The organism is Mesorhizobium sp. WSM4983 (assembly GCF_029625765.1).
Lineage (GTDB): Bacteria > Pseudomonadota > Alphaproteobacteria > Rhizobiales > Rhizobiaceae > Mesorhizobium.
Map to the genome: position 1 here is coordinate 113712 of NZ_JARTVM010000003.1, position 57428 is coordinate 171139.

Sequence of the window (57428 nt, forward strand, 5' to 3'; positions counted from 1 at the left end):
TCGATCGTCGTCTTCTGGGCCTTCTTCAGCATCAGGCTGAAGCCCATGTTGGACGAGACGTCCATATGCGGATAGAGCGCATAGGATTGAAACACCATGGCGATGTCGCGGTCCTTCGGCGCCACATCGTTGACCAGCCGCTCGCCGATTCGGATCTCGCCGCCGGTGACCTCCTCCAGGCCGGCGATCATGCGCAGCAGCGTTGACTTGCCACAGCCGGACGGGCCGACCAGCACGACGAACTCGCCGTCGGCGATCTCGAGATCGACGCCGTGCAGGATGCGCAGCGCTCCATAGTCCTTCTCGACATGTTGCAGGGTGACGGAAGCCATCGATTATCCTTTGACAGCGCCGGCGGTAAGGCCGGTGACGAGATAGCGTTGCAGGAAGGCGAAGAAGATGCAGACCGGGATCAGCGCCAGGATGGAGGCCGCCATCATCTGCCCCCAGTCGACGGCGAACTTGCCGATGAAGGTGAGCAGGCCGACGGCAAAGGTCTTCTGCTCGTCGCTGGAGATCAGCATCAGCGCGAACAGCAATTCGCTCCAAGCGGCGGTGAAGACGAAGCCGAGCGTCGCCCCCATGCCGGGCAAGGTGAGCGGCACGATCACCCGGCGCATGGCCTGGGCGCGCGTGCAGCCGTCGATCATCGCCGCCTCCTCCAGATCCTTCGGAATGCTGTCGAAGAAGGACTGCATGAGGAAGGTGGCGAAGGCGGTGTTGAAGGCGGTGTAGATGATGATCAGCCCGGTCAGGCTGTTGGTCAGGCCGAGATCGCCCATGATGCGGTAGATCGGCGGGATGACCATGACCAGCGGGAAAGTCTGGGTCAGCAGAAGCAGGATCGCTAAAGTCGCTTTGCCGCGGAAGGTAAAGCGCGACATCGCATAGCCGGCAAGCGTGGCGATGACGGTGACCAGTGCGGCCGTCGACACCGAGACGATGACGCTGTTCAGAAAGTAGCGCGGGAAGTCGGAAGCCTCCAGCACGGTGGCGAAGTTCTTGAGCGTCATTTCCGATGGCCAGAACGTTATGCCTTCGGAATAGAGCAGCCGCTCCGGCGTCACAGAGATCTTCAGCGTCCAGAAGATCGGGAACAGCGCGAAGACGACATAGGCGGCGATCGCGGCGTAGAGGCCGATGCCGCCGGCGATGCGCGAGGAGGTGGAGCGGCCGGCGATCATCAGACATGCCTCACAAGCGTGCGGCGGACGGCGATCAGGCCAACCGCATAGGCAATGAGCAGCACCAGCAGCAGAACCGCGACTGCGGACGCATAGCCTTTGTCCAGCGACTTGAAGGCGCTGACATAGATGTAGACCGGCACCGTGCTGGTCGAGCCTGCCGGTCCGCCCTCGGTCATGACGAAGATCAGGTCGGCGAAGGTCGCGATCCAGATGGTGCGCAGCATGACGGTGATGACGATGGTCGGCGCCAGGAACGGCAGCGTCACCTTGGTGAAGCGCTGCCAGGGCGAGGCGCCGTCGATGGCTGCCGCCTCATGCAGTTCCGACGGGATCGACTTCAACGCCGCAAGCAGAGTGATGGCGAAGAAGGGAATGCCGAACCAGATGTTGGCGACGATCGGCCCCCACATAGCTGTGGCCGGATCGGAAAGCACGTTGGTCGGCTCGGCCTTCAGGCCGAGCGCGAAAAGCCAGTGCGGCAGCGGGCCGATGATCGGGTTGAACAGCCAGGCCCAGGTAAGGCCGGAAAGAAAGGACGGCACCGCCCAGGGCAGGAACACCACGGCCTGCACGACCTTGCGGCCATAAAAGGGCTTGTCGAGCAGCAGCGCCAGACCAAGCCCGAGGAAGAACTGGAAGAACAGGCTGGCGGCCGTCCACCAAAGCGTGTTGACCAGCGCCTGGCCGAGCACCGCGTCGGAGAGCATCGCCTGGTACTGGCCGAGCCCGACATATTCCGATTTGAAGGCGGAGAATTTGCGGAAGGAATAGCTGATGCCGATGATCAGCGGCACCAGGAGCACGACGACCAGCAGGACGATAGCCGGCGAAAGATAGAGCCAGGGCTCGATCGCGGCCTTGCTCAGCCGCTTCTTGCGCGGCCGGCCGGTCGATCGGATTTCGGACACTGCGTAGGTCATTCGATTTGGCTCTACGGGTGATGGTGAGGCCAGCGTGGCGACAGCGTCCTTCTCCCCGTTCACGGGGAGAAGACGCCGGTTCACCCTCCGTAGCTGCAGCGCAGCTGCTGCGGAGGAGGGCAGGCAGATGAAGAGCGGAGGCGACTTTCAGGATTCGGCGCTGCCCTCATCCGTCACTTGTCCGTGAATGTCGTTCTCCCAAAACCGCTTCGCACTTTTGGGCGACATTCATCGGGTGACACCTTCTCCCCGCAAGCGGGGAGAAGGAAGAAAGGTCACTTCTTGTTCTTGGCCAGCCAGGCCTGCTGCTCCTTGGTCAGGAACGCCGCCCACTCGTCGGCCACCTGCTTGGCCGGCTTCTGGCCAAGCAGCACTTCCTGGAAGTTCTTGATCGCCACCTGGTCGACGAAGTTGCCGAGGTTTTCCAGATGGGTCGGCGGCGTCACCATTTCATATTTCGAGCTGTCGTTGAGCTCGGTGAACCAGCCCTTGAACTGCTCGGTCTTGAAGTGGGCGTCCTGATCGGCGCCGTTGTGGATCGGGACGACGCCGACTTCCTTGGCCCATTCCAGATTGTCCTTGGGCGACAGCAGCGTCGCCATCAGCTTCCAGGCTTCGTCCTTGTGCTGCGAATTGGCGAACATCGCCCAGCCGGCATAGCCCAGCGTCGGATAGGATTTGCCGCTCGGGCCGACCGGCAGCGGCGCGACCGCAAAGTCGTCGGCGCTCATCTTGTCGGCGATGCCGAGCAGCGCGTCCGGATCCTGGTTGAGCATGGCGCAGGTGCCGGAATAGAAGCCGGTCACCGTCTCGTTGAAGCCCCAGCTCACGGAATCCTTCGGCGCCAGGCCGTTCTTGTACATGTCGGCCAGCATCTGCAGCCCCTTGACCGAGCCCTCCTCGTTGATGGTCGAAGTGCCGTCCTCGGTGAAGTAGCCCCCCTTGCCGTTGGCGATGTTCATGAACATGTGCATGCCGTTGAAGGCGCCGGGCCCGCCGCGCAGGCAATAGCCGTATTTGCCGGGGATGGCGGAGATCTTTTTGGAGAACTCGACGAACTCGTCGAGGTTTTCCGGCGGACGGTCAAGACCCGCTTCCTTGAACAGCTTCTTGTTCCAGAACAGCGCGTTCACATAGTAGCCGTAAGGGATCATGAACTGGGTGTTGTTGACTGTCGAGCCGAACTGCTTGGCCCGGTCGCCGAGCGTCTTGGCGTCGTCCCATTTGGCCATGTAGGGGCCGAGATCCTCGAGCTGGCCGTTGTTGGCATAGAGGCCCATCCAGCGCTCCGGCATCTCGACCACGTCGGGCGTGTCGCCGGCCTGAACCATGGTGAGAAACTTCTCGAACGCCTGGCCCCAGGGCAGCGAGACGAGCTCGACCTTGATCCCGGGATTGGCCTGCTCGAATTCGGCGATCTGCTTCTTCAGGAATTCGGTGCGCGGCGGGCTGGTGATGACCTCGACCATCTTGATGGTGGTGTCGGCCAGCGCGGCCCCGGCGGAAATCGCGAGGCCGGCAGCGGCGGCAAGCAGGATTGTCAGTCTTTTCATGTTCGGAACTCCCATTTTGAACACCTTATTTTTTTGCCTTGTCGAAGGCCTGGGCGATGTCGGCCCAAAGATCCTCGACATTCTCCAATCCGACGTTGAAGCGGATGGTTCGGGGGCTGACGCCGAAGCGCGCCATCGAATTGAGACCCGGCGTCTGCTCGAGCGAGGCCTTGGCGGGCACGACCAGGCTTTCATGGCCGCCCCAGCTGACGCCGATGCGGAACAGCTTCAGCGCGTCGATGAAAGCCGGAATGTCGACATCCTCCGCGACCTCGAAAGAGAACAGCCCGGCATAGCCGGCAAGCGTCTTCTTGCCGGGATGATTGGAGTAGGCGGGATGGTTGACCCGCTCGACCTTGCCATGCGCCTTCAGCCGCTCGGCGAGCGTGAGACCGCTCTTCATATGATGCGGCAACCGCAGCGGCAGCGTGCGCAGGCCGCGCAGCAGAAGCCAGCCCTCGAAAGGCGACAGCTTGCCGCCAAGCGATGAATAGGTCTGCTCGTTAATGTGCTTGATATGCGCGGCCGAGCCCGCCACCACCCCGGCGACGGTGTCGCTGTGGCCGCCGAGATATTTCGAGGCCGAGTGCAGCACCAGATCGACACCATGCGAAATCGGCTTCTGGAAGACGGGCGTCGCCCAGGAATTGTCGATGGTGGTGACGATGCCCTCACCCTTTGCCAGCCGCGTCAGGTGCTCAATGTCCTGCAGCTCGAACATCATCGAGGTCGGGCTTTCGAGGTAGAGCAGCTTGGCGCCGGGAAGTGCTGCCGCCACCGCATCGGGGTCCGAGCCGTCGACATAGTCGACCTTGATTTGCAAGCGCGGGAACAGGCGCTCGAACAGGCGGTAGGCGTCGCCATAGCAGTTGCGTACGGCAACGATCCGCTCGCCGGCGCCGACGAAGGCAAGCACGGTGGCGCTGATAGCCGCCATGCCGCTGGAGAAGCCCCGCGCGGCTTCCGCGCCTTCCAAGGCCGCAACACGCGCCTCGAATTCCATCACCGTCGGGTTGTCGCCGCGCGAATAGATCGGCTGCCTTCTCCTGCCGGCAAAGGTGTCGGCCATTTCGGCGTAATTGTCGAAGGTGAAGAGCGATGTCTGGTAGATCGGCGGCACCACAGCGCCGCCGGGGAACGGATCGTCATGCGCGAGAAGAGTCGCCGCCTCGCCGAGATAGTCGCTGGCCAAAGAAGCCGGGTCGAACCCTGTGGGATGCTCGTTCATTTACGGTCCAAAAGCTTGAGGTTGGCGGCGCCGCGCTTCAAGTCGTTTTCGACAGTAGCGATGAGCTTCAGCGCTTCGGCCCGGGCTCCCTCCGGGTCGTGCGCGGCGATGCGGTCGAAGATGGTGCGGTGATAGGGAAAGCTGGCATGGCCGAAATCGCGCACGCCGAGCGGATGCTCCCAGAAGCGGTGGAACAGCTCGTGCATGGCGCTGATGATCTGCTCGAACAGCGGATTGCCGGAGGCGCGGTAGACCGACTGGTGGAACTCCCAGTCTTCCTCCGACGACATGCCGGCGCGGCTGTGGAAGGCTTCTTCCATGATGTCGAGCTTGCGCTCGATCTCGGCGACCTCAGCCTTGCCGGCGCGGACGGCGCAAAGAGCGGCGGCCTCGGCCTCCAGCGCGCGGCGGATCTCCAGGGTGCGCATCAGGCCGGCAAAGTCGTTGCCGCCGGCAAGGGTCAGCGGCATGTGCAGCATGTCGGGCGAAACCGCCGCCTTGAGGTAAGTGCCGCTGCCCTGGCGCCGCTCTACGAGGCCCAGCCCCTCCCAGCGGGTGAGCGCCTCGCGAACCGTGTTGCGGCTGACCTTAAGGCGCTCGGCCAGGATGCGCTCGGTCGGCAGTTTTTCACCGGGACCCAACGCCTCCTGCCGCACGAAGCCGGCCAACGCCTTCAGAACCGCATCATCGCGGGCCGTCGTCTGGATCGGCGGGAGAGGGTCGGTCACGCTGGTGAATTCCGAAAGTGGTTCAATGGTCCAACCAATTTCTGCATGAACGAAGAGGTGAGTCAACCACGCATGGTGCGATTCGACGATTTCGATCGGTAGCCGACACTGCGCGAGCGGCGTCAGCCGCTCACGCGCCGAGCTTCGCTCCAAGTTGCTCGACTTGAAACGGAGCGACCTGCGGCGGACCGTCGAGGACCCCTTGCGACTGCAAGGCAGCCTGCCCGAGTTCGGTCAGAGCGTAGATGCCGCGCTCGGCCCTGGCGAACCAGCCATAATAGTTGTGCAGCAGGATGCTGGCCGCGCGGGGGGCAACGAGTTTCAAATCGCGCGGCCGCTTCGGGCCGTCGGCCATGGCGGCGGCGCAGGCAATTGCTTCCTGGCGGTATGCGGTCATGATCGGCTTTTGCCGCGTGCTGCCGCCGATGGACGGATCGCCCTTGCGGCGGTGATGCTCCTCGACCAGCCGCGAGCGCCGCCTCGGGTCGCGCCGCGGCGGCACGGCGGCCGGGCTGAGCAGCAACTCGACCTTGCCTTTCCCGTCGACCGCGAGCAGGCCGAAGCCGAGCCGGCGGCAGAGCGCGCGAAAACGTCGATCGTGCTCGCGGCCCTTGCCGCGCGCCGACATCCGCGCGGCGAGCCAGACCTCGTCGCAGGCCGCCGCCCGATCGACGCCTTGCAGAACGAGCTCGAGATTGAACTGCAGCTTCAGCTCGCAGATGACGACCACGGGCGGCTCGCCTTCGCGCAACCCGACGATGTCGCAGCCGCCGACCTCGCCTTTGACGGTGAAGTCGAGGCTCTCGAGGAACCGCTTCACCGGTGCATAGAGGGACGTTTCCTGCATGGGAGAGGCATAGCCGATTCGAGCCCGGCCGACACGGCAGAAGGCAACGCGACCGCCCGCCGCTATTGCTTGGCGAACTGGCCCCTATAGGTCTGGCCGGCAAGCGTGTAGGTGCCGGCAAGCGTTCCGTCAGGCTGCATCGTAAACGTGATGTCTGCGCCGTTCGGCAGGCGTCCAAGCTTTAATGTGTTCCCGGCGATCCTGCCGGCGCCGTCGGCGATCCCCGGCTTGTTGTCGGCCATATCGCCCCACGCGTAGCTGACCGTCACCTGCCCGGCCGGTGAAACGGTCAGCACGGCCAGCTTGCCTTCAAAGGTGCCATCCAGCCGTCCCGCCCAAATGCCTGAAAACGCCGCATATCGGGCGGGGACACTCTTGCCCGGAGGCGTGATCGCCACGGTTTGGTCGAGCACCGCAGTGTCCGGGACAGCGGGAGCCGCGACAGCAGCCGGGGCAGGTTGAGGAGGAGGCGGGGCCTCGGATACCGATTCACAAGCGACAAGCGCCAATGCCGCGAAACCGAGCATCACAGAAAGACTGTTTGGTGGAGCCAATCGGAATCGAACCGACGACCTCTTGAATGCCATTCAAGCGCTCTCCCAACTGAGCTATGGCCCCACTCCCGGCAGTCAGCCGGCGCCGTTTCCGGCGAAGAGATCCGGCGCGGTTGGGCACCGCGCCGTCGTTTAGTGCTGGCGGCTTCTAGCGCCGCCTTCGGTCAAGATCAAGCCTTGAAAAGCCGCTTTTTCGTCACAGGTCAAAATGGCCGGCAAACAATCGCGCCGGGGCCGAAATCAGACCTCGTCCTCGTCGTCGCCGACGCCGATCATATCGGAAACGTCGTCGTCCTCTTCTTCCTCGTCGGCAAGGAAGGTGTCATCGTCATCGTCACCGAGATCGACATCATCCTCGTCGTCGCCGAGATCGGGCAGATCGTCGCCGCCGCCCTTGGTCTCCTCGTCCGCATCTTCGAGCGAGACGATTTCGGCGCCTTCTTCCTCCTCGGAGTCGACTTCCTTGTCGGCGACGTCCTCATCGTCCTCGATCGCGGAAATCTTGCCTTCCTCGAAATAGGAGCGCGGATAGCTCTTGCCGGTGTAGGGCGAGACGATCGGGTCCTTGTTCAGATCGTAGAATTTCCGCCCCGTTTCGGGGTCGACACGTTTTGTGCCAAGTTCAGGTTTTGCCACAGCAAGCCTCGTCAAAAAAAGAATGGTCCCCTTAACCGCAGTTTTCCGCGCTGTCAAAGCCAAAAGCCGGCATCGCAAAACCTTGCATTCGAAGGCCCGCGTGAGGGGATGACCATTGCGGCGCGCCGTGATACGAGACCGCCGCAACACGACGAATTGAGCCGGCCCGCCGGCACCCGCATTTGGAAAAGACAATGTCTCACGCTGCCGCCCCGAAGCCGGCTACGGCCCGCAAATCCCCTGCCCTTGCCGGCACGGCGCGGGTGCCGGGCGACAAGTCGATCTCGCACCGCTCCTTCATGTTCGGCGGCCTGGCTTCCGGCGAGACGCGCATCACCGGCCTGCTGGAAGGCGAAGACGTGATGCGCACGGGCGCCGCCATGAAGGCGATGGGCGCGCATATCGAAAAGACGGGCGCCGAATGGGTGATCCGCGGCACCGGCAACGGCGCGCTGCTCGAGCCGGAAGGCCCGCTCGATTTCGGCAATGCGGGCACCGGCTCGCGGCTTACCATGGGCCTGGTTGGCACCTATGACATGGAGACGACCTTTATCGGCGACGCCTCGCTCTCCGGCCGGCCGATGGGCCGGGTGCTGGAGCCGCTGCGCCAGATGGGCGTGCAGGTGCTGAAAGCGGCGCCCGGCGACCGCATGCCGATCACGCTACGCGGCCCCAAGCATGCCGCGCCGATAACCTATCGCGTGCCGATGGCCTCGGCACAGGTGAAGTCGGCGGTGCTGCTTGCCGGGCTCAACACGCCCGGCATCACCACCGTGATCGAGCCGGTGATGACGCGCGATCACACCGAAAAGATGCTGAAAGGCTTCGGCGCCAACCTGACCGTCGAGACCGACGAGCGCGGCGTGCGCCACATCTTCATCGAAGGCCAGGGCAAGCTGACGGGGCAGACCATCGCCGTGCCCGGCGACCCGTCCTCCGCCGGCTTCCCGCTGGTGGCAGCGCTCATCGTGCCGGGTTCCGATATCGTGATCGAGAACGTGCTGATGAACCCGACCCGCACCGGGCTGCTCCTCACATTGCAGGAGATGGGCGGCCGCATCGACATCCTCAACCCCCGCAATGCCGGCGGCGAGGACGTGGCGGACCTGCGCGTGCGCTCCTCCGACCTCAAAGGTGTCGTGGTGCCGCCGGAGCGGGCGCCGTCGATGATCGACGAATATCCGGTGCTGGCGGTTGCCGCTGTTTTCGCCGAAGGCGAGACGCTGATGCAGGGTCTGGAGGAATTGCGCGTCAAGGAATCCGACCGGTTGTCGGCGGTGGCCAACGGGCTGAAGCTCAACGGCGTCGACTGCAGCGAGGGCGAAGCCTCGCTCGCCGTGCGCGGCAAGTCCGGCGGCAAGGGCCTGGGCGCTCATCCCAACGGGCCGGACACGGCGGTGAAGACGCATCTCGACCACCGCATCGCCATGAGTTTCCTGGTGATGGGGCTGGCGACGGAAAAGCCGGTGACCATCGACGACGCCAACATGATCGCGACGAGCTTTCCGGAATTCATGGGGCTGATGAAGGGGCTCGGCGCCGAGATCGAGTGACGGGCGATGGGTTGGAGCCGAACCGAGATGCAGGCGGAACAGCACCCCGCTTTGTCCTGCCGGACATCTCCCCCGCAAGGGGGGAGATCAGATGTCGCGCAGGCTTTCGCCAATCTCCGACGCCGGACGGAATGCGCCGGTATCGGAACTGCCAATCTCCCCCCTTGCGGGGGAGATGTCCGGCAGGACAGAGGGGGGTGTGAAGGATCGCGGCGCTTGTCATATTCATCGCGCTCTTCGACTACGTCGGCCGACCCATGACCCACCCCTTCACCATCGCAATCGACGGCCCCGCGGGCGCCGGCAAGGGCACACTCGCTCGCCGGCTCGCCGATCATTACCGCCTGAACCTGCTCGATACCGGCCTCACCTATCGCGCCGTCGCCCATAAGCTGCTCGAGCTCGGTCTGCCGCTCGACAATGTCTCGGCGGCGGAAACCGCGGCACGCCAGGTCGACCTTTCGAACCTCGACCGTACGGTGCTTTCGGCGCATGCGGTAGGCGAGGCCGCCTCAAAGGTCGCCGTCATTCCGTCGGTCCGGCGCATCCTGGTCGACAAGCAACGCGAGTTCGCCAAGGCGCCGCCAGGCGCGGTGCTCGACGGACGCGACATCGGCACGGTCGTGTGTCCCGACGCCGATATCAAGCTCTATGTCACAGCGAGCGCGGAAGTGCGGGCAAGGCGCCGGCTGGCCGAGATCGAAAGCATGGGCGGCAGCGCCGATTTTGCCACGATCCTCGCCGACATCGAGCGCCGCGACGAGCGCGATATGGGCCGTGCCGACTCCCCGCTCAAGCCGGCGGCGGACGCGCACTTGCTCGACACCAGCGACATGGCAATCGAGGCCGCGTTTCTGGCGGCCATGGCAATCGTCGACCGAGCCATGGGTGCGAAAGACCTCGCCTGAGCTTGGCTATCACGACCGGATCGTGCCTTCGATCGCATGTCTGCCTGACCTGCTCACGACGGCTACGAAAACCGCCGCGGTGACATAGGCAATCAAGGCGTAAAGCGCTGGCGGGATCGCCATTTCGGCATTGTTGAGCAGATATTCGCTAAGCGCCAGGGCTATGACGAACGCGGCGTTGTGGATGGCCGTTGCCATGGTGATGGCGACCGCCTGCCGCCTCTCCAGGCGCAGCAGCGACGGAACGGCGTAGCCGAGCGCCATGCTCACCACGTTGAACGCAAAGGCGGCAAAGCCGACAACAGGTCCCCAGGTCACGATGACCTGCCGCTGATCGACGACGGCAAAAATAACGACCGCCGCAAGAAAAAGCGTCGCCAGTAGCTTGACGGGCCCTTCCAGGCGCTCGGCCAAGGCCGTGTAGCGGTGCCGGACGGCAACTCCGATCGAGACCGGGACAAGCACAACGGCAAAGAACTGCAGGAATTTCTCGATCGGCAGCGGGATGACGTGCCCGGCGCCATAGAAATGCAGCAGCGAAAAATTGGTGATCAATGGCACCGACACCAGCGCCACCATTGAGCTGATCGCCGTCAGCGTCAGGCTGAGCGCCGTATCGCCCTTGGCAAGGTGGGTGAAGAGAACCGCGGACGGGGCGCCGGGACTGGCCGCGAGCAGCATCATGCCGACCGCCATCGCAGGCGGCAAAGCCGAAACCGACACGATGCCGAAGCAAAGGACGGGAAGAACCAGTATCTGCACGATAAAAGCCACCAGGAGGGCCTTCGGTCGCAGCACCACCTGCAAGAAGTCCTGGAGCTTGAGCGACAGGCCAAGCCCCAGCATGATGATGACGAGGGCAACCGGCAGGAAGATGTTGAAAGTGGCGCTTGACTGCATGGTGATGCTCCCCGTGACAATCCATGTCGGCAAAAAGAACTGCAACCGCGAACGCGTAATCGCAAAAACATTCGGGCGGAGCATGCGCACCGCCGCGACGCGCACTTGCCTGACACCGGCGAAGTGTCTATAGAGACCGCGTTTCTGGCGGCCATGGCTAACCATCAAAGACTGCTGGCCAAGAGAAACAAGGTCCGATGCGGGTTTTCCTCGTGTTTTCCGTTGCCGGAGGCGATGAAAATACCCATATCGGGCACGAACCAGCCTGCCAGCATTCTCTATGCGCCGGACTTGCCGCTTAAGCGGCCGAGGGCTCTTCAGCCCGGAACGCCGGCAGGCTCACGCAACGCTAACCCACGGCGCCCGCTTCGCTTGTTGTGCGAAGCATTCCAGGAGAAACAATGTCAGCTGCAAATCCCACTCGCGATGATTTCGCGAGCATGCTCGAAGAATCATTCACCGCCGGCCATTCCGGCGAGGGTCAGGTTGTCCGGGGCACGATCACCGCGATCGAAAAGGACATGGCCATCATCGATGTCGGCCTCAAGGTCGAAGGCCGCGTGCCGCTGAAGGAATTCGGCGCCAAGGGCAAGGATTCCTCCCTCAAGGTCGGCGACACCGTCGAGGTCTATGTCGAGCGCATCGAGAACGCGCTTGGCGAGGCCATGCTGTCGCGCGAGAAGGCCCGCCGCGAGGAGAGCTGGGTGCGCCTCGAAGAGAAGTTCACCAAGGGTGAGCGCGTCGAAGGCGTCATCTTCAACCAGGTCAAGGGCGGCTTCACCGTCGATCTCGACGGCGCCGTGGCGTTCCTGCCGCGCAGCCAGGTCGACATCCGTCCGATCCGCGACGTCTCGCCGCTGATGCACAACCCGCAGCCCTTCGAGATCCTCAAGATGGATCGCCGCCGCGGCAACATCGTGGTGTCGCGCCGCACCGTGCTCGAGGAGAGCCGCGCCGAGCAGCGTTCGGAAATCGTGCAGAACCTCGAGGAGGGCCAGGTTGTCGAGGGCGTGGTCAAGAACATCACCGACTACGGTGCGTTCGTCGACCTCGGCGGCATCGACGGTCTGCTGCATGTCACCGACATGGCATGGCGCCGCGTCAACCATCCGACCGAGATCCTCAACATCGGCCAGACGGTCAAGGTGCAGATCATCCGCATCAACCAGGAAACCCATCGCATCTCGCTCGGCATGAAGCAGCTCGAGAGCGATCCGTGGTCGGATATCGGCACCAAGTTCCCGATCGGCAAGAAGATCAAGGGCACCGTCACCAACATCACCGACTACGGCGCGTTCGTCGAGCTGGAGCCGGGCATCGAGGGCCTCATCCACGTTTCGGAAATGTCGTGGACGAAGAAGAACGTGCATCCCGGCAAGATCCTGTCGACGACGCAGGAAGTCGACGTGGTGGTGCTCGAGGTCGATCCGGCCAAGCGCCGCATCTCGCTCGGTCTCAAGCAGACGCTGGAGAACCCGTGGGAAGCCTTCGCGCGCAACCATCCGGTCGGCAGCCAGGTCGAGGGCGAGGTCAAGAACAAGACCGAGTTCGGCCTGTTCATCGGCCTGGAAGGCGACGTGGACGGCATGGTGCACCTCTCCGACCTCGACTGGACACGTCCGGGCGAGCAGGTGATCGAAGAGTACAATCGCGGCGACATGGTCAAGGCGCAGGTGCTCGACGTCGACATCGAGAAGGAGCGCATCTCGCTCGGCATCAAGCAGCTGGCCCGCGACACGGTCGGCGAGGCGGCGAGCAGCGGCGAGCTGCGCAAGAACGCCGTCGTCACCTGCGAGGTCACCGCGGTGAAGGATGGTGGTCTGGAAGTGCGGCTGGTCGACAGCGGCCTCGATACCTTCATCAAGCGTTCGGACCTTTCCCGTGACCGCGACGAGCAGCGCCCCGAGCGCTTCACCGTCGGCCAGAAGGTCGACGCCCGCGTCATCGCCTTCGACAAGAAGACCCGCAAGCTGCAGGTTTCGATCAAGGCGCTGGAAATCGCCGAGGAGAAGGAAGCGGTCGCCCAGTACGGCTCGACCGACTCCGGCGCCTCGCTGGGAGACATCCTGGGCGCGGCGCTGAAGAAGCAGGGCAACTAAGCTCCTTCCTCTACCGAAAGCAAAAACCCCGCCGGAGCGATCCGGCGGGGTTTTTCATTGCACTTTGATCTGTGAGCTCAGGCTCGCCCGTAGAGCGGCACCAGCGTGCCGCTCATCGCCTGATTGGCGGGCGAGGCGAGATAGGCGATCGCCTCGGCGGCGGCCTCGAGGCTGACCCATTTGGTGAAATCGGCGTCGGGCATGTCGGCGCGGGTGGCGGGCGTGTCGAGCGTCGAGGGCGCGACCGCATTGACCAGGATGCCCTTGTGCTTCAGCTCCTCGGCCATCGCCTGCGTCATCGCGGCGACCGCCGCCTTGCTCGCGGCGTAGGCGACCATTCCGGCGCCGCGCCTGGGATCAAGCCCGGCGCGCGCGCTGACGTTGACGATGCGCCCCGCGGTGCCCGACGTCAGCATCGAGCGCACCGCGGCGCGGCTGCAAAGGAAGGTGGTCCGCGCATTGGTGTCCATCATCTCGGCAAAGGATGCCGTCTCGATCTTTTCGACCGGCGCCATGGTGAAACCGCCGGCAAGATGGATCGAAGCCCAAAGCTCCGGAACCTGATGGTAGAAGGCCTCGACCTTGGCGGAGTCCGACAGGTCGACATTGTGTGCCAGATGGACGCTGGCGTGAGCCGCGTAGGGAAAATGCGGCGGAGCCGCGGCATGCGCATTGGGCACGTGGCAAATCGCGCCCTGCTCCAGCAACCTGCCGACAACCGCGCCGCCGAGCGCCCCGGTGCCGCCCGTCACCACGACATGCCTGCCGTTAAGCGTTTCCGTCATATTTCGACTGCTCCTGTCGTATTCTTATGCTTATGCCGCCCCAGCCTCGAACGTCGCGCCTTTCGCGTCGTCACTCAATTGAAATATCGACATAGCAGGCGTCCCGTCTTTGCATGCGTCGACACGCAGCCGCGTGACGTGACGCGGGCCGCGTCTCGGCCGGATGGGACGATCGCCAGGAGCCTCAATCGACGGTGATTTCTATAACCCGCGGCTTGCCGGCAGTTCGCGCGCGCTTCAGCGCACCGGCCAGGTCACCGACCCCTGTCAGCCGCTCGGCTTCGATGCCGTAGGCCTCGGCGAGCTTGCAGAAATCCGGCGGCGCCGGCGACACGCCGACCGGCTCGACGCCGACATCAAGCATCGAGGTCTCGATCTCGCGATAGCCGCGATTGTTCCAGACGACGAAGATCACCGGCGCCTCGGCGTCGAGCGCCGCGCCGAGCTCCGGCAAGGTGAACTGGAAGCCGCCGTCGCCGGTGAGGCACACGACCGGCGCTTCGGGCACGGCAAGGGCGGCACCGATCGCCGCCGGCGGACCGTAGCCCAGCGCGCCGAAACCGGTCGCGGCATTGAACCAGCCGCCCGGACGGTCGTGGTCGTAATAGAGGTTGGCGGCGTAGATCGGCTGCGTCGAGTCGCCGACGATGATGGCGCCGGGCAGCGCGTCGCGGATCGTCTCCACGGCGCGCAGTTGCGCCAGGTAGTCTGGCCGCAGCTCCGCCAGCGCGGCCTCTCGCCCTGCGGCAGCGCGGGCTTCGCCGTCTTTCGCGGCGACATGAGCGGCGCCGAGTGCAGCCAGCAGGGCAGAAAGCGCCTCGGCACAATCGGCGTGGATGCCAACCGTCACCGGACGGCGCGCGAGTTGGTCGGCGCCGATATCGATGCGGATGAGGCTCGGCGGCAGCACGAAGCCGCCATCGCCGTAGCCGTCATAGTCGGTGGGGCCGAATTCGGTGCCGGCGGCGATCACCAGATCGGCGTCCGCCATCATCGCGCGCACCGCCTTGAGGCTTGGGCTTGCGGGCACCAAGAGCGGGTGGCCATGCAGCAGGCCGCGCGCATTGGCGGTCTCGACCACCGGCGCGCCGAGCGCTTCGGCGAAACGCGTCAGCGCCGCGTCGGCTTTCTTGGCACCGCCACCGGCAAGAATCAGCGGACGGCGAGCCGCCTTGATCAACCTCGCAGCCTCGGCAACAGCCGCCGCGTCCGGAGCGGGCGGCGCGGCGTTGCCGAGCACCGGCGCGAGCCCCTCGGCGGGCTTCACCATGACGTTTGTCGGGATCTCGATGTGAACCGGACCCGGCCGCGACGAGGAGAAGACGGCGAAGGCTCGGGCGAGCGCACCCGGCAGTTCCTCGGCCTCGGTGACACGCTCGGAAGACAGCGCCACCTTCTCCATCATGCCGCGCTGGTCCGGCAGTTCGTGCAGGAAGCCCAAACCCTTGCCGAGCGTATCGGTGGCATTGACACCGGAGATCACCAGCATCGGCACCGAATCGGCGCGCGCCTGGCCCATCGCGGTGATGGTGTTGGTGAGGCCGGGTCCGGTGATGACGAAAGCCACGCCCGGCCGGCCGCCGGCGCGGGCGTAGCCGTCGGCCATGAAGCCGGCGCCCTGCTCGTGGCGCGGCGTGATGTGGCGGATATTCGAACGCGCCAGGCCGCGATAAAGCTCGACCGTATGCACGCCCGGAATGCCGAAGACGGTGTCGACGCCATGCGCCTCGAGCAAGGTTATGAGCGCTTCGCCGAGCGTGGTCATTGGTTTTCTCCCTTTGGAGAGGATCACCGTTTAACGGAAACAGTGATTTGCTCTATCTCTTTGTTTGTTACGCAATTCCGGACGGGCAACCGCTCCTCACCTTTTCCTGGAATTGCTCTAGACCGTGATGGCGTTTCGTTGAATTGCCTTCCCGATCTAACCTTTGTTGAGCATGATCTTTCTCCGAAAACTCGTTCCTACTTTTCGGAATCATGCTTCAGCGGCGCGAGGCCGAGTTCGGCCTCGACAGCCTTGATGCCAATCGCCGCCAACTCGCCGGGCGAGAACATCTCACCGGCCAGGCAGCCTTCGATCCAAAGCCCGTCGATGATCGCATTGATGGCGATGGCATGACGGCGCAGCTGACTTGCGTCCGGTTCGCGCTGTTCGGCGGCGAGCACCTCGGCGACGACCGCTTCCACCTCGTTGCGAAAGCCAAGATAGCCTTCGCGGTGAGCGCGGGCGAGCGTCGGATCCGCGCTCGCACGGCCGATGAAGGTCGCCCAGAGCGAAAACACCCGTTGGTCGATGATCGGCGCGCTGAGATTGGCGGTGACGAAAGCTGCAAGGCATTGACGAGGCGACGCCTCTTCCATGACCAATGCCGCTTTCGCCTGCTCGGTCATGCGGCCGACCAGCGCCGTATAGGCCCCCTGCAGCAATTCTTCCTTGCCGGGGAAATAGTGTCGGATCAGGCCGGCGGTGACGCCGGCACGCAATGCGATGGTGCGCAAAGTGGCGCCCTGCAGGCCATATTCCGCCACGCAGTCCAGAGTCGCTTCGATCAGATCCTGCCGCCGCCGCTCCTCGCCCTCGCGACGGAACTTGCGGCGCGCAGTCATCGGCGCAGGATCGGCCGTGTCAGGCATGTCGGCCCGCCTTCGCAGGCGATACAGAGCGCGTCCGCCTCGAAAATCTCAACCGTGCAGCCGGCGGCCTCCATCGCGGCTTTGGTCTTGGGAAAGCCCGCAACGGCAATGACCTTGTGCGGGCTGGTCGGCAGCACGTTCAGGCTGAGGCCGTTGGAAGCGGCGAATTCTCCGGCGTCGCCTTCGACCAGCCTGATGCCGCGCGCCTTCAGCATCTGATAGAACGGAGCCGGCAACAGCGGCGAATAGACCAGCGCGAGATCGTCGGCCAGCGGGCTGATCACCGACATCAGATGCAGGCACGCCTCTTCCCCCTGCCACAGCGGCAGATCAAAACCGTAGACGGAAATTCCCAGCGGCGTCAGCAGGTTCGAAACCTGCTGGATGCCTTCCTGGTTGGAGCGGACCCCGCGCCCGATCGCCAGCGTGCGGGCATCCACCCATACGCAATCACCGCCTTCGACCTGGCCAGGAGCCTCGACGCGGCCAAGGATCGGAATGCCCAGCCCTCTGTAGGTTTCCTCATGAAGGGAGGGCTCCCTGGCGCGCAATGGCTTGCCCATGGACAGGATCAGCGCACCGCGGTTGGTCATCAGCGATGGGTCGTGCGTGAACACCGAATCCGAAAGGCCGTCGGCCTTGTCCTCGATCCATTCGATTTCGGCGCCGGAAGCCGCTACCAGTTCAGCAAGGGCCGCGTGCTGCGACGCTGCCTTCGCCGGGTTGAACCCGGGGCCATAGTGCCATTGAGTTCTGTCGGCGTCGCGCATCGCGTTCGCCGCCGACCGCATGAGCACGCGCCGCAGCGGCGCCGCCATGGATTGTGATCCGAAAGCGCTCATCAATGCCCTTTTAAGATGAAAAAAACCGAAAAAATTTCATGAAAGGCTATTTATACACTTGCGCAACAAGGTCGCAAGTGCCGTAATGAACGGGATTGACGGGCTCGCGCTGCCGGGTCCATGCTGAAGTGAGGAGCGGGACAGTACAGCGTATGTTGATGAGCCGGATGGACGTTCGACGAACTGCCGTCGCCCATATAGAGGTTACCCGGTGAGCGCGGTGGAAGCCGCCGCAGTCCCAGCCGGCCAAGCGCAGAGCGGCGCCGCCGAAGCCATCCATGTCGAGAACCTGCACAAGAAGTTCGGCCAGTTGCATGTGCTGAAGGGCGTTTCGCTGTCGGCGCGCGACGGCGAGGTGATCGCCATCATCGGCGGCTCGGGCTCCGGCAAGTCGACGCTGCTGCGCTGCATCAACTGCCTGGAAAACCCGACCAGCGGCATCATCCGTGTCAATGGCGAGGAGATCAAGCTGAAGGCCGACAGCCACGGCCATACGGTTCCTGCCGACCGCAAGCAGATCGAGCGCATCCGCTCGAGACTCGGCATGGTGTTCCAAAACTTCAACCTGTGGAGCCACATGACGCTGATCGAGAACGTCATCGAGGTTCCGGTGCACGTGCTCGGCGTCAAGCGCGACGAGGCGATCGCCCAGGCCGAGAAGCTGCTCGCCCGGGTCGGACTGGCGGAGAAGCGCGACGTCTACCCGGCATTCCTGTCGGGCGGCCAGCAGCAGCGCGCCGCAATCGCCAGGGCACTGGCGATCAATCCGCGCGTCATGCTGTTCGACGAACCGACCTCCGCGCTCGATCCGGAGCTGGTCGGCGAGGTTCTGAAGGTGATCGGCGACCTGGCGCGCGAGGGGCGCACCATGGTGCTGGTGACGCATGAAATGAAATTCGCCCGCGAGGTCGCGACCCATGTCGTCTACCTCTACAACGGGCTGGTCGAGGAAGAAGGCTCGCCGGAACAGCTGTTCGGCGCCCCGAAATCCGAAAGGCTCAAGCAATTCCTCCGCAATGTCGGCTAGGGCCGGCGTCAAGCGGAGCGAAAACCGGGAACGACAACAAACTGGGAGTCCTGAAATGAAGACTGTTCTCAAGACCTTCGCCGCGGCGCTGCTGTTCGGCGTCGCCGCGATGGGCGTGGCCAAGGCCGATCAGGTCAAGATCGGCGTCGCCGCCGAGCCCTATCCGCCGTTCACCTCGCCGGACGCGACGGGCAAGTGGGTCGGCTGGGAGATCGATTTCATCGACGCCGTCTGCGCCGAGGAGAAGCTCGACTGCGTCATCACGCCCGTTGCCTGGGACGGCATCATTCCGGCGCTCACCACCAAGAAGATCGACCTCATCGTCTCCTCGATGTCGATCACCGACGAGCGCAAGAAGACGATCGACTTCTCGGATAAGTATTACAACACGCCGACAGCAATCATCGGACCGAAGGATCAGAAGTTCGGCGCCACGCCGGACGATCTTAAAGGCAAGGTGATCGGCGTTCAGGTGTCGACCGTACATGCCGTCTACGCCAAGAAGCACTTCACCGGCGCGCAGGAGATCAAGGAATACCAGACGCAGGACGAGGCCAACAACGATCTCGCCGCCGGCCGTCTCGATGCGGTGCAGGCCGACTCCATCGCGCTCGGCGAATTCCTCAAGACGGACCAGGGCAAGGCCTGCTGCGATCTGAAGGGCATGGTCGCGCCGGACGACGAGGTGCTCGGACCGGGCGTCGGCGCCGGCGTGCGCAAGGAAGACACCGCGCTCAAGGAAAAGATCAACGCCGGCATCAAGGCCATCCGCGCCAACGGTAAGTACGATGAGATCTCGAAGAAATACTTCGACTTCGACATCTATGGCGGCGCCACGCAGTCGAACTGACGCCTCCTTTTGATGTTGGGGGCATGGCCAGCGCCATGCCCCTTGGCCCAAACCTTGCCACGCATGCCCGCCGCTGAACGCTGCGGTCGGCGGCTGCCAGCAATTCGGGGGCGAAGCTGATCAATGCCTTTCTTCCGGCCTCGGCGGCCGGCATCATCGAGCTCCTGTCGCCCGTGCCGCCCGGCTGGGGCGGCACCCTGCTGGTCGGATTGCTGCATTCGATCGAGATCGCCATCGGCGCCACCTGCCTTGGTCTTTTGATCGGCACCGGCGGCGCCTGGGGCAAGCTTTACGGCGGACCGGTGGCGCGCGATCTGCTCGCCGTTTACACCACGGTGGTGCGCGCCGTGCCGGAACTGGTGCTGATCCTGCTGCTCTATTACGCCGGCACCGATCTCATCAATCAGCTGCTGACCGCGATCGGTTACCAGCGCGTCGACATCAGCGGGCTGGCCGCCGGCATTTTTGTCCTTGGGGTCGTGCAGGGCGCCTATTCGACGGAAGTCATCCGCGGCGCCATCCTGTCCATCCCACAAGGCCAGATCGAGGCCGCCCGCGCCTATGGCATGCCGCCCGGCCTGATGTTGAGGCGCATAACATTGCCGGCAATGCTGCCTTTCGCCATTCCCGGCCTTGCCAATCTCTGGCTGATCGCCACCAAGGACACCGCGTTGCTTGCCGTCGTCGGCTTCTTCGAACTGACGCTGGCGACGCGTCAGGCGGCCGGCGTCACCAAGGCCTATCTGGTCTTCTATCTTGCTGCCGGCGCGCTTTATCTGGCGCTGACGCTGTTTTCCAACGTGATCATCGGCCGCGTCGAGGCCTGGTCGCGGCGCGGCATGCCTTCCGTCAAGGAGGCGCGCTGATGTCGGCCGAAGCGACCGCGATCAACATGGCGGCGCGTGCCTCGCTCTGGCTGAAGCCGCACCGCATCGTGCTGATCCTAATCGCGCTGGGATTGGTCCTCTGCGCGGCCTTCTTCATGCGCTGGGACTGGCTGCCGCAATATTGGCAGATGGGGCTGCTCGGCATCTGGCGGTCGCTGTGGATCCTCGTCGTGACCTGCGCGCTGGGCTTTATACTGGCCGTACCGCTTGGGCTGGCGCAGGCCGGTGGGCCGTTCTGGCTCGCCGCACCGGCCAAGATCTTCTGCACCATCATTCGCGGCACGCCGCTGCTGCTGCAGCTCTGGCTGCTCTACTACGGGCTTGGATCGCTTTTTCCGCAATATCCATGGATTCGCGAGTCCTGGATGTGGCCCTATCTCAGGCAAGCCTGGCCCTACGGCGTGTTGGCGTTGACCTTGTCATTTGCCGGCTATGAAGGCGAGGTGATGCGCGGCGCCTTCGCCGGCGTGCCGAAAGGGCAGCTGGAAGCCGCGCGCGCCTTCGGCATGAGCCGCTTCAAGATCTTCCGCCGCATCTGGCTGCCGCAGGCCTTCTTCCGTGCGCTGCCGACACTGACCGGCGAAACCGTGCTGCAGCTCAAGTCGACGCCGCTGGTGGCGACGATCAGCGTCATCGATATCTTCGCCGTCTCGTCCAAGGTGCGGCAGGACACTTATCTCACCTACGAGCCCTTGCTGCTGCTGGCGCTGATCTACATGACCATCACCGGCATCCTGGTTCTCATCTTCAGCCGCATCGAGGCCCGGATTCCGGTCAAGATCGGTTAGTAGGGGAGTAGGGGAATAGGGGAATAGGGGAATAGGGGAGTGTTCAGCCACGATCCGCATTCACATTTCCATCCCCATTCGCTATTTGCTCCACAATTTCCCCCTACTCCCTTATTCCCTTACTCCCTCAGGACGGCTCCGATGCAACTCACTCTCGACCAGGCAACAGGGCTCTGCCGCATGGCGGCATTGGGCGCCGGCGCCAATGAAGAAGCGACGCAGTCGCTGGTTGCCTCGATCATCGCGGCGGAAGCAGAAGGCCTGTCGGCGGTCGGCCTGTCGCATTTCATCGACTATCTGGAGGCGATCGAGGACGGCCGCATCGACGGCAATGCCGATCCGGTCGTCACCCGGCCGGCGCTGGCCGCCTACCTCTCCGATGCGCGCGGCGGACTTGCCCATACCGGCTTCGACCGCACTATCGATGACCTCGTCAAGGCAGCGAGGCTTTTCGGCGTCGCCATCTTCTCCCAGAGGAACGCCTATACCTGCGGCGCGCTCGGCTATTTCACCGGACGGCTGGCAGCGCAGGGGCTGGTCTCGTTCGCCGCCACCAACGGGCCGGCGGTGCTTGCAGGCTCGGGCTCGGTCAAGCCGGTCTACTGCACCAACCCGATGTCCTTTGCCGCGCCTGCCGCGGACGGGCCGGCGTTGGTGATCGACCAATCGTCGAGCGCCACCGCCTTCGTCAACATCCGCAAGGCGGCGGAAGACGGCAGGAAGATCCCCGAGGGCTGGGCACTGGATGCCAGCGGCAATCCGACCACCGATCCAGCGGCGGCGATGAAGGGCGCGATGCTCGCCTTCGGCGGCCAGCGCGGCGCTAACATCGCGCTTATGGTCGAGGTGCTGGCGGCGGGGATTTCCGGCGCCAACTGGTCGCTCGACGCACCCTGGTTCTCAGGCGGGCCGGACAGCCCCGGAACCGGGCTCTTCGTGCTCGCTATCGAGCCCAAATTGGTCGATCCGGATTTTGAACAGCGCATGAAGGACCAGCTTGACCGGCTGCGGCGGCGCTACGGCGTGCACATCCCCGGCCGCGCCCGGGCAGAGGCCGCTGAAAAGGCGACGGCGCGTGGAGTCGATATCCCGAAGGCGGTCGTGCAGCGCATTTCCGAATTCGCCGAACGCTACTCGGCCTGATCGGGGCATCGCCCGGCAACAAGGCGCGCATTTGCTTCGCGCCCTTTGAACCTTTTCTTAGCCCGGCAGCGACCCATCAGCGGCACCCCACATAGCAAGCCGCAAAAGGGTGGCTTGGGTCGCGGCTTGCGATTGGCGGCCGTCGCGCCGGGCGTCCAGGGCCGGGGCGGGCGTGCTTGCTTCACGCCGCCTTGATACCGTCTCAGGTCAGGCCGCCTCGTTGGACCCTGTTTCGGTGCGCTCACTGCCCGGAAAACCCCGCCTCGGCGGGGTTTTCTGTTTCTCACTGCGGCAATAAAACATGCGAAAGTCGTCAGGTTTATTCTATTTGACGGAGTGGACGCCTTTGCGTCCGTCAAATCAGCAAAAAGGAGACCGCATGTTCGCCAGCACCGACACGTCCAGACCAAGGCTTATCGTTCCGGCCCTAGGCGGACTCTATGCGACGCTGAACAATGCGGCCGAAACGCTCCTGCGCGCCGTTGCCGGGGCGTTCCTCGCCATTCATGGCTCGCAGAAGATCGTCAATCCGTTTGGCGCCACGGAAATGGTCGAAGGTCTGGGCTTCTATCCTGGCGTCTTCTGGTCGCCGCTGCTCGCCTGCACCGAATTCTTCGGCGGCATTTTGATTGCCATCGGCCTCGTCACCCGCCCGGCCGCTTTCGCCGGCCTGATCGTGCTTCTGGTCACGGTATGGTTCCACTGGGTCACCATGGGCCAGGGCTTTTCGGGCGCGGAAAAGTCGCTGCTCTGGGCGGCAATCCTCGCCTTCTTCGTCATCCGAGGCGGCAACCGGCATTCGGTCGACGCGCGCATCGGCCGGGCGTTCTGAGCGGCTTTTACCCTGACGCAATTCGGCACGGAAAACCGCTCCACACTTTCCTGGAATTACTAAAAAACAAGGCGGCGGCGACCTCCGGTCGCTCTTTGCCTTTGACGCGAAACGGATTAAGAAGCGGCTCAGCCAAGCTTTTGCGCGCGGAGCCAGCCATGACCGAAATCCTGCAGACCCCCAAGCTCGTCGTCGTGTTCGGCGGCTCGGGATTCGTCGGCCGTCATGTCGTTCGCGCGCTCGCCAAGCGCGGCTATCGCATCCGGGTCGCCTGCCGGCGGCCCGACCTTGCCGGCCATGTGCAGCCGCTCGGCAATGTCGGCCAGATCCAGCCGGTGCAGGCCAATGTGCGCGTGCGCTGGTCGGTCGACCGCGCCGTTCAGGGCGCCGACCACGTCGTCAACCTCGTCGCCATACTGCATGAGAGCGGCCGGCAGAAATTCGGCTCCGTGCACGAGTTCGGCGCGCGCGCCGTCGCCGAGGCCGCGCGATCGGTCGGCGCCGGCCTCACCCATATATCGGCGCTCGGCGCCGACCTCAACTCGCCGTCGGGATATGCCCGCACCAAGGCTCTCGGCGAGAAAGCAGTGTTCGAGACGGTGCCCGACGCCGTCGTCTTGCGGCCCTCGATCAATTTCGGACCCGAGGACGCCTTCTTCAACCGCTTCGCCAACATGGCGCGCTTCTCGCCCGTGCTGCCGCTGATCGGCGGCGGGGAGACGAAATTCCAGCCGATCTATGTCGGCGACGTTGCCGAGGCGGTGGCACGCTCGGTCGACGGCAAGGTCGAGCGTGGCCAGACCTATGAGCTCGGCGGCCCGCAGGTGTTGACCTTCAAGGAATGCATGCAGGAGCTGCTCGCCGTTATCGACCGCAGACGCCTCCTGGTGCCGGTGCCGTGGTGGATGGCCAATATCCAAGCCTCGATCCTGCAGCTGTTGCCCAATCCGCTGCTGACCAAGGACCAGGTGCTGCAGCTGCGCGAGCACAACGTCGTCTCCGAAGCCGCCGCCCAGGCGAACAGAACGATCAATGGCCTCGGCATCCAGCCGCAGGCGATCGCCGCGATCCTGCCGAGCTATCTCTGGCGCTTCCGCGCCGCCGGCCAGTTCCAGCAGCGCCGGCCGATCGCCGACCGGTAGACTGTTCCCGATCGGGACCCGTTCCAATCAGGCGCGGCGGGAAATCTGCATCGGCAGGCCGCCCTGCGGCTGCGTGGTCAGCTTCTGCACCGGCCATGGCCGGGTTTGTGACGTTACGTCGAAACGGAAGCGCGACAACAGGATGGCCAAAGCAATGATCGCCTCCTGCATGGCGAAGCTGGCGCCGATGCAGACGCGCGGCCCGGCGCCGAAAGGCAGATACTGGAAGCGGTCGATCCGTTCGCGGTTCTCCGGATGGAAGCGCTCCGGCATGAAGGCGTCCGGCCTGTCCCATAGCTTGCGATGGCGATGCACCACCCAGGGCATCACCAGCACGGCGGCGTATCTCGGGATATAGAGGCCGTTCCAGGTCTCCGGCTCGATCGGCTCGCGATTGATCGAGGGCGCTGGCGGATAAAGCCTCAGCGCTTCCTCGAAGGCGGCGCGGGTGAGCGGCATGGCGTCCAGCCATCTTGTCGGATCGGGCTCGCGCGCTAGCATCGCATCGATCTCCTGCTCGACCTTGTCGCGCTCCCAGGGCGCTTCGGCGAGGCAGTAGATCGTCCAGCCGAGCGCGCGCGCCGTGGTCTCGTGCCCGGCGCCGATGAAGGTGATGATGTTGTCCTCGACCTCGGCGCGGGTCAGGCCGTCCGGACCCTCGGCTTTCAGGAGTAGCGTCAGGAAATCCTGCGGCACGCCGTCGGGATCGCGCTTCAGCCGCTCCTCGCGCATTTTCACCGTGTTGGCAACGATGTTGCGGAAATAGGCCATGGTCTTGCGGCCGCGGATGCGGGTCAGCCGCGGCAGCCATTCCGGGGCGCGCAACAGGTCGAGCGGATCGACCCGGCCCATGGTCTCGAACAGGCGGTCGATCTCCTTGGCGAAGCTGCCGGGCTCGCCGGCGATCTCGCCAGAAAACAGCGTCTCGGCCAGCATATCATAGGTGAGCATCGTCATGTCGCGGGCGACGTCGGTCGTACCGCCGGCCTCGTAGCGGGTGGCGAATTCCAGCGTGCGCTTCAGCATCGGCTCGGCGAAACCGAAGATGTGGCGCGGCGTGAACACCGGCGCCATCGCCTTGCGCGAGCGCTTCCACACCTCGCCCTCGGCGGTGAGCAAGCCGTCGCGCAGGATCGGGCGCAGGATCAGCTGGCGCACCGTCGCCATCTTGTAGTTCCTGGCGTTGTCGACCAGCACGTGGCGGATGAGGCCGGGATCGTTGGCGATGACCAGCGGCCCGCCGATACCGGTCACCGAGATCCAGGGCTCGTTGTAGGTATGCTCGCCCCACAGCTCGAGCGGATTGCGGTAGACGATGCGCATCATCTCCAGCGTCGAGGGCGGCTGGGTGCGCGGCTTCGGCGCAGGCGGCACGAAGGGGGCGGGCTTTGTGTCCATCGGATGCTCCGCTACGACGGCAAATGTAATGCGCGGCAAAGCGGGCGTCCATGTGACCGAACGGAAAGCCCATGGAGAGACCGCCTCGCCTGAATGTGAACGGCGCCCTTCGATGGCTGCTTGTTGACGGTGACCGGTTCCTTTAGTCGCCAACGGATACCGTCAATCGAGGAGCCACCCGTGAAGCACCAGTTGAGCATCATCATCGGCAGCACGCGACCGGGACGCGCCGGACCGATCTTCGCCGAGTGGCTGGAGGGGTTCGCGCGCGAGCAAGGCAAGTTCGAGCCGGCGCTCGCCGACATTGCCGCCTTCAAGCTGCCGCTGCTCGACGAGCCGCATCATCCGCGCCTGCGCAAATACGAGAACGACCACACCAAGGCCTGGTCGAAGGCGATCGACGCCGCCGACGCCTTCGTGTTCGTGGCGCCGGAATACAATTATTTCGCCGCTCCGGCGATTGTTAACGCCGTCGACTATCTGCTCAAGGAGTGGCGCTACAAGCCCGCCGCCATCTTCAGCTATGGCGGGGTGTCCGGCGGCCTGCGCGCGGCACAGGCGCTGAAGCCGCTGCTGACCTCGGTCGGCGTCATGCCGATCCCGGAAGGCGTGGCGCTGCCTTCCTACAGGACCTTGCTCGACAAGGAGGGCGCGTATCATCCGGGCGAGCAGGTGCTGGGCGGCGCCAAGACCATGCTGGACGAGTTGTTCCGCTGGAGCGAGGCGCTGAAGGCGCTGCGCGCCGGCCTCCGGGCGGAATAGCAGACGTCCCGATATGACTGCTGCAACGCCGCGCTCGGGCGAGGCTTTCGCGCCGGCATAGCCCGCTGCCCGCCCCGCGCTTCCCGGAGTATCGCGCCCGGCCTGCCAACGGCCGCTCGCCAAGCCGGCAAAACGCCTGCAAACCTTGGAAAAACGGCCATTTGCGCCTATATCAAGGACATCAAAACGGCGCGATTCGGGACCATTTTCCGCGCCGGATCAGCGACATCAATCAGACAGGTATTTATGAGCGATCAGACCGAAAGCGCCATTGGCGCGGAAGCCGAGTATGGCGCCGATTCCATCAAAGTTTTGAAGGGGTTGGACGCTGTCCGCAAGCGGCCGGGCATGTATATCGGCGACACCGACGACGGCTCGGGCCTGCATCACATGGTCTATGAGGTGGTGGACAACGCCATCGACGAGGCGCTGGCCGGGCATGCCGACCTCGTCTCGGTGACGCTCAACCCCGACGGCTCGGTGACCGTCATCGACAATGGCCGCGGGATTCCGACCGATATCCATCCCAGCGAGGGCGTCTCGGCGGCCGAAGTGATCATGACCCAGCTGCATGCCGGCGGCAAATTCGACCAGAACTCCTACAAGGTTTCGGGCGGCCTGCACGGCGTCGGCGTCTCGGTGGTCAACGCTCTTTCGGCATGGCTCAAGCTCAAGATCCGTCGCAACGGCGAAATCTTCGAGATGAGCTTCACGCACGGCAATGCCGACGCTCCGCTGAAGGTGACCGGCACCTACGAGCAGGACAAGCGACCGGGGACCTATGAAGGCCGCAGCGGCAGCGAGATCACCTTCTTCCCGTCAGCCGAAACCTTCACCATGGTCGAATTCGACTACAACACGCTCGAGCACCGGCTGCGCGAGCTCGCCTTCCTCAATTCCGGCGTGCGCATCGTGCTGACCGACGCGCGCCATGCCGACCTCGTGCGCCACGAATTGCATTATGACGGCGGCCTAGAGGAATTCGTCAAGTATCTCGACCGGGTGAAGAAGCCGCTGATCGAGAAGCCGATCGCCATTCGCGCCGAGCGCGACGGCATCACCGTCGAGGTGGCGATGTGGTGGAACGACAGCTACCACGAGAACGTGCTGGCCTTCACCAACAATATCCCGCAGCGCGACGGCGGCACGCATCTGGCCGGATTCCGCGCCGCGCTGACCAGGCAGATCACCGGCTATGGCGAGTCCTCCGGCCAGACCAAGAAGGAAAAGGTTTCGCTCACCGGCGACGACTGCCGCGAAGGCCTGACGGCCGTTCTGTCGGTCAAGGTTCCGGATCCGAAATTCTCCTCGCAGACCAAGGACAAGCTGGTCTCCTCGGAAGTCCGGCCGGTGGTGGAAAGCCTGGTCAACGAGGCGCTGGGCACCTGGCTGGAAGAGCATCCAAGCGAAGGCAAGGTGGTGGTGGAGAAGGTGATCCAGGCGGCCGCCGCGCGCGAAGCCGCGCGCAAGGCGCGCGACATAACCCGCAAGAGCACGCTCGGCGTCACCTCGCTGCCCGGCAAGCTTGCCGACTGCCAAGAGCGCGATCCCGCGAAATCGGAAATCTTCATCGTTGAGGGCGACTCGGCCGGCGGCTCGGCCAAGGGCGGGCGCTCGCGCCAGAACCAGGCGATCCTGCCGCTGCGGGGCAAGATCCTGAATGTCGAGCGGGCGCGCTTCGACCGTATGCTCAGCTCCGACATGATCGGCACGCTGATCACGGCGCTCGGCACCTCGATCGGCAAGGACGAGTTCAACGCCGACAAGCTGCGCTACCACAAGATCATCCTGATGACGGACGCCGACGTCGACGGCGCCCACATCCGCACGCTGCTGCTCACCTTCTTCTTCCGGCAGATGCCGGAGCTGATCGAGCGCGGCCATCTCTACATCGCCCAGCCGCCGCTCTACAAAGTGACGCGGGGCAAGAGCTCGCAATATCTCAAGGACGAAAGCGCCTATGAGGAATATCTGATCGAGTCCGGGCTGGAAGAGGCTTCACTGACGCTCGCCTCCGGCGAGGTGCGGACCGGACAGGACCTGCGCGGCGCGGTCGACGACGCCTTGGCGGTGCGGCACCTGATCAACGGGCTGCACACGCGCTACAACCGCAGTGTCGTCGAGCAGGCGGCGATCGCCGGCGCGCTCAACGCCGACGTGCTCGCCGATCTCGGCCGCGCCACCGCCATGGCCGAACACGTCGCCAGGCGGCTCGACATGATCGCCGAGGAGACCGAGCGCGGCTGGAGCGGACGGCTGTCGACCTCCAATGACGGGTCGGGCGGCTATGTCTTCGAACGCACCGTGCGCGGCGTCAAGGACGCGGTCCAGCTCGATGCCGGGCTGATCAATTCGGCCGATGCGCGCCAGCTGGACCGCTATGCAGCGCGCCTGGCGGAAGTCTATGGCGAGCAGCCGGCGCTGCGCCGCAAGGAGACTTCCGAGCTCCTTTCCGGGCCGCTGGCGCTGCTCAACGCGGTGTTCGCGGCTGGCCGCAAGGGACTGACCATGCAGCGCTACAAGGGCCTTGGCGAGATGAACGCCGAACAGCTCTGGGAAACCACGCTGGATCCGAATGTGCGCTCGCTGCTTCAGGTCAAGGTGGCCGACGCGACCGACGCCGACAGCCTGTTCTCACGGCTGATGGGCGACGAGGTGGAGCCGCGGCGCGAGTTCATCCAGGACAATGCGCTGTCGGTGGCCAATCTGGATATTTGAGGACCGTGCCATCGGGCCTCTCAGCCTGCCGTCGGTCCGCCGTCCGTGGCGGATGGGGTGATCCGACCGGAACAGAAGGTCTCCTGAAACATTGTGACAGATCGATCACAACTTGTTTCAGGAGGTTTCGATGGGCCGCGGTATCTTGCTCTGGTTGCTCGGGGTTCCGATTCCGATCATCATTCTCATCATGCTTTTTGCCCGCTAGGAGGCTTCGATGCAGCCCACCCTATCGGCAACCGATGCTCCCGGTACGCTAGAATCCTCCGCCACCGCCGTCAGTTGGGGGCCGATCATCGCTGGCGCTTTCGCAGCCTCGGCTTTGACTCTCATCCTTACCTTGCTCGGCTCCGGACTCGGGCTGACGATGGTTTCGCCCTGGTCCGCGTCGAATCCTTCGGTCACCACCTTCGCGGCTACCACCGGCGCCTGGTTAATCGTCGTGCAATGGCTGTCGGCGGGCCTAGGCGGTTATCTTGCCGGGCGGTTGCGGACCAAATGGGTTGGCGTCCACACTGACGAGGTCTATTTCCGCGACACCACCCACGGCTTCCTTGCCTGGGCGCTGGCCACGTTGCTTGTCGCCGGTGTTCTCGGCTCGGTCCTGTCGGCTGCAGTTGGGACGGGCGTGCAGGCGGCATCCACTGTCGCGTCGGGCGCCGCGATGGGTGCCTCGGCAGGCGCGTCGGCAAACGCCAACGGCGCCTCGGTCGACAATGCGACATCGTATTTCGTCGACACGCTGTTCCGTCCGGCGGATGCGAGCAAGCTTGCAGCCGCCAATCCGCAAAACGACGCGGCGACCACGGCGCAAGCGTCTCGCATCCTGGTCGCAAGTGCCGCCTCCGGTGAGGTGTCGGCCGACGACAAGACCTACCTGGCGCAGCTTGTGACTGTCCGCACAGGCCTTCCGGAAGCCGACGCAAAGGCCCGTGTCGATGCGGTGCTTGCAAAGGTGGAGGAGGCTAAGACCAAGGCCAAGCAGGCGGCAGACACGGCCAGGAAGGCAACGGCCTCATTTGCCCTGATCGGCGCCTTGGCGTTGGTCATCGGCGCCTTCATCGCCAGCGCTGCCGCAGCTCTCGGCGGCAAGCAGCGCGACGAAGACGAGGCGCTTTTCCTGTCCAAAGGCTAGACTGAACCATCCGGTGATTGGAAGACAAAGCCCGGCTCACGGCCGGGCTTTTCGGTCTTTGAGATGGCAAGCCGGATCAGTGATCGAAGGCCTTGACGATTTCCTCGGTCATCTTCTTGGCGTCGCCGAGCAGCATCATGGTGCCGTCCTTATAGAACAGCGTGTTGTCGATGCCGGCATAGCCCGAACCCAGCGAGCGCTTGACGAACAGGCAGGTGCGGGCCTTGTCGACGTCGAGGATCGGCATGCCGTAGATCGGGCTGCTCTTGTCATCTCGCGCGGACGGGTTGGTGACGTCGTTGGCGCCGATGACATAGGCGACATCGGCCTGGGCGAATTCGGAGTTGATGTCCTCCAACTCGAACACCTCGTCATAGGGCACATTGGCCTCGGCGAGCAGCACGTTCATGTGGCCGGGCATGCGGCCGGCAACCGGATGGATGGCGTATTTGACCTCGACACCGTTGGCCTTGAGCTTGTCGGCCATCTCGCGCAGCGCATGCTGCGCCTGCGCGACCGCCATGCCGTAGCCGGGCACGATGATGACCTTCTGCGCGTTCATCATCAGATAGGCGGCGTCGTCGGCCGAGCCCTGCTTGACGGTGCGCTCGATCCCGTCGTCGGCAGCCGCAGCCGTCTCGCCGCCGAAGCCGCCGAGAATGACGGAGATGAAGGAGCGGTTCATGCCCTTGCACATGATGTAGGACAGGATCGCACCGGAAGAACCGACCAGCGCACCGGTGATGATCAGGGCCAGATTGCCGAGCGTGAAGCCGAGCGCCGCTGCCGCCCAACCGGAATAGGAATTCAGCATCGACACCACGACCGGCATGTCGGCGCCGCCGATCGGGATGATCAGAAGCACGCCGAGCACCAGCGAAGCGGCGACGATCAGCCAGAAGATTAGCTTGGATTCGGTGGTGACGAGCAGCACGATCAGCACCACGAGGGCTACGCCGAGCGCGATGTTGATCAGGTGGCGGCCGCCGATCATGATCGGCTTGCCGGACATGCGGCCGTCGAGCTTGAGGAAGGCGATGACCGAGCCGGTGAAGGTGATGGCACCGATCGCGACGCCGAGGCTCATCTCGATGAGCGCCTGGGCATGGATGTCGCCGGCCGTGCCGATGCCGAAGCTTTCCGGCGCGTAGATTGCTGCCGCCGCCACCATGACGGCGGCGAAACCGACGAGCGAGTGGAAGGCGGCGACCAGCTGCGGCATCGAGGTCATGGCGATGCGGCGCGCCACATAGGCGCCGACGCCGCCGCCGATGGCAAGCCCGAGCACGATCAGGCCGAAGCGGCCAGCCGAGGGCAGCGCCAGCGCCAGCGTGGTGGCGATGGCAATGCCCATGCCGATCATGCCGTAGAGATTGCCCTGCCGGCTGGTGGTCGGATGCGACAGGCCGCGCAGCGCCAGGATGAAGAGGATGCCGGAGACCAGATAGAGGAAGGAAGCAAGATTGACGGTCACGTCACTTTTCCTTCTTCTTGTACATGGCGAGCATGCGCTGGGTGACGAGGAAGCCGCCGAAGATGTTGACCGACACCAGCACCAGGGCGATGAAGCCGAAGCCCGCGGCAAGGCCGGAGGCCGCGATGCCGACGGCGAGCAGCGCGCCGACGACGATGACCGAGGAGATGGCGTTGGTGACGGCCATCAGCGGCGTGTGCAGCGCCGGCGTCACCGACCAGACGACATAATAGCCGACGAAGATCGCCAGCACGAAGATGGCGAAGCGGAAGACAAAGGGATCGATGGCGCCGCCCGAGAGCGCGTGCGCCGCGTTGCCGGCAGCCTCGGCGCCGGCGGGCGCATTGGCGAGATCCTGCACCGCGAGGCGTACGGCAGCCGTCGCCTGATCGAGCTGGTCGAGGGCTTTCTGCAGCTGTTCCATCACGCGGTCCCTTCTGGCTTAGGCGAGGGTGACTTGGCTGCGGCCCTCCTCCTGGGCGCCGGTTTCTTGTCGGCGGCATCCACGACCAGGACCGTGGCCGGGATCGCAGCCGGCTCGGTGCGCGGCTGCCCGGCGGCCTTGGCGAAACTGGGGTGCACGACTTGGCCGGCATCGGTCAGCATCGTCGCCTTGACCAACTCGTCATCGCGCTTGATGGCAAGGGTCTTCGTCGCCTTGTCGACCATCGTCTCGAGGAAGGCGTAGAGGTTCTTGGCGTAGAGCAGCGAAGCGGATGCAGCGACACGACCGGGCACATTGAGATGGCCGACGATCTTGACGCCGTTTTCCGTCGTCACGACCCTGCCTGGCACCGCGCCTTCGACATTGCCGCCGCGTTCGACGGCGAGGTCGACGATCACCGAGCCCGGCTTCATCGAGGCGACCATGGCGGCCGACACCAGCTTCGGCGCCGGACGTCCAGGGATCAGCGCCGTGGTGATGACGATATCCTGCTTGGCGATGTGCTCTGCGGTCAGTGCCGCCTGCTTGGCCTGATATTCCTTTGACATTTCCTTGGCGTAGCCGCCGGCGGTCTCCGCCGCCTTGAACTCCTCGTCCTCGACCGCCAGGAACTTTGCGCCGAGCGACTGCACCTGCTCCTTCACCGCGGGGCGCACGTCGGTGGCGGTGACGACGGCGCCGAGACGGCGCGCTGTGGCGATCGCCTGCAGACCGGCGACGCCGACGCCCATGATGAAGGTTTTTGCTGCCGGCACCGTGCCCGCCGCCGTCATCATCATCGGCAGCGCGCGGTCATATTCGGCCGCCGCATCGACCACCGCCTGGTAGCCGGCAAGATTGGCCTGCGAGGAAAGCACGTCCATCACCTGCGCGCGGGTGATGCGCGGCATGAACTCCATCGAGAAGGCGGTGATGCCGGCCTTGGCCATCGCGGCCAGCGCCGCATCGTTGCCGTAAGGATCCATGATGGCGATGACGGCCGCGCCCGATTTGTAGCCCTTGAGCTCGGCATCGGTCGGCCGGCGCACCTTCAGCACCACATCGGCGTTCTTGGCGTCCCCGGCAGTTCCAATCGTGCCGCCGGCGGCGGCAAATTCCTGATCGGTAATGCGCGAGCCGAGGCCGGCGCCCTTCTCGACGATCACCTCGAAGCCCAGGCCCGCCAGCCGTTTCACCGTCTCGGGCGAGGCCGCGACTCGCGGCTCGTTCGCGTCAAGCTCACGAGGGATGAATACCGTCTGCCCCACCGCATGATCCTTTCGGCTGGAACCTTGCTGCGCAAGGCGTCGGCCGGGACCTCCGGCGGAACGTCGAACGCAATGGCTTGGAAAGTCTACCGCAGAATGAAATAGCCGACGGCCATGATCACGATGAACAGGATGGTCGCCGAGAAGAAGCCGCCCGCGAAGAAGCCGAAGGCCATGGCCAGCAGAATGGCGGCGCAGACGAGCGAGCCGTATTTGGCGAGCGCCAGGAATGCGTTGTAGGTACGATCATGCTCGGCATAGTCCATCTGCGCGCCCAGTTCGACAGGACCGGTCGGCGTGTGATCAGCCATAGGAATACCCCTTCGAAAATGCCTTCGAGGCACATAGCGAAAAGCCCGAGCAAGAGCAATGGCGCTATTGCCGCACGGCCCGCGACAACAGCCTCAAACGAAAGTTGAAATGGGTGGAAGCTAAAATTGCGATGGGAGGCCCTCGCCGTGGCGAGGGGCGTCGTGGATCTTTAAAGCGCGTCGCGCTGAATCGGATTCAGGCGAGACGCTTCAAAGCTCTTTTTGATGGGTGCCGTTGCCCAGAACCGCTGCACAGTTCCGGGCGAGATAGATTAGGCGGCGAGGTGCGGAAACAGGCCGAGCAGGCCGACCACGATCAGATAGAGCGCGACGATGTAGTTGAGCAGGCGCGGCATCACCAGGATCAATATGCCGGCGATCAGCGAGATCAGGGGCGTGAGCGCAAGCGAGTGGATGGTCATAATCGTACTCCTTCCCGTGAAAAACCCGATTTGAGCCGGCGACAAGCCTGGGGCAAGAATGCGGCGCCGTCGATGATCAGTGACGCCGGTACTCGTAACGCGGGAGCCGCGGGGAAGGTTCACGATGCGCGGAAGGACGCCCGTTCAGGCGGCATCGCGATAGTATTTGGCCGTCGGTACGATCGACAGAGGGGTGAGCCGGTTGATGGCCGGATTGGCGAACATCATCCGCTGCTCCACCGGCGTCGACTTGAAGAACGGGAAGCGGTCGAGCGTCTGGCGCAAGTTTTCACCGCAGGGGATCTCGAACAAGGCGATCGGCGCAAGGACACCCGGAAACACCTTGCCTTCTGTCCGCTGCACGGCATGGAAGATGCGGGCGTAGTAAGCGGAATGTTCGACCTTGACCGGCGTCAGCACGGCCGTCTGGCCAAAATAGCTGGAAGCCACCATGCCGAGCCTCAGCGTCAGGAAAGGCAGGACTCCGGGCGCGGGCGCGCTATCCGCGTCGGTTGCGAACCGGGTTCCGTCTATGAAGGTTTCTCCGCGGGCAAGCCGCTCGGCCAAGATTTCCGGATAGGCGTCGACGGAGGGCGAATAGGGGTGCTCGCGGGAAATGTAATGGAGCCGCAGCGTGCTGACCAAGTGGCCATCGAAATAGACGCCGAACCGGTAGGAATTCGGCAGGTTGTCCCAGCGATCCTCGAACATCCCGCTGGCGATCGGGCCGCACATGCCTGAGCGCAGGTAGGACTGATAGCGAAGGCGGTAGATCGCCTCCAGATCCTCGCCCCCCGTGATCAAACGATAATCGACATGCTCCAGCAATTGCATGATCGAACGATTCAGCGCCGAGCCAGCATTTGCGCCGGCGTCAGCCTGCGCATCGTTTCTTGCAGCATCCATCCTCAAGTCCTCGTATCCGCCTGTAAACAGGCTATTCGAGTCAAAATGAGACACAAGCCGAAAATTCGATACTGCTGGTTTACCTTCCGTTAACCTTAACAATGCGCCGGAAAGGGTTGCGTGGAAAAGTCGACCGCACACTCGGACCTTGGCACGCATCCGATGTCAAGGAGTTCACAGATGCCATAGCTGAAAGGACTTGGCTGCCGCAGCTACCGGTAATATAAGGCATCAAGCTAAAAATACTTTGCCGTATTGAATTGCTTAGAGAAAACAAATGTGAGTTTTTGATCCTGAATAATCGGGTCAAAACCTTCCGATTGGACGAAATTGCTGCGTAGCCAACGCAACGCGCATTCTTAATCCTGAATGATGAAATTCCCTATCTGGCCGACCGCCTGGGGGCGAGGCGCAGGTCCGCGGCAAATGGCCAGGTGACGTTCGACATCGTCTCGATGCCGGACGCGCTGAGCGCGGCGCCGAACAGGAAGCCTTGCACGAGGTCCGGCTTGACCGAACGCACCAATATCTTCAGCTGCTCGAAAGTCTCCACCCCTTCGATCGTGACGACCAGGCCCAGCGTCCGGGTCAAGCCGACGATACCCTTCAGAAGATCGAGCGACTGGGGGCTCTGGGTCACGTCGATCAGGAAGGAGCGGTCAATCTTGATCTTGTCGAGCGGCAGCTTGTGCAGGTAGCTGAGGCTGGAATAGCCGGTGCCGAAGTCGTCGAGCGCGATGCGGACGCCCAGCGCTTTCAGCTCTTCGATCAGCTCGCGGGTCAGCGATTTGTCGTCGAGCAGGGCAGTCTCCGTCACCTCGATCTCGAGCCGGTGCGGCGCAAGGCCCGACGCCGCCAGGGCATCACGTACCTTCTGCACGACGTCGCGGTTGCGGAAGTCCTTGGCCGACAGGTTGATCGAAACGCTGGTCTGGGCCGGCCATTTGGCGCATTCGGCGCAGGCCGCCTGCAGCACGAAAGAGCTGATCTCGGAGATGATGCCCATCTCCTCGGCCAGCGGAATGAAGACGCCCGGCGAAATCGGGCCGAGATCGGGATGATCCCAGCGGCAGAGCGCCTCGCAGCTGGCGATGCGCATGGTGCTCATCGACACGATCGGCTGGTAGACGACGCGCAACTCCTTGGCTTGCACGGCGCTGCGCAGATCGGCCTTCATCAGCTGGCGATTGCGGAAGGCGGCGTCCATCGATGCCTCGAACAGCCGCCAGCTGTTCTTGCCGAGCTCCTTGGCTTTGTAGAGCGCGAGGTCCGCCTTGACGATCATGCCGTCAACGTCGGTGTCCTTGACCACGGACAACACCGCGCCGCCGCTGGTCTGGATGCGCAGGCCGTGACCGGCGACGTCGACTTCGCCCTGCAGGCCGGCGAAGATCTCGTCGAGCAGGCTGCTGAGATGGCTCTCATCCTCGATGCGGTCGAAATAGATCATGAATTCGTCGCCGCCGAAGCGGCTGACATTGATGCCCGGCCCGGCGACCGCTGCCAGCCGCTCGGCTACGGCGTAGATCAAACCGTCGCCGACCGGGTGGCCGAGCGTGTCGTTGACGCTCTTGAAATCATCAAGGTCGAGCACCGCCAAGCCGCAGAGCCGGTCGCGGTCGCCGGACGCCATGGCCTCGCCGACCAGCTCGTGGAAATAGGCACGGTTCGGCAGGCCGGTGAGGTTGTCGTAGCGCGCCATGAAGCGGATCTTTTCCTCCGCCTCGACGCGCGCCGTGACGTCCTCGAAGGTGATGACGCCGAGTTCCTGGCTGCCTTCGCGCGCGGAGAACTCGTAGTGCTGGCCATTGGCGAGCGACACGAGCACCTTGCGGTCCCGGCCCTCGCGCAAGGCGCGCGTCAGCTGCGCCTCGATGTACCGGCAATCCTTCGGTGCCAGCATGCCGCCGGCGACGCCGCGCATCAGAAGGCCGTGGATCGAGCGCCCGAGCAGCGCGTCGGCCGATTTCAGCGACATCAGATGGGCGGCCTCGGCATTGGCGACGGCGACGCGCCCGTCGGGGCCGAGCATGACCAGGCCGTGCGACATCGTGTTGAGCGCGCGGTCGAACCTGCGCGTCAGGTTTCTCGCCTGCTTGTGGCCGATAACCGCCGAGAACAGCACGTTGCGGACATGATCGGCGCCGGTGATGGTGATGAACGTCATCGGGATGATCATCAGGCCGAGGACGACGGAGGGCGCGTCCATGCGTAGCAGGAGCGCGAGAGCCGCCGGACCGATGAAGGTCACGGAAAAGATCCGCACCATGCGCGGCGACCCATAGTTGCGGGCGACAACGGTGACCAGGGTCGCCAGCGTGAGCGACATTGCCGCGAGCTCGGCGAACGGTTCGGGATATATGTAGATCGACACGAAACACAGCGCGCCCAATCCGAGACCCTGAAGGCAGCCCTTCAGGATGTAGCTGCGCTCCAACCGCTGCGCGTGTTCGACATCGGCAATCGCGCCGCCTGTCCTCAGGAAGCCGCGAATGCCGACGTAACGGATAAGGCTGACGGAAAGCAGGGCAAAAGAAAACGCCAGGAACAGGGGATTGTGGGTGCGCAGATAGATCATGAATCCGAGGATCCAGTAGCACGCGCCACCGATCAACAACATGTGCGCGTTGTCGAACAACGACCGCACAAATTGGATATAAACATCCGCGGGGATGCTTTCGGTCTTTGTTTTGCCCATAGGGTCGGCCCAACGCTAAGCCTTGTCATGACACAACCGCCTTAAGAAAGGCTTAGAACAGAACCGCCTTGAGCAGCGGCTTCGGTCTGCCGGCCAAGGGCACAAAGGACCTAACGCATGTCGCCCACAAGTGCGCAGCGGTTTTGGGAGAACGACCTGCATCGAACAAAGGCCTAAAGCGCCTCGCCTGGATCCATTTCGACGCGAGGCACTTTAGGCCGACCGACGAAAACTTCGGGATTGGTCTGGCGCAATCACTCGGCAGCGCTGAGAACGGGCACCGGAGCGGCCTCGGTCAGCCGCTGCAGCAGCCTGGAGCGCTCTTCGGACGCCTTGGCGGCGCTGGCCTGCTGGACATGGCCATAGCCGCGGATGAGCGCCGGAACGGAGGCCAGAGCGGCGGCGGCCTCGACCTTGCCCGGCGCAAGTGCTGCGGCGATCAGATCGAGATCGGCCTCGTATTGCGCAAGCAGTTGCCGCTCGGCGCGCCGTTCGGCGGTATGGCCGAACAGGTCGAACGCGGTGCCGCGCAGGCCTCTCATGACAGCAAGCAGGCGAAATGCCTTCATCATACACGGGCCGAAACTCGATTTCCTCGGCTTGCCGTCATTGCCGCGCCGCCCGAGGATCGGCGGCGCGAGGTGAAATTCCAGCTTTTCGTAGCTTTGGAACTGCCTTGCGAGATCGGCGGCGAAGCTGCCGTCCGTGTAAAGCCGGGCCACCTCATACTCGTCCTTGATCGCCATCAGCTTGAAGAGGTTTTTCGCGGCCGCCTCGGTGACGGCCGTCGAGCCGGGAACCGCTGTCGCCTCGGCTGCGCGCAGGGCCGCGATCCTGTTGGAATAGCGCTTGCCATAGGCGGCGTTCTGGTAGGCGGTGAGGAAAGCCACCCGCCGGGCGACAATGTCGTCGAGCGTTTCGGCGGGTGCCGATGCCGGCTTGCCGGTATGATCGACCAGGCCGCGCACGAAATCCGGCTGGTGCGCGGCACGACGGCCCCAGCGAAAGGCGGCGATGTTCATCACCACCGCTTCGCCGTTCAATTCTATCGCTTTTTCAACGGCTTCGGCCGAGAGCGGCAGCCCGCCATGCTGGAAGGCGAAGCCGAGCATGAACATGTTGGCGCCGAGCGAATTGCCGAACAGCGCGGTCGCCGTGCGGGTGGCATCGAAGAAGTGGGCCTTGTCGTCGCCGGCGGCGGCACGGATCGCCTTCTTCAGCCGCTCGACCGGCAGCGAAAAATCGGCGGAACGGGTGAATTCGCCGGGCATGATCTCGGCGGTGTTGGCGAGGAACATGGTATGGCCCTCGCGCACCGCGGCGAGCACCTTTTTGGCGCCGGAGACGACGAGGTCGCAGCCAAGCACAAGATCGGCCTTGCCAGCGGAAACGCGGATGGCGTGGATGTCCTCGGGCGTCCGGGCGATGCGGACATGGGTGAAGACCGAGCCGCCCTTCTGGGCAAGGCCCGCCATGTCGATCATGCCGCAGCCCTTGCCCTCGATATGGGCAGCCATGCCCAGCACCGCGCCGATGGTGACGACGCCGGTGCCGCCGACACCGTCGATGATCGCCGCCCAGCCCTGAGATCCGAGTGGAAATTCGGCGGGTGACGGCACGCCTTCGAGCGGATCGCTCTTGCCGGCAATCCCCTCGGCCTTCCTGATCTTGCCGCCATGCACCGTCACGAAAGAGGGGCAGAAGCCGTTGAGGCAGGAAAAATCCTTGTTGCAGCTCGACTGGTCGATCCGGCGCTTGCGGCCGAATTCGGTCTCGACCGGCTGGATCGAGACGCAGTTCGACTGCACGCCGCAATCGCCGCAGCCTTCGCAGACCAGTTCGTTGATGAAGACGCGCTTGTCGGGATCGGGGAAGGTGCCGCGCTTGCGGCGCCGGCGCTTTTCCGCGGCGCAGGTCTGGTCATAGAGAAGCACCGACACGCCCTTGACCTCGCGCAGCTCGCGCTGGACGAGGTCGAGGTCGTCGCGGTGATGGATCGTGGCGCCGGGCGGGAAATCGGCCTTGCCGGCATATTTGGCCGGCTCGTCGGTGACGACGGCGATGCGCTCGACGCCCTCGGCGCGCACCTGTTTGGCGATCATATCGACGGTGAGGCCACCTTCGTGCGGCTGGCCGCCGGTCATGGCGACTGCGTCATTGTAGAGGATCTTGTAGGTGATGTTGGCGCCTGAGGAGAGCGCAAAGCGGATCGCCAGCGCGCCGGAGTGGTTGTAGGTGCCGTCGCCGAGATTCTGGAAGATATGGCCGCGCTTGGAGAACGGCGCCTGGCCGACCCATTGCGCGCCCTCGCCGCCCATGGCGGTGAAGCCGACCGTGTTCCGGTCCATCCACAGCGCCATGAAGTGGCAGCCGATGCCGGCGGCGGCAAGCGAGCCCTCCGGCACCTTGGTCGAGGAATTGTGCGGGCAGCCCGAGCAGAAAAACGGCGTGCGCGAACCGATGTCGACGGTATCGGCGAGCATCGCCTGGAACTGGCGCAGCTTCGCCACCCGCGCCGCGATCTCCTCCGAGGGGCCGATGGTACGCAGGATACGCTCGCCGAGCGCGATCGCGATCTCGTTCGGGTCGAGCGCGCCCTTTGCCGGAAACAGCCAGTCCCCGCGCTCGTCCTTCTTGCCGACGATGGCAGGCTGAATAGCGGAGCCGTAGAGGTTCTCGCGCAACTGCACCTCGATCAACGAGCGCTTCTCCTCGACGACGACGATGGTCTCGAGGCCGTGGGCGAAGTCGGCGATATGCTGATAGTCGAGCGGCCAGGGGCAGCCGACCTTGAACAGGCGGATGCCGAAGCGATTGGCGGCCTTTTCGTCGATGCCGATATCCTCCAGCGCCTGGCGGACGTCGAGATAGCTCTTGCCTATGGTGATGATACCGAGCTTCGGCTTGCGGCCGCCCGAATAGACGGTCCGATTGAGCCCGTTGGCCTGGATGAAGGCGGAGGCGGCGGCGCGCTTGTGCTCATGCAGGCGCTCCTCCTGGCCGAGCATGTCGATCTCGTGGCGGATGTTGAGGCCGCCCGGCGGCATGTCGAAGTCGGGAATGACGATGTTCAGCCGCGCGATCGAGGCGTCGACCGAAGCGGTCGATTCGATGTTGTCCTTGACGCATTTGATCGCCGCCCAGGTGCCGGCGAAACGCGACATGGCGAAGCCAAAGAGACCGTAGTCTATGATCTCCTGGACGCCGGCGGGGTTGAGGATCGGCACCATGGTATCGACGAACAGGAATTCGGTGGCATGTGCGTTCGTCGAGGATTCGGCCATGTGGTCGTCACCCATCAGGGCGAGAACGCCGCCATTTCTCGACGAGCCGGCGAGATTGGCGTGGCGGAAAACGTCACCGGAGCGATCGACGCCCGGCCCCTTGCCGTACCAGACGGCAAAGACGCCGTCATGGGTGCCTTCGCCGAGCAGCTCGGTCTGCTGCGAGCCCCAGCAGGCGGTGGCGGCGAGCTCTTCGTTGAGGCCCGGCTGAAAGACGATGTCGGCCTGCGCAAGCTGCCGCTTCGCCTTCCACAGCTGCATGTCGAGGCCGCCGAGCGGTGAGCCGCGATAGCCGGAGACGAAGCCAGCGGTGTTGAGGCCGGCGCGGCGGTCGCGCTCGCGCTGCATCAAAAGCATGCGCACGACGGCTTGCGCCCCGGACAGGAAAACGCGCTCCTTGGCAAGGTCGAACTTGTCGTCGAGCGCGACGTCATGCAGCGTCATCAGGCATGTCCTCTGCGGAGGCGCGCCGCGGATCGGCGGCCAACGTCGGAGTGAGAGGCCGCAGTCTTTCTTCCCTTGCGGGACAGGTCAAACGAAATCGCAGCGGCCAGAGCGCACGCAACAAACGGTCCCGCTGGAAACGGCCGCCGCATTCAATCGCACGCTAAACGCTTTGCAGCGCACGAAAATTTCAACCAGTCCAGCGGGCCTCACGCCGCTTTCGAGCAATCCGGCTTGGGCGCATCCGGCAGCTTGCCGTCGGGGTGCCCGGCAAGGTCCGGGTTGAGCTCGTATTTCGGCCCGATTACCAGCGGCCGGTCCGGCAGCATGGTCTGGTCCGCCGAGGAGGTCATCGTCGTCTCGAGGCTTTGAAGCAACGTGCCGCTCGAATCCTCGATGCGGATCGTGACGGAATAGGGCTTGTCCTTGACCACGCAGGTGAGCGGCGGGCTGGTCAAGGTGATATGCGGGAGCTTCGGCCAGATCTTCTGGTTGACGATGAGCGGGTCGCCGCCGGCCGGATTCTGGAAATTCACCACCGCAATCTGTCCCTCGCCCATCGGCCGCAGCGGTCTCAGCGTGATGACATAGGTGGCGATGCCAAGCCGGTAGTTGAACTCGAACAGCTTGCCGGAAATGGCGAAGAGCTGCTCCTTGCCGGTGTCGCGGCAGGCGCCGAGCGCCGTCGCGGCGATCAGGGCCGCGCCGAGAGCGATCGAACGGAATTTTCTAAGCATTGGTGGCCTCCCTGGCCGCCGTGCGGCGGCGATAATAGCGGTTCGCTTTCTGGCGGTTGCCGCAGACGGTCATGTCGCACCAGAGGCGGCTTGAGTTGCGGCTGCGGTCGACGAAGAGCCAGCTGCAGTTCGGACAGATCCTGAGCCTGGCAACGGTGTCGTCGCGCAGCAGCGAAAGCGCCGAGACGGCCAAAGCCGCCTCGAACGCTATCGGCGTCGCCGGATCGCCAAAGGGCCTGCCCGGTGCGCCGATCTCGATGCTGCTGCCGGAGAGGCCGTTGGCGCAGGCGGTCAGGAAATCCGGCAGATGGCCGGCGGCGATCGCGCCTTTCGCTATGGCATGGCGGAACAGGCGGTCCGTCGCCTCGCGTATCGACAGCACGACCGCGGCGATGCCGCCCGGTTCAGGGGCCTCCAGCCGCCGGCCGCCAAGCTCGGCGGCGCGAAAGCCGCTCGCCGCCTCGGCGAAGCGGGCGATCTCGGCGGGATCAGCGAAACGGTCGAAGGTCTTTCCGGGGTCGTTGCGCAGGACGACCGTGTTCGCCGTGTCGAGCGCGAGGATGCCGCCGGTGAAGCGGTGCGGGGTCCAGGATACCGTCATGCCGGAAATCTAACCGATAAAACGTATTTGACAAGTTAGATTTCGGATGCAACGTTCGAAACGGGGACCAGTTCGCGCGGCCCTAGGGATGCTCCATGCTCTATTTCTATCAGCAGGTGCTGAACGGCCTGCATTCGGGCGCGCTCTATGCGCTGCTCGCCTTCGGCTACGTGCTGACCAACGGAATCCTGCACCGCACCAACCTTGCCTATGGCGCGCTGTTTGCCTTTTGCGGCCACACCATGATCCTGACCGCCGCCTTCGGCTATCAGGCGCTGTGGCTGACGCTGTTTGCCTCGGTCGCGCTAGGTATCGTTGCTGCCCTGCTCTATGCGGCGCTGATCAGCCAGGTGCTGTCGCGCAGCGTGTTCGAGAGGCTGGCGGACCGGTCGCCCAACGCCATCGTGGTGACGACGCTCGGCATCTTGCTGTTCCTGTCGGAAGCAAGCCGCATCGCCGCCGACACCCATGATCTCTGGCTGCCGCCGATGCTCGCCCAGCCCGTCGTCTTCGCGCAGGGTGCCGGCTTCAAGGTGACGCTGACCGTTATCCAGCTCTTGGATTGCGCGGCGGTGATGGCGATGGTGGCGGTGACCGCGTGGCTGTTTTCGCATTCGCGCTTCGGACGCGCCTGGCGGGCCGTGTCCGATGACCCGAAGGCGGCCGCGATGTGTGGCATCGATGTGACCGCGGTGTTCCGCCGCGCGGTGCTCTATGGCGGCTTCTGCGCGGCTTTTGCCGGCATGCTCGCCGGCATCTATTACGGCAACATCAGCTTCGGCACGGGCCTCGTCTACGGCCTCAAGATCCTGTTCGTGACGGCGGTCGGCGGCTACTTGTCGCCGCTCAAGGCTGCTCTCGGTGCCGCGGCCTTCGGCATGGCCGAATCGCTGTGGGCCGGTTATTTCCCGCTCGAATGGCGCGACGGCTGGATATACCTCTTCCTCGTCGCCATGCTGGTGCTGATCGGCGCCGGCCGCGACCAGGCCAAGGTCGCCTGAAACCCATCAGACTTTGGTTGCATGACGCGCCGTGAGGTGACCGGTTTTTACCGTTGCTCGCCGCGTGGATCGCCGGCACGTGCTTTGCCATGTTGACCATCCGGGCCACGCACTGCATACCGTTGGACCAAGCGAAGCGACACCGGAGGGGGACTCGGGCGCGGCGCCAGCACTTTGAGTTAGGCATCGTGCTTTCCGAAATCGAACGCGATTCTCGGGGCCGGTGCGCGAGGGAGGAAATGCATGGCAGGGCTGCTCGCTCTATCCACGACGATCGACCGCATCAACGAGTTCATCGGCCGCTGGGTCTCGTGGCTGATCCTGCTTGCGATCCTGGTGAGCGCCGGCAACGCCGTCATCCGCAAGGTGTTCGACATCTCCTCCAACGCCTGGCTCGAACTGCAGTGGTATCTGTTCGGCGCCGCCTTCATGCTGGCCGCCGCCTATACGCTGAAACAGAACGACCATATCCGCATCGACATCGTCTACGGCATGTTCCCCCGCCGCGTGCAGCACTGGATCGACCTCCTCGGCCATCTCCTCTTCCTGATGCCGTTCGTGGTGCTGATGGTGATCTACTTCGTGCCTTACGTGTCGCTGTCCTTCCGCAGCGGCGAGATGTCGACCAATGCCGGCGGGCTGATCGTCTGGCCGGCCAAGGCCATCCTGCTCGTCGGCTTCTTGCTGCTGGCCATCCAGGGTGTCTCGGAGATCATCAAGAAGATCGCCATCATGCGCGGCGACATGGAGGATCCCACTCCCTATGTCTCGGCCCACGACCAGGCCAAGCTCGAGGCCGAAGCGCTTGCCGAAGAAGCCAAGGCGCTGTCCGGCGAGGTGCGCTCATGATCGAGTTCATCGCGCAGAACATGGCGCCGATCATGTTCGCCTCGCTGATCATCTTCCTTTTGATCGGCTACCCCGTCGCCTTCTCGCTCGCTGCGAACGGCCTGTTGTTCTTCTTCATCGGCGTGCTCTTGTCGCCCTATTCCGGCGGCTCGATCAACCTCGCCTGGCCTCTGCTGCATGCGCTGCCGGATAATTTCTACGGCACAAGGGTGATGTCGAACGACACGCTGCTGGCCATTCCATTCTTCACTTTCATGGGAATCGTGCTGGAGCGATCCGGCATGGCCGAGGACCTGCTCGACACGGTCGGGCAGCTGTTCGGCCCGATCCGCGGCGGGCTTGCCTATGCGGTGATCTTCGTCGGCGCACTGCTTGCCGCAACGACCGGCGTGGTGGCGGCCTCCGTCATCGCCATGGGGCTGATCTCGCTGCCGATCATGCTGCGCTACGGCTACGACCGGCGCCTCGCCTCGGGCGTTATCGCGGCTTCCGGCACACTGGCCCAGATCATCCCCCCCTCGCTGGTGCTGATTGTGCTGGCCGACCAGCTTGGACGCTCGGTGGGCGACATGTATGCGGGCGCGCTGATCCCCGGCCTCGTTTTGACCGGCATCTACATGCTCTACATCCTGATCATGTCGATCGTCCGGCCGAACTCGATGCCGGCATTGCCGCTCGAGGCCCGCACGCTCGGCCACGGCGTGATTTCGCTGATCGTGGCGCTGCTGGTGACCGGCGCGATTTCCTATGCGGCCTATCGTTACCTCGCGCCGACTCATGGCGACAATGCGGACATCCTTGGCGCCACCGTCGGCGTGATCGTCATCTACATCGTGGCGATCGCCGACCAGCGCCTCCACATCAACATGATGTCCAAGCTGGCACAGCAGGTGGTGATCGTGCTGATCCCGCCGCTGGCGCTGATCTTCCTGGTGCTGGGCACCATCTTCCTCGGCATCGCCACCCCAACCGAGGGTGGCGCCATGGGCGCCGTCGGCGCGCTGATCATGGCGGGCTTCAAGGGGCGACTGACGATGGATGTCATCAAGCAGGCGCTGGCCTCGACGACGCGGCTCTCCGCCTTCGTGCTGTTCATCCTGATCGGCGCGCGCGTCTTCTCGCTCACCTTCTACGGCGTCAACGGCCATATCTGGGTCGAGCATCTCTTGACCTCGCTGCCGGGCGGCGAGACCGGCTTCCTGATCGGCGTCAACGTGCTGGTTTTCGTGCTCGCCTTCTTCCTCGACTTCTTCGAGCTCGCCTTCATCATCGTGCCGTTGCTGGCGCCCGCCGCCGACAAGCTCGGCATCGACCTGATCTGGTTCGGCGTGCTGCTTGGCGTGAACATGCAGACCAGCTTCATGCATCCGCCGTTCGGCTTCGCGCTGTTCTACCTGCGTTCGGTCGCGGCGCGCGTGCCCTATCTCGACCGCATCACCGGCAAGCAGATCGCGCCGGTCACCACCGGCCAGATCTACTGGGGCGCGGTGCCGTTCGTCTGTATCCAGGTGATCATGATCGGGCTTACCATCGCCTTCCCGCAAATGGTAATGCGCTACAAGGGCACCGCGGTCGAGCCGAGCACGATCGACCTCAAGCTGCCGGACATGCCGGGACTTGCGCCGCTCGGCACGCCGCCGGGCGACAATGGCGCGGCGCCCGCCAGTGGCGGCTCGGCGCCCGCCGCGCCTGGCACCCCGGACTTGTCACAGCCGCCGAATTTCGGCGATACGGCCCCCGCCAAGCCGGCGACGCCGGCACCCGATCTTTCCAAGCCGCCGAGTTTCAACTGAGGTGACCAAGTCATGAGAGCCGTACGGCTGGAAGCAATCGGCGGCATCGCCCTTCGTGCGGTCGACAAACCTGCGCCGGGGCCGGAGGATGTTCTGGTGCGGATCGAAGCCTGCGGCGTCTGCGGCACGGACCGCCACCTGTTCCATGGCGAATTCCCGTGCACGCCGCCGGTCACGCTTGGCCACGAATTCTGCGGCATCGTCGAGGCGGTCGGCGACGCGGTGTCCGGCATCGCCGTCGGCGATCGGGTCACGGGCGACCCCAACATCGCCTGCGGGCGCTGCAGCCAGTGCCGGGCCGGCCGCGTCAATTTGTGCAGCAATCTCAGGGCCATCGGCATCCACCGGGACGGCGGTTTCGCCGATTATGTCGTGATGCCGCAAGGCCAGGCCTTCCTCCTGCCCGGCAACCTCCAGCCGACGCATGGCGCCTTCTGCGAGCCGCTGGCCTGCTGCCTGCACGGCATCGACCTCGCCGGAATCAGGCCCGGCGACTCGGTGGTGGTGCTCGGCGGCGGCGTCATCGGCCTGCTCACCGTGCAATTGGCGAAGCTTGCCGGTGCCGCGACCATCATCCTATCGACCAGGCAGGCCTCGCGCCGCGCGCTGGCCGAAGAACTCGGCGCGACCGCTACGGTCGATCCAAGCGCCGTCGATCCCATCGAGGCCATCGCCGGAAAAGCCGGGCTTGTGCCGGGCGGCGTCGACGTGGTGCTGGAATGCGCCGGGGTTCGCGACACGGTCGAGCAGTCGATGCGAATTGCCAAGGCCGGAGGCACGGTGGTGATCGTCGGCGTGATGCCGCAGGGGCAGAAGGTGGCTTTCGAGCCTTTCGACGTGCTGTTCCGGGAGTTGAAGGTCCTCGGGTCCTTCATCAATCCCTTCACGCATCGACGCGCCGCGGACCTCATCGCGTCCGGCGCGATCGAGATCGACAAGCTGATTTCCAGGCAGGTGCCACTCGAAGAGGCGCCGCAGGTGATCTCGAACCCAGCCGCCCCCGGCGAGGTCAAGGTGCTGGTCGTGCCGGGCCGGACCTGAAGTCCTGCAACGTTGGCGATTGGCGAAACCGGCGGTGACAGCGCCCTCTCCCCGTCACCATAGGGGAGAGGGCTAATCCCCGGCTACAGCTTGCCGTTACGCTGCTGCACCATCATGAAGGTATCGTAGTTGTATTCGGCGACCTGGGCCCAGAGATAGTGCTCCTTGCGGAAGCCTTTGATGGATTCCCAGATCTTCTTGAACGGCGCGTTGTTGGCCTCCATTTCGGCATAGACTTCGTTGGCCTTTTCGAAGCAGGCAGCCATGATTTCCTGGCTGAAGGGGGCCAGCTTGGCGCCGCTGGCGACCAGCCGCTTCACCGCCGCCGGATTGAGGTAGTCGTATTTCTGCAGCATGTTGGCGTCGGCGGCTTGCGCGGCCGTGTGCACCAGCGACTTGTAGGCGGGCGACAATTCCTCGTATTTGGCCTTGTTGAACATCAGATGCACGGTCGGGCCGCCTTCCCACCAGCCGGGATAGTAGTAGTAGGGCGCGACCTTGTAGAAGCCGAGCTTCTCGTCGTCATAAGGGCCGACCCATTCGGCGGCGTCGATCGTGCCCTTTTCCAGCGCCGGGTAGATGTCGCCGCCGGCGATCTGCTGCGGCACGACGCCGAGCTTCTGCACCACTTTGCCGGCAAAGCCGCCGATGCGCATCTTGAGGCCGGAAAGATCGGCGACCGTGTTGATCTGCTTGCGGAACCAGCCGCCCATCTGCACGCCGGTGTTGCCGCCCGGCAGGCCGAATAGGCCTTGCGTTGCAAGGAATTCGTTGAAGAGGTCAATGCCGCCGCCATGATAGTGCCAAGCGTTCATGCCGCGCGCGTTAAGCGAGAACGGCACTGCGGCACCCAGCGCCCAGGTTGGGTCCTTGCCCCAATAGTAATATGCCACCGTGTGGCATGCCTCGACGGTGCCTGCGGCGGTGGCGTCGGCCGCCTGCAGGCCGGGAACGAGCTCGCCCGAGGCGAAGACCTGAACCTGGAAATTGCCGTCGGTCGCTTCCGACAGCATTTTTGAGAACACTTCCGCACCGCCATAGATCGTGTCGAGCGATTTCGGGAAGGACGATGCCAGCCGCCAGGTCACTTTCGGATTGGACTGGGCTATCGCCGGCGTGGCAAGCGCGGCGGCCGCTGCCGCGACACCAACACCGGATGCACCGGCCTTACGGATGAACGAACGACGATCCATGCATTTTCCTCCCGTTTAGAACCAACAGACCGATATTCGGACATCCGCGGTGCCCTGATCGGCTGCGCGAAACAATACACGGGCAAGATGTCGAGTCCAGCACCGCGGGCAACGTGCAACTATAGTCTAACGCCGACCGTCCTGGCCCATTCGGAGAACCGAAACTTGCCATGGCAAAGTGCCGACTGATCGCCTATTTTGTAGGCAGAATAATTCGTTAGCCCTCGATGGAACCCGGATCCAAAATGCAGCAGCCGCTCGTTGCCGTCTCAACCGATGTCCGCCAGTTCGACAACTACACATGGCATGCCGCGCCCCAGCAATATATCGAAGCGGCGATCGCCGGCGCCGGCGTGTTCCCGCTCCTGGTGCCGTCCTTCGGCGACCGGCTCGATTTCGACGAGCTGCTGTCCTCGGTCGACGGCGTCATGGTGACGGGTTCGAAATCCAACGTGCATCCCTCGCTCTATGGCGGCGATCCCAGCGAGGCCAACGGCCCCTACGACCCGGCACGCGACTCCACCACGCTGCCGCTGATCCGCAAGGCGATAGAGCGCGGCGTGCCGCTGCTCGCCATCTGCCGCGGCATCCAGGAGCTCAACGTGGCGCTGGGCGGGACGCTCGGCACCGAGATCCAGGAGCGCGAAGGCTCGCTCGATCACCGCGCGCCGGTGAGCGACAATCAGGACGAGCGCTTCGGCATCCACCAGACGATTTCGATCAAGCCTGGAACCTGCCTCGCCGGCGTGTTCGGCGCCGGCGACATCAAGGTCAACTCGCTGCATCGCCAAGCGATCGACCGGCTCGGATCGAAACTGCAGGTCGAGGCTTTGGCGACCGACGGCACGATCGAGGCCGTCTCGGTCAAGGAGGCTCGCGCCTTCGCCGTCGGCGTCCAGTGGCACCCCGAATATTGGGTGAAGTCGGACAGCAACTCGGCAAAGATCTTCCGCGCCTTCGGCGATGCCGTGCGCCTGCATGCGGCGGCGAAGGCCGGTGCACGCGCGGCGGCGGAATAGCCGAACTCAGTCGCTGGTCGTCGCGTTCAGCGCCAAAAGCGGGGCGGCCGGCGCATAGGATTCGTAGCCGTCGCCATCAGCAACACCGAAGGTGACGATCGGATCGATGCCGTTCTCGCTGAACGCGACCGAGCCGTCGGCCTGCTCGCGCCAGAATTTCACACGCTCGATGCCAGGCATCAGCTTGCTGCAGTTCGGAGCAATTGTCAGCAGCGACAGGCCGTCCGAGACCTCGGCGCCGCGCTTGATTGCGCAGGCCGCTTCGTCGCCATTGGCTGTCAGCCGATAGCTGTTGGAGAGGCCGGCTTGCTCGACCGCGCTTTGGCCGTTGCCGTCGTGCAGGGACTGAACGCCCCCGTATAAGGCGACTGACGCAACCAACCCGGCTAACAGCTTCACTCCGCCTCTCCACATCCTGGCTTGCCGTGCCATGCTGTTCTCCAAACCACGCGCCGATTTGGACAACATGCATAACGAAGTATGCAGAATGATGGTTAAGCAGGCGTTAATAAACGTGGCAGGCCTTCCGCTCAGGCGCGTGGCTTGACGTTGATCGTTTCCGGCACCGGGGTCAGCGGCCGGCGCTCGCCGAACCAGGAGATGAGATTGTCGACGCACAGATCCGCCATGGCCCGGCGGGTGTGGTCGGACGCAGATCCGACATGCGGCAGAAGGGAGGTGTTGGGCGCATCGAGCAGCGCTTTGGGCACATTCGGTTCGTCGGCAAAGACATCGAGCCCGGCGGCAGCGATGGTGCCATTGGAGAGTGCTGCAGCCAGAGCCGCCTCATCAACCGTGCTGCCGCGGCCGATATTGACGAAGACGCCGTCGGGACCGAGCGCCGCCAGGACCGCCGCGTTGATGGCTTTCTCCGTCGCGGCCCCGCCCGGCGCGATACAAATCAGCGTGTCGACCGCTTCGGCCAGGCCCTTCAGCGTCGCATGGTATTCATAGGACAGGCCATCGACCTTGCGGCGGTTGTGATAGGCGATCGGCAGGCCGAACGCCTCGAGTCGACGGGCGACGGCAAGGCCGATGCGGCCCATGCCGAAGATGCCGACGCGGCGGCCGCGCAAGGTGAGCCGGCTCAGGCGATAGTCGCCCTTCTTCACCCAGTCGCCGTCGCGCAGCCATTTCTCGGCGGCGTACATTTCGCGCACCGTGTTGATCAACAGGCCGATGGTGGTGTCGGCGACCTCCTCGGTCAGCACGTCGGGCGTGTTGGTGACCATGACGCCGCGGGTGGCCGCGTGACGAGCGTCGACGGAGTCATAGCCGACGCCGAAATTGGCGATGATCTCGAGATTGGGCAGCGCGTCGATCATGACCGCGCTGATGCCGCCGAAGGAGGCGATGCCGCGCACGCTCTCGCGCATCTCGCCGGTAACGAGCGACGGATCGGCGCGCTCGATCCGCACGCGCTTGAACGCCTTGTCGATCCGGCCGATGGCATGGTCGTTGAAACGGCCCGGCACCAGGATGGCGACCGGCGACTTCGCTTCTGTCTGTGTCATTGACGCTCCACCGGCTTGCCGGTGGACTGGCGTACGTGCAGCTCCGGCTTGATCAATTCCTGCGACGGCCGCACGGCCTGCCCGTTCAGCTTGTCGAGCAGCGCGCTGGCGGCGCGGCGGCCGACCTCGCGCTGGCCATTCCAGACCGTGGTCAAGGCCGGCGTTGCTATCGCAGCCTCCTCCAGGTCGTCGTAACCAGTGACGGAGATATCGACGCCCGGCACCAGACCGGCGCGCGCGATGCCGTTCATCAGTCCGATCGCAACCAGATCATTCCAGCAGCAGGCGGCGGTCGGCTTGTCCTTCAGCGCCAAGAACTGTCCTGCAGCCTCGAAACCGGCCTGCTTGGTGCGCGGTCCAGGAATGCGCCAGGACGGCTTCACCTCCAGCCCGGCCGCTTCCATGGCGTTGACATAGCCCTGGTAGCGGTCGCGGCCGGTCGAGGTCTGGTCCGTGCCGCCGATCATGGCGATGCGTTTGTGGCCGAGCGAGATGAGATGGTTGGTCGCGAGTGCGGTGCCATAGGCATCGTCGCCGCGGAAGACCGGCACGTCGGCGCCGGTGACGGTGCGCGCGATCAGCACCGCCGGGAGGCCGTTTTCCTCGGCCATGATGATGTCCTCGGCCGGCGTGCCTATGGCCGGCGACATGATGACGCCGTCGGCGCCGAGCTGCAGCAGCGTGTCGATGAAGGTGCGCTGCTTTTCCAGCTGGTCATAATGGTTGGACAGGATGAAGGTCTGGCGGCTGCGGTCGAGCTCGCTTTCTATCGAGCGCAGAATCTCGGCGAAGAACGGGTTCATGATGTCGTGCACGACGACGCCGACAATGCCGGAGCGTGAGGTGCGGAGCGACGCGGCCCGTCGGTTGTAGATATAGCCGATGGCGCGCGCGTGCTCCTTGATACGCTCGCGCGTCGAGCCCGCGACCAGCGGGCTGTCGCGCAGCGCCAGCGACACCGTTGCCGTGGATACGCCAAGCGCATCCGCGATCGTCGAAAGCTTGATCTTCTGTGCCAGCCTTGGTCCCCGAGGCCTTTAAACTGTTTAAATGGGCTTATGCCATCGATTGAGGGCAAATCAAAGTTTTTTTGCCAAGCCCTCGGCTTCCGTGTCCAAGGAAGCGGAATTGCGCAGGCGAAGCCTGTGCTCGCGGTGGATGATGTAGAGGCCGCTGGCGACGATGATGGCCGCCCCGAGCAGGGTCCAGCGGTCGGGAAACTGGTGGAAGATCAGCCAGCCGGAGATGATCATCCAAATCATCTGCGAATAAGGGTAAGGCGCGAGCGCCGTCGTCGTCGCCAGGCGATAGGCCTGGACCAGGAGCCAATGGCCGCCGGCGCCGAAGACGCCGAGCATCAAAAGGATCACCCAGTGCCAGCCGTCCTGCGGCAGGGACAATGAGAAGGGCAGCATGGGCAGGAGCAGCACCGCCGGCGCCAGCGCCGAGAACAGGATCAGGCTTTCGGATGTCTCCGTCGACGACATGCGCCGGGTCATGATGACGTAAAAAGAGTTCGACAGCATCGAGCCCAGCGCGAAGAGATGGCCCATGCCGAACACGCCGACGCCGGGCCGGGTGATGATGAGGACGCCGACGAAGCCGGTGAGGATCGCCAGCCAGCGCCGCCAGCCCGCCCACTCGCCGAGCAGCGGGCCGGCCAATGCGGTGATCACCATCGGGCCGAAGAAATAGATCGAGGTGGTCTCGGCGAGCTGCAGCGTCCTGAGCGCCAGGATGTTGAACATGGTCGAGCCGAAAAGCAGGCATCCGCGCAGGATGTGCGCCGGCAGATTGTTGGCGCGGAAGCGCGACGGCTCGCGCCAGCCGCGCAGGAAAACGCCGACAAGCAGGACATGCACGACGAAGCGGGCCCAGGCGACGATCAGCGCCGAGACGCCGGCGAGCACTAGATATTTGCTTGAGGTGTCGAGAAAGGTGAAGCAGACATAGACGCAGAGCATCAACAGCATCGCCGCGGGCGGCGTCGCGCTGTCGTCGTGATTTTTGGGAACGCTCAAAATCGGGCCGGAGGAGAGGTAGACGCCGTCCTTTTGCGGCAATCGCCGCCGGCCGGCAAGCCAAAAGCGACTGGCCCAACAAGACGTGCCGACAGGCTTAGAGCGCAGTGCCTTGGCGGTCACCAGAACGTTCCTTGCTCGTCCGCCCGAGCGGAGCAAGGAGCGAAGCGACGCGCGCAGCCCAGGCTGACGAAACAAGGAGGTCGCGGCCAATCTCGAACGTGCGCGACGTCGTCCGGACGAATGGTCAATCAGCCACCAAGAGCATCCTCCCCGAGGGTCAAGCATGCATGCAGGCGCCCTTGGTAACCTTGTCGACCAGCTTCTTTTCGGCGCGCAGCGCGATGCCGACGATCTTGGCGTCGTCCGGCGCGAATTCGGCGAAGACGGCGCGGTTGGCCAGGTCATGGCCGGTGGAGAACATCTCCTCGACATAGGCCGATGTCGTCACGCCGCGCTCCAGGGCCCGGCGGTGGATCGCGGCAAGCGTCGGCTCGTCCGCCGACAGCACGATAACGGGCTGGATCGAGAGCGGATTGAAGAAATTGCCGGCGCGGTCGCGATAGGGCTCGCCGATGATTTGAGGAGATTGCGCGACGATGCCGCTGGTCAGGAAAGCGGTGACGTTGAGCTTCTGCCAGACGGCGAGATCTTCCTTGAGCACGATTGCAAATTTCGTGTCGAACACCAAAAATGTTTCTCCGGGATGTGGATCAGGGACCATGGCGCACGATCTAGGCAATGAGGCGCTGGGAGGTCTTGAACGTTCGTGCGCTGAGGACGACCGGATCGTTTCGGCGCCCGGCGCCACGGGCCTCGAGCGCATCGAGGCGCGTTTCCACGGCAATGCTTTCGACCTGCACCGCCACGACACCTACGCCATCGGCGTGACGCTCGACGGCGTGCAGCGCTTCCACTATCGCGGCGCGCTTCGGCACAGCCTGCCCGGCCAGGTGATCGTGCTGCATCCCGACGAACTGCATGACGGCGGCGCCGGCACTGAGCACGGCCTACGATACAGGATTCTCTATCTTGAGCCGTCGATGCTGCTCGATTGCCTCCACGGTTCGCCGCTCCCTTTCGTTAAGGATGCTGTGGTGAGTGACCCTCAGTTGCGCGGCACGCTGCTGTCGGCGCTAACACCGCTCACCGAGAAGCTCGACGACCTGTTCGTGGCGGATTTCATCGCGCAGCTGGCGCAACAATTGAAACGCCATGCCGGACAGCCGGCAAAATCAGCGGGAAAAATCGCGTGGCGGGCTGCCGCGCTGGCCCGCGACTATCTCGAAGAAAACGCTGAACGGCCGGTGCGTTCCGACGAGCTGGAGGCGGTTACCGGCCTCGACCGCTACGCGCTGTCGCGCCATTTCCGCGCGACCTATTCGACAAGCCCGCATCGCTTCCTGTTGGTGCGCCGGCTGCAGCGAGCGCGGCGCATGATCGAAGCGGGAGAGCCGCTTGCCGAGACCGCTGTTGCGGCCGGCTTCAGCGACCAAAGCCATTTCAACCGGCATTTCAAGAAGGCGTTCGGGCTGACCCCGGGACGCTGGGCGACGCTGGTGCGCGACGCTTAGCGTCGTCGCCCTTCCGCTAAGCTGCCGATGCTTGGTGGTGCCTGAGGCGACGATGCTGTGCATCGCGCTTGGGTCGCTCGAGACGACGCTTACGCGTCGCTCGTGGTCACCAACGCCCAGCGGCTAAGCGACGATGCTGCGCATCGCGCTCGCGCGTCGCTTGAGACGACGCTGCGCGTCGCTCGTTAATCATCCAGCTCGGCGTCGTCGTCGATGAGGATCAGGTCCTCGTTCGACAGGTTGGCCTCGATGCGGGCGAGCAGCTTGAAGAGCGCCTTCTGGTCTTTCTTGTCGAGACCCCTCAGCGCCTGCTTCTCGGTCTTCTTGACCGATTTCTCGATGGCGCGGATGGTTTCGCGGCCGGAACCGGTAAGGAAGATATGGGCCTGGCGGGCATCGGCGTTGGAGGCGCGCTTTTCGAGAAAACCCTGCGCCTGCAGCCTGTTGATGGTTTTTGTGATCGTCGGCGGACGTACGCCGAGCTTGTCGGCGAGATTGCCGGGTGTCTGGCCGTCTTCGCGGTCGAGCGCCAGCATGATCTGGTCCTGGCCGGCGTAGAAGCCATGTGCCAGAAGCCGCGCAGCAAGCGCCGTGCGCGCCAGCCGCGCTGCCGAATGCAGCCGGCTCATAGTCGCTGTTCTGTCCGCCTTGGCCATGGTCATTCCCTCTTCGGCCGAACCGGCGCGGGCAGCATAGAGGCTGTCCGGCGGCTGGCAAATGACGATTTAACGAGTCCGGCCTGCAAACACTTTGCCGGCAAGCATTGCGGTGCCCGCGCAGGTGATGCCAGATGTTTATTTCAGTTAGATGACAAACGACTTTTGGCCCGCCGGCATTCACAGCGGAACATCCCGGAGGCTCTGATGCCGTGCGGCTGCCCTGTTACTTTAACCAACTGCGGCTGCCCCGGTCGGGACCGGCTGGCCCATCGGTTTGGCACGTGCAAAAGCGCGGCTCGCATCCTATATGAGGCCGACAAATCCTTCGAGGCACAGATTTTTCGAGGCAGGCCATGAGCGATGCACAGACGCAGATCCCCGTAACCGTTCTCACCGGCTATCTCGGCGCGGGCAAGACGACGCTGCTCAACCGCATCCTGTCGGAGAACCACGGCAAGCGTTACGCGGTCATCGTCAACGAGTTCGGCGAGATCGGCATCGACAACGATCTGATCGTCGAATCCGACGAGGAAATCTATGAGATGAACAATGGCTGCGTGTGCTGCACGGTGCGCGGCGACCTGATCCGCGTCGTCGAGGGCCTGATGCGGCGACCCGGCCGTTTCGATGCCATCGTGGTCGAGACCACTGGCCTGGCCGACCCGGTGCCGGTGGCGCAGACCTTCTTCATGGACGACGATGTGCGCTCCAAAACCAAGCTCGACGCGGTGGTGGCGCTGGTTGACGCCAAGCACCTGCCGCTGCGCCTGAAGGACTCGAAGGAGGCCGAGGACCAGATCGCCTTCGCCGATGTGGTGGTGCTGAACAAGACCGATCTCGTCACTCCCGAAGAGCTCGAAAAGGTCGAGGCGACGATCCGCGCCATCAACCCGGCGGCCAGGATCCATCGCACCCAGCGCGCCGGTGTGGCGCTCGGCGAAGTGCTCGACCGCGGCGCCTTCGACCTGTCACGCGCGCTGGAGAACGATCCGCATTTCCTCGAGGCGCACGATCACGACCATGAATGCGGCCCGGATTGCGATCACGACCACCACCATCACCACGACGGGCACGATCACCATCATCACGACCATCCTTCCGACATCCACGATGTCACGGTGAAGTCGGTCTCGCTGCGCGGCGGCGAGATGGATCCGAAGAAGTTCTTCCCATGGATCGAGAAGGTGACCCAGATGGAAGGGCCGAACATCCTCAGGCTTAAGGGCATCATCGCGCTGAAGGGCGACGAGGACCGCTATGTGCTGCAAGGCGTGCACATGATCCTCGAAGGCGACCACCAGCGCGCCTGGAAGGACGGCGAGAAGCATGAAAGCCGGCTGGTCTTCATCGGCCGCGATCTCGACGCCGAGCGCCTCAGGAAGAGTTTTGAAGCTTGCCAGGCGGCTTGATTTCCGGACTTTCAGGCGTTAGCGCTGCCCCTACTTTCCTTCTCCCCTTGTGGGAGAAGGTGGCCGAGCGAAGCTCGGTCGGATGAGGGGTGTTCCAGCTTGGCGATGACGGCACTCCGTCGAACACCCCTCAACCGTCTTGGCGCTACGCGCCAATCCACCTTCTCCCACAAGGGGAGAAGGGGGAGTCACACCTAGCCGCGCCGGCTGGTGAAATCGAATGGACCATCCCCATGCCGACAGTCGCCCCGCTTGATCTCGAAGGCCATTGCGTCGCCGCCGTCTTCCTCGGCGACGTGCCGCATTTCGCTTTGGCCGACGGCGCGATCCATCGGCTCGACAATGGGCACAAGACCGTACAGGCGAATGACGGGCTGCTCGCCGCCTTCCACGATGCGGCGAACGACCGCCTGATCACCGGCGGCGAGGACGGCAAGGTGTTTGCGGTCAAGGCCGGCGGCGAGGCGAGCGAACTTGCCAGCGCCGGCAGAAAATGGATCACCAGCGTTGCGGCGGGCCCTCAGGGTGCGGTCGCCTATGCCTCGGGCAAGACGGCGTTCGTCCGTTTCGCCGACGGCAAGATCAAGGAATTCGCCCATCCGCGCTCGGTGGAAGGGCTCGCCTTCTCGCCCAAGGGCATGCGCTTCGGCGTTGCCCGCTACAACGGCGCGACGCTGCATTTTCCTGCGGCGGAGGGCAAGCCGGTCGAGCTCGAATGGGCCGGCGCCCA

53 protein-coding genes and 1 tRNA gene (2 of these 54 cut by a window edge) are annotated in these 57428 nt (G+C 64.2%); 21 read left to right on the forward strand and 33 right to left on the reverse strand.

Translation table 11 applies throughout. From position 1 onward, the window contains the following. From P9254_RS11470 to P9254_RS11515, 10 genes are all read right to left on the reverse strand, one after another. On the reverse strand, positions 1–332 hold the start of the coding sequence (locus P9254_RS11470; protein WP_278054844.1) for an ABC transporter ATP-binding protein. 736 nt of this gene lie to the left of the window's left edge; the window shows 332 of its 1068 coding nt (coding positions 1–332); its start codon is at positions 330–332; its stop codon lies off the left edge, out of view. Between the two features lie 3 nt (positions 333–335). Next, positions 336–1184, reverse strand: coding sequence for a carbohydrate ABC transporter permease (locus tag P9254_RS11475; protein ID WP_278054845.1), 849 nt, complete (start codon positions 1182–1184; stop codon positions 336–338). Beyond that, the gene (locus P9254_RS11480) at positions 1184–2107 is read right to left on the reverse strand and encodes a carbohydrate ABC transporter permease (RefSeq protein ID WP_067324201.1); all 924 of its coding nucleotides are present in this window, start codon (positions 2105–2107) and stop codon (positions 1184–1186) included. The genes P9254_RS11475 and P9254_RS11480 overlap by 1 nt, the downstream gene beginning before the upstream one ends. Before the next feature lie 275 nt (positions 2108–2382). After that, positions 2383–3660: an ABC transporter substrate-binding protein gene (locus tag P9254_RS11485; RefSeq protein WP_095824418.1), complete on the reverse strand. Its 1278-nt coding sequence runs from the start codon at positions 3658–3660 to the stop codon at positions 2383–2385. A gap of 25 nt (positions 3661–3685) precedes the next feature. After that, entirely contained in the window at positions 3686–4888 is a 1203-nt protein-coding gene (locus P9254_RS11490) for a PLP-dependent transferase (protein WP_278054847.1), read from the reverse strand. After that, positions 4885–5616, reverse strand: a complete 732-nt coding sequence (locus tag P9254_RS11495) for a FadR/GntR family transcriptional regulator (protein ID WP_067324712.1) — start codon at positions 5614–5616, stop codon at positions 4885–4887. The genes P9254_RS11490 and P9254_RS11495 overlap by 4 nt, the downstream gene beginning before the upstream one ends. A 130-nt stretch (positions 5617–5746) precedes the next feature. Further along, the gene (locus tag P9254_RS11500) at positions 5747–6463 is read right to left on the reverse strand and encodes a DUF2161 domain-containing phosphodiesterase (protein ID WP_067324197.1); all 717 of its coding nucleotides are present in this window, start codon (positions 6461–6463) and stop codon (positions 5747–5749) included. Between the two features lie 62 nt (positions 6464–6525). Next, positions 6526–6876: a hypothetical protein gene (locus P9254_RS11505; protein WP_245299804.1), complete on the reverse strand. Its 351-nt coding sequence runs from the start codon at positions 6874–6876 to the stop codon at positions 6526–6528. A gap of 129 nt (positions 6877–7005) precedes the next feature. Next, positions 7006–7081 (reverse strand) — tRNA-Ala (locus tag P9254_RS11510). A gap of 176 nt (positions 7082–7257) precedes the next feature. Further along, positions 7258–7653 carry a TIGR02300 family protein gene (locus P9254_RS11515; protein WP_067003406.1) on the reverse strand — a complete coding sequence of 132 codons (396 nt, stop codon included), beginning with the start codon at positions 7651–7653 and terminating at the stop codon, positions 7258–7260. Positions 7654–7847: 194 nt separating this feature from the next. Here P9254_RS11515 and aroA point away from each other — a divergent pair, with 194 nt between their 5' ends. Next, positions 7848–9206, forward strand: a complete 1359-nt coding sequence (gene aroA, locus P9254_RS11520; protein WP_278054848.1) for a 3-phosphoshikimate 1-carboxyvinyltransferase — start codon at positions 7848–7850, stop codon at positions 9204–9206. A 257-nt stretch (positions 9207–9463) separates the two neighbouring features. Then, positions 9464–10114: a (d)CMP kinase gene (cmk, locus tag P9254_RS11525; protein ID WP_278054849.1), complete on the forward strand. Its 651-nt coding sequence runs from the start codon at positions 9464–9466 to the stop codon at positions 10112–10114. A gap of 9 nt (positions 10115–10123) precedes the next feature. Here the strand turns inward: cmk and P9254_RS11530 are convergent, their stop codons facing one another. After that, positions 10124–11014, reverse strand: coding sequence for a bile acid:sodium symporter family protein (locus tag P9254_RS11530; protein WP_095824420.1), 891 nt, complete (start codon positions 11012–11014; stop codon positions 10124–10126). A gap of 401 nt (positions 11015–11415) precedes the next feature. Here P9254_RS11530 and rpsA point away from each other — a divergent pair, with 401 nt between their 5' ends. Beyond that, positions 11416–13113, forward strand: a complete 1698-nt coding sequence (gene rpsA, locus P9254_RS11535) for a 30S ribosomal protein S1 (protein ID WP_067003396.1) — start codon at positions 11416–11418, stop codon at positions 13111–13113. Positions 13114–13190: 77 nt separating this feature from the next. Here rpsA and P9254_RS11540 read toward each other — a convergent pair whose 3' ends face one another. From P9254_RS11540 to P9254_RS11555, 4 genes are all read right to left on the reverse strand, one after another. Beyond that, entirely contained in the window at positions 13191–13898 is a 708-nt protein-coding gene (locus tag P9254_RS11540) for an SDR family NAD(P)-dependent oxidoreductase (RefSeq protein ID WP_067003394.1), read from the reverse strand. 184 nt (positions 13899–14082) lie between these two features. Then, on the reverse strand, positions 14083–15663 hold the full coding sequence (locus P9254_RS11545) for a 5-guanidino-2-oxopentanoate decarboxylase (protein WP_278054850.1): 1581 nt from the start codon (positions 15661–15663) through the stop codon (positions 14083–14085). A gap of 197 nt (positions 15664–15860) precedes the next feature. Next, positions 15861–16532, reverse strand: a complete 672-nt coding sequence (locus P9254_RS11550) for a TetR family transcriptional regulator C-terminal domain-containing protein (protein WP_278054851.1) — start codon at positions 16530–16532, stop codon at positions 15861–15863. Then, positions 16502–17374, reverse strand: a complete 873-nt coding sequence (locus tag P9254_RS11555) for a dimethylarginine dimethylaminohydrolase family protein (protein ID WP_278054852.1) — start codon at positions 17372–17374, stop codon at positions 16502–16504. The genes P9254_RS11550 and P9254_RS11555 overlap by 31 nt, the downstream gene beginning before the upstream one ends. Before the next feature lie 211 nt (positions 17375–17585). On the opposite strand from P9254_RS11555, the gene P9254_RS11560 reads away from it, so the two are divergent. From P9254_RS11560 to P9254_RS11590, 7 genes are all read left to right on the forward strand, one after another. Continuing rightward, positions 17586–18401 (forward strand): ABC transporter ATP-binding protein, encoded by an 816-nt coding sequence (locus tag P9254_RS11560; RefSeq protein ID WP_095799183.1) that lies wholly within the window; start codon positions 17586–17588, stop codon positions 18399–18401. A 55-nt stretch (positions 18402–18456) separates the two neighbouring features. After that, positions 18457–19251 carry a transporter substrate-binding domain-containing protein gene (locus tag P9254_RS11565; RefSeq protein ID WP_067324186.1) on the forward strand — a complete coding sequence of 265 codons (795 nt, stop codon included), beginning with the start codon at positions 18457–18459 and terminating at the stop codon, positions 19249–19251. 200 nt (positions 19252–19451) lie between these two features. Beyond that, positions 19452–20117, forward strand: coding sequence for an ABC transporter permease (locus P9254_RS11570; protein ID WP_278055201.1), 666 nt, complete (start codon positions 19452–19454; stop codon positions 20115–20117). After that, positions 20117–20926 carry an ABC transporter permease gene (locus P9254_RS11575; protein WP_067003383.1) on the forward strand — a complete coding sequence of 270 codons (810 nt, stop codon included), beginning with the start codon at positions 20117–20119 and terminating at the stop codon, positions 20924–20926. The genes P9254_RS11570 and P9254_RS11575 overlap by 1 nt, the downstream gene beginning before the upstream one ends. 141 nt (positions 20927–21067) lie before the next feature. Beyond that, a complete protein-coding gene (locus P9254_RS11580) occupies positions 21068–22069 on the forward strand; it encodes an Ldh family oxidoreductase (RefSeq protein ID WP_278054853.1) in 1002 nt (333 codons plus the stop codon). Positions 22070–22448: 379 nt separating this feature from the next. Continuing rightward, on the forward strand, positions 22449–22901 hold the full coding sequence (locus tag P9254_RS11585) for a DoxX family protein (protein WP_067324182.1): 453 nt from the start codon (positions 22449–22451) through the stop codon (positions 22899–22901). Between the two features lie 158 nt (positions 22902–23059). Beyond that, positions 23060–24043 carry a complex I NDUFA9 subunit family protein gene (locus P9254_RS11590; RefSeq protein ID WP_095799180.1) on the forward strand — a complete coding sequence of 328 codons (984 nt, stop codon included), beginning with the start codon at positions 23060–23062 and terminating at the stop codon, positions 24041–24043. A 27-nt stretch (positions 24044–24070) separates the two neighbouring features. On the opposite strand, the gene P9254_RS11595 is transcribed toward P9254_RS11590, so the two are convergent. Then, complete coding sequence (locus tag P9254_RS11595) at positions 24071–25441, reverse strand: cytochrome P450 (RefSeq protein ID WP_095799179.1); 1371 nt, start codon at positions 25439–25441, stop codon at positions 24071–24073. 180 nt (positions 25442–25621) lie between these two features. Here P9254_RS11595 and P9254_RS11600 point away from each other — a divergent pair, with 180 nt between their 5' ends. From P9254_RS11600 to P9254_RS11610, 3 genes are all read left to right on the forward strand, one after another. After that, complete coding sequence (locus P9254_RS11600) at positions 25622–26203, forward strand: NADPH-dependent FMN reductase (RefSeq protein ID WP_278054856.1); 582 nt, start codon at positions 25622–25624, stop codon at positions 26201–26203. A gap of 246 nt (positions 26204–26449) precedes the next feature. Continuing rightward, a complete protein-coding gene (gene gyrB / locus P9254_RS11605) occupies positions 26450–28921 on the forward strand; it encodes a DNA topoisomerase (ATP-hydrolyzing) subunit B (protein WP_067324174.1) in 2472 nt (823 codons plus the stop codon). A gap of 217 nt (positions 28922–29138) precedes the next feature. Continuing rightward, a complete protein-coding gene (locus P9254_RS11610) occupies positions 29139–30056 on the forward strand; it encodes a hypothetical protein (protein ID WP_278054858.1) in 918 nt (305 codons plus the stop codon). Between the two features lie 76 nt (positions 30057–30132). Here P9254_RS11610 and P9254_RS11615 read toward each other — a convergent pair whose 3' ends face one another. The 10 genes from P9254_RS11615 to P9254_RS11660 all read right to left on the reverse strand — a co-directional run bounded on the left by P9254_RS11615 (position 30133) and on the right by P9254_RS11660 (position 42625). After that, complete coding sequence (locus P9254_RS11615) at positions 30133–31530, reverse strand: NAD(P)(+) transhydrogenase (Re/Si-specific) subunit beta (protein WP_067324170.1); 1398 nt, start codon at positions 31528–31530, stop codon at positions 30133–30135. Position 31531: 1 nt separating this feature from the next. After that, on the reverse strand, positions 31532–31954 hold the full coding sequence (locus P9254_RS11620) for a proton-translocating transhydrogenase family protein (protein ID WP_067003367.1): 423 nt from the start codon (positions 31952–31954) through the stop codon (positions 31532–31534). Continuing rightward, positions 31954–33222 (reverse strand): Re/Si-specific NAD(P)(+) transhydrogenase subunit alpha, encoded by a 1269-nt coding sequence (locus tag P9254_RS11625; protein ID WP_278054860.1) that lies wholly within the window; start codon positions 33220–33222, stop codon positions 31954–31956. Before P9254_RS11625 ends, P9254_RS11620 begins: the two co-directional genes overlap by 1 nt. 86 nt (positions 33223–33308) lie before the next feature. Next, positions 33309–33533: an aa3-type cytochrome c oxidase subunit IV gene (locus P9254_RS11630; RefSeq protein ID WP_095799174.1), complete on the reverse strand. Its 225-nt coding sequence runs from the start codon at positions 33531–33533 to the stop codon at positions 33309–33311. A gap of 272 nt (positions 33534–33805) precedes the next feature. After that, positions 33806–33955 carry a DUF3096 domain-containing protein gene (locus P9254_RS11635; protein ID WP_067003359.1) on the reverse strand — a complete coding sequence of 50 codons (150 nt, stop codon included), beginning with the start codon at positions 33953–33955 and terminating at the stop codon, positions 33806–33808. 144 nt (positions 33956–34099) lie between these two features. Then, positions 34100–35020, reverse strand: coding sequence for an N-acyl amino acid synthase FeeM domain-containing protein (locus P9254_RS11640; protein ID WP_278054863.1), 921 nt, complete (start codon positions 35018–35020; stop codon positions 34100–34102). Positions 35021–35243: 223 nt separating this feature from the next. After that, entirely contained in the window at positions 35244–37559 is a 2316-nt protein-coding gene (locus tag P9254_RS11645; RefSeq protein WP_278054865.1) for a putative bifunctional diguanylate cyclase/phosphodiesterase, read from the reverse strand. 254 nt (positions 37560–37813) lie between these two features. Further along, the gene (locus tag P9254_RS11650; RefSeq protein WP_278055202.1) at positions 37814–41320 is read right to left on the reverse strand and encodes an indolepyruvate ferredoxin oxidoreductase family protein; all 3507 of its coding nucleotides are present in this window, start codon (positions 41318–41320) and stop codon (positions 37814–37816) included. Positions 41321–41496: 176 nt separating this feature from the next. After that, positions 41497–42024 (reverse strand): hypothetical protein, encoded by a 528-nt coding sequence (locus tag P9254_RS11655; protein ID WP_067324162.1) that lies wholly within the window; start codon positions 42022–42024, stop codon positions 41497–41499. Next, the gene (locus P9254_RS11660; RefSeq protein ID WP_278054867.1) at positions 42017–42625 is read right to left on the reverse strand and encodes a CGNR zinc finger domain-containing protein; all 609 of its coding nucleotides are present in this window, start codon (positions 42623–42625) and stop codon (positions 42017–42019) included. Before P9254_RS11660 ends, P9254_RS11655 begins: the two co-directional genes overlap by 8 nt. Before the next feature lie 95 nt (positions 42626–42720). Between P9254_RS11660 and P9254_RS11665 the strand changes: the two genes are divergently transcribed. The 4 genes from P9254_RS11665 (at position 42721) to P9254_RS11680 (ending at position 47309) form a co-directional block, all read left to right on the forward strand. Next, positions 42721–43626 (forward strand): branched-chain amino acid ABC transporter permease, encoded by a 906-nt coding sequence (locus tag P9254_RS11665; protein WP_278054868.1) that lies wholly within the window; start codon positions 42721–42723, stop codon positions 43624–43626. Between the two features lie 243 nt (positions 43627–43869). Further along, positions 43870–44475 carry a TRAP transporter small permease subunit gene (locus tag P9254_RS11670; protein WP_278054869.1) on the forward strand — a complete coding sequence of 202 codons (606 nt, stop codon included), beginning with the start codon at positions 43870–43872 and terminating at the stop codon, positions 44473–44475. Next, on the forward strand, positions 44472–46268 hold the full coding sequence (locus tag P9254_RS11675) for a TRAP transporter large permease (RefSeq protein WP_164748276.1): 1797 nt from the start codon (positions 44472–44474) through the stop codon (positions 46266–46268). Before P9254_RS11670 ends, P9254_RS11675 begins: the two co-directional genes overlap by 4 nt. A gap of 12 nt (positions 46269–46280) precedes the next feature. Next, positions 46281–47309: a zinc-dependent alcohol dehydrogenase family protein gene (locus P9254_RS11680; RefSeq protein WP_067324152.1), complete on the forward strand. Its 1029-nt coding sequence runs from the start codon at positions 46281–46283 to the stop codon at positions 47307–47309. An 83-nt stretch (positions 47310–47392) separates the two neighbouring features. On the opposite strand, the gene P9254_RS11685 is transcribed toward P9254_RS11680, so the two are convergent. Then, positions 47393–48502 (reverse strand): TRAP transporter substrate-binding protein, encoded by a 1110-nt coding sequence (locus tag P9254_RS11685; protein ID WP_067003340.1) that lies wholly within the window; start codon positions 48500–48502, stop codon positions 47393–47395. 245 nt (positions 48503–48747) lie between these two features. On the opposite strand from P9254_RS11685, the gene P9254_RS11690 reads away from it, so the two are divergent. Beyond that, positions 48748–49521, forward strand: a complete 774-nt coding sequence (locus P9254_RS11690; RefSeq protein WP_067324150.1) for a gamma-glutamyl-gamma-aminobutyrate hydrolase family protein — start codon at positions 48748–48750, stop codon at positions 49519–49521. Between the two features lie 6 nt (positions 49522–49527). On the opposite strand, the gene P9254_RS11695 is transcribed toward P9254_RS11690, so the two are convergent. The 5 genes from P9254_RS11695 to P9254_RS11715 form a co-directional block, all read right to left on the reverse strand. After that, complete coding sequence (locus P9254_RS11695) at positions 49528–49920, reverse strand: hypothetical protein (RefSeq protein ID WP_164747262.1); 393 nt, start codon at positions 49918–49920, stop codon at positions 49528–49530. Positions 49921–50051: 131 nt separating this feature from the next. Continuing rightward, entirely contained in the window at positions 50052–51035 is a 984-nt protein-coding gene (locus P9254_RS11700) for a 2-hydroxyacid dehydrogenase (RefSeq protein ID WP_278054871.1), read from the reverse strand. Continuing rightward, a complete protein-coding gene (locus P9254_RS11705) occupies positions 51032–52054 on the reverse strand; it encodes a LacI family DNA-binding transcriptional regulator (RefSeq protein WP_067324144.1) in 1023 nt (340 codons plus the stop codon). The genes P9254_RS11700 and P9254_RS11705 overlap by 4 nt, the downstream gene beginning before the upstream one ends. 60 nt (positions 52055–52114) lie before the next feature. Next, entirely contained in the window at positions 52115–52999 is an 885-nt protein-coding gene (locus P9254_RS11710) for a DMT family transporter (protein WP_189413708.1), read from the reverse strand. 337 nt (positions 53000–53336) lie between these two features. Continuing rightward, a complete protein-coding gene (locus P9254_RS11715) occupies positions 53337–53744 on the reverse strand; it encodes a DUF2000 family protein (protein WP_278054872.1) in 408 nt (135 codons plus the stop codon). Positions 53745–53778: 34 nt separating this feature from the next. Between P9254_RS11715 and P9254_RS11720 the strand changes: the two genes are divergently transcribed. After that, positions 53779–54630, forward strand: coding sequence for an AraC family transcriptional regulator (locus tag P9254_RS11720; protein WP_278054873.1), 852 nt, complete (start codon positions 53779–53781; stop codon positions 54628–54630). A gap of 185 nt (positions 54631–54815) precedes the next feature. Here the strand turns inward: P9254_RS11720 and P9254_RS11725 are convergent, their stop codons facing one another. Then, on the reverse strand, positions 54816–55286 hold the full coding sequence (locus tag P9254_RS11725; RefSeq protein WP_067003705.1) for a MarR family winged helix-turn-helix transcriptional regulator: 471 nt from the start codon (positions 55284–55286) through the stop codon (positions 54816–54818). A 356-nt stretch (positions 55287–55642) separates the two neighbouring features. Between P9254_RS11725 and P9254_RS11730 the strand changes: the two genes are divergently transcribed. Both P9254_RS11730 and P9254_RS11735 read left to right on the forward strand, forming a co-directional pair. After that, positions 55643–56698, forward strand: coding sequence for a CobW family GTP-binding protein (locus tag P9254_RS11730; RefSeq protein WP_095799164.1), 1056 nt, complete (start codon positions 55643–55645; stop codon positions 56696–56698). Between the two features lie 233 nt (positions 56699–56931). Next, on the forward strand, positions 56932–57428 hold the 5' portion of the coding sequence (locus P9254_RS11735) for a WD40 repeat domain-containing protein (protein ID WP_278054875.1). 478 nt of this gene lie beyond the right edge of the window; the window shows 497 of its 975 coding nt (coding positions 1–497); it begins with the start codon at positions 56932–56934; its stop codon lies beyond the right edge, outside the window.

Coding starts and splice junctions, on each gene's coding strand:
- P9254_RS11475 (WP_278054845.1), bottom strand. CDS start 1,184: ATGATCGCCGGCCGCTCCACCTCCTCGCGCATCGCCGGCGGCATCGGC.
- P9254_RS11480 (WP_067324201.1), bottom strand. CDS start 2,107: ATGACCTACGCAGTGTCCGAAATCCGATCGACCGGCCGGCCGCGCAAG.
- P9254_RS11485 (WP_095824418.1), bottom strand. CDS start 3,660: ATGAAAAGACTGACAATCCTGCTTGCCGCCGCTGCCGGCCTCGCGATT.
- P9254_RS11490 (WP_278054847.1), bottom strand. CDS start 4,888: ATGAACGAGCATCCCACAGGGTTCGACCCGGCTTCTTTGGCCAGCGAC.
- P9254_RS11500 (WP_067324197.1), bottom strand. CDS start 6,463: ATGCAGGAAACGTCCCTCTATGCACCGGTGAAGCGGTTCCTCGAGAGC.
- aroA (WP_278054848.1), top strand. CDS start 7,848: ATGTCTCACGCTGCCGCCCCGAAGCCGGCTACGGCCCGCAAATCCCCT.
- cmk (WP_278054849.1), top strand. CDS start 9,464: ATGACCCACCCCTTCACCATCGCAATCGACGGCCCCGCGGGCGCCGGC.
- P9254_RS11530 (WP_095824420.1), bottom strand. CDS start 11,014: ATGCAGTCAAGCGCCACTTTCAACATCTTCCTGCCGGTTGCCCTCGTC.
- rpsA (WP_067003396.1), top strand. CDS start 11,416: ATGTCAGCTGCAAATCCCACTCGCGATGATTTCGCGAGCATGCTCGAA.
- P9254_RS11540 (WP_067003394.1), bottom strand. CDS start 13,898: ATGACGGAAACGCTTAACGGCAGGCATGTCGTGGTGACGGGCGGCACC.
- P9254_RS11545 (WP_278054850.1), bottom strand. CDS start 15,663: ATGACCACGCTCGGCGAAGCGCTCATAACCTTGCTCGAGGCGCATGGC.
- P9254_RS11550 (WP_278054851.1), bottom strand. CDS start 16,532: ATGCCTGACACGGCCGATCCTGCGCCGATGACTGCGCGCCGCAAGTTC.
- P9254_RS11555 (WP_278054852.1), bottom strand. CDS start 17,374: ATGAGCGCTTTCGGATCACAATCCATGGCGGCGCCGCTGCGGCGCGTG.
- P9254_RS11565 (WP_067324186.1), top strand. CDS start 18,457: ATGAAGACTGTTCTCAAGACCTTCGCCGCGGCGCTGCTGTTCGGCGTC.
- P9254_RS11575 (WP_067003383.1), top strand. CDS start 20,117: ATGTCGGCCGAAGCGACCGCGATCAACATGGCGGCGCGTGCCTCGCTC.
- P9254_RS11580 (WP_278054853.1), top strand. CDS start 21,068: ATGCAACTCACTCTCGACCAGGCAACAGGGCTCTGCCGCATGGCGGCA.
- P9254_RS11585 (WP_067324182.1), top strand. CDS start 22,449: ATGTTCGCCAGCACCGACACGTCCAGACCAAGGCTTATCGTTCCGGCC.
- P9254_RS11590 (WP_095799180.1), top strand. CDS start 23,060: ATGACCGAAATCCTGCAGACCCCCAAGCTCGTCGTCGTGTTCGGCGGC.
- P9254_RS11595 (WP_095799179.1), bottom strand. CDS start 25,441: ATGGACACAAAGCCCGCCCCCTTCGTGCCGCCTGCGCCGAAGCCGCGC.
- gyrB (WP_067324174.1), top strand. CDS start 26,450: ATGAGCGATCAGACCGAAAGCGCCATTGGCGCGGAAGCCGAGTATGGC.
- P9254_RS11610 (WP_278054858.1), top strand. CDS start 29,139: ATGCAGCCCACCCTATCGGCAACCGATGCTCCCGGTACGCTAGAATCC.
- P9254_RS11620 (WP_067003367.1), bottom strand. CDS start 31,954: ATGGAACAGCTGCAGAAAGCCCTCGACCAGCTCGATCAGGCGACGGCT.
- P9254_RS11630 (WP_095799174.1), bottom strand. CDS start 33,533: ATGGCTGATCACACGCCGACCGGTCCTGTCGAACTGGGCGCGCAGATG.
- P9254_RS11635 (WP_067003359.1), bottom strand. CDS start 33,955: ATGACCATCCACTCGCTTGCGCTCACGCCCCTGATCTCGCTGATCGCC.
- P9254_RS11640 (WP_278054863.1), bottom strand. CDS start 35,020: ATGCGTGCCAAGGTCCGAGTGTGCGGTCGACTTTTCCACGCAACCCTT.
- P9254_RS11645 (WP_278054865.1), bottom strand. CDS start 37,559: ATGGGCAAAACAAAGACCGAAAGCATCCCCGCGGATGTTTATATCCAA.
- P9254_RS11655 (WP_067324162.1), bottom strand. CDS start 42,024: ATGCTTAGAAAATTCCGTTCGATCGCTCTCGGCGCGGCCCTGATCGCC.
- P9254_RS11660 (WP_278054867.1), bottom strand. CDS start 42,625: ATGACGGTATCCTGGACCCCGCACCGCTTCACCGGCGGCATCCTCGCG.
- P9254_RS11665 (WP_278054868.1), top strand. CDS start 42,721: ATGCTCTATTTCTATCAGCAGGTGCTGAACGGCCTGCATTCGGGCGCG.
- P9254_RS11670 (WP_278054869.1), top strand. CDS start 43,870: ATGGCAGGGCTGCTCGCTCTATCCACGACGATCGACCGCATCAACGAG.
- P9254_RS11675 (WP_164748276.1), top strand. CDS start 44,472: ATGATCGAGTTCATCGCGCAGAACATGGCGCCGATCATGTTCGCCTCG.
- P9254_RS11680 (WP_067324152.1), top strand. CDS start 46,281: ATGAGAGCCGTACGGCTGGAAGCAATCGGCGGCATCGCCCTTCGTGCG.
- P9254_RS11685 (WP_067003340.1), bottom strand. CDS start 48,502: ATGGATCGTCGTTCGTTCATCCGTAAGGCCGGTGCATCCGGTGTTGGT.
- P9254_RS11690 (WP_067324150.1), top strand. CDS start 48,748: ATGCAGCAGCCGCTCGTTGCCGTCTCAACCGATGTCCGCCAGTTCGAC.
- P9254_RS11700 (WP_278054871.1), bottom strand. CDS start 51,035: ATGACACAGACAGAAGCGAAGTCGCCGGTCGCCATCCTGGTGCCGGGC.
- P9254_RS11710 (WP_189413708.1), bottom strand. CDS start 52,999: ATGCTCTGCGTCTATGTCTGCTTCACCTTTCTCGACACCTCAAGCAAA.
- P9254_RS11720 (WP_278054873.1), top strand. CDS start 53,779: ATGGCGCACGATCTAGGCAATGAGGCGCTGGGAGGTCTTGAACGTTCG.
- P9254_RS11725 (WP_067003705.1), bottom strand. CDS start 55,286: ATGGCCAAGGCGGACAGAACAGCGACTATGAGCCGGCTGCATTCGGCA.
- P9254_RS11730 (WP_095799164.1), top strand. CDS start 55,643: ATGAGCGATGCACAGACGCAGATCCCCGTAACCGTTCTCACCGGCTAT.